At 70.3% G+C, this 54876-nt stretch carries 54 protein-coding genes and 1 tRNA gene; 24 read left to right on the top strand and 31 right to left on the bottom strand.

Annotated elements, in window-relative coordinates; all coding sequences use genetic code 11:
- The first annotated feature begins 15 nt into the window (after positions 1-15).
- Entirely contained in the window at positions 16-2604 is a 2589-nt protein-coding gene (locus VP06_RS06530) for a sensor domain-containing phosphodiesterase (RefSeq protein WP_053081558.1), read from the top strand.
- Here the strand turns inward: VP06_RS06530 and VP06_RS06525 are convergent.
- Both VP06_RS06525 and VP06_RS06520 read right to left on the bottom strand, forming a co-directional pair.
- Positions 2567-2920, bottom strand: a complete 354-nt coding sequence (locus tag VP06_RS06525; RefSeq protein WP_048463019.1) for a hydroxyisourate hydrolase — start codon at positions 2918-2920, stop codon at positions 2567-2569. The two genes, VP06_RS06530 and VP06_RS06525, sit on opposite strands and share 38 nt — an antisense overlap.
- The gene (locus VP06_RS06520) at positions 2917-4335 is read right to left on the bottom strand and encodes an amidase (RefSeq protein WP_048463018.1); all 1419 of its coding nucleotides are present in this window, start codon (positions 4333-4335) and stop codon (positions 2917-2919) included. Before VP06_RS06520 ends, VP06_RS06525 begins: the two co-directional genes overlap by 4 nt.
- A 180-nt stretch (positions 4336-4515) precedes the next feature.
- Here VP06_RS06520 and VP06_RS06515 point away from each other — a divergent pair, with 180 nt between their 5' ends.
- From VP06_RS06515 to VP06_RS06495, 5 genes are all read left to right on the top strand, one after another.
- A complete protein-coding gene (locus tag VP06_RS06515; RefSeq protein ID WP_048463026.1) occupies positions 4516-5574 on the top strand; it encodes an ABC transporter ATP-binding protein in 1059 nt (352 codons plus the stop codon).
- A gap of 23 nt (positions 5575-5597) precedes the next feature.
- Positions 5598-6641, top strand: a complete 1044-nt coding sequence (locus VP06_RS06510; protein WP_048463017.1) for an ABC transporter substrate-binding protein — start codon at positions 5598-5600, stop codon at positions 6639-6641.
- An 11-nt stretch (positions 6642-6652) separates the two neighbouring features.
- Entirely contained in the window at positions 6653-7498 is an 846-nt protein-coding gene (locus tag VP06_RS06505) for an ABC transporter permease (RefSeq protein WP_048463016.1), read from the top strand.
- Positions 7499-7506: 8 nt separating this feature from the next.
- Positions 7507-8319, top strand: coding sequence for an ABC transporter permease (locus VP06_RS06500; RefSeq protein WP_048463015.1), 813 nt, complete (start codon positions 7507-7509; stop codon positions 8317-8319).
- 234 nt (positions 8320-8553) lie between these two features.
- Positions 8554-9225 (top strand): GntR family transcriptional regulator, encoded by a 672-nt coding sequence (locus VP06_RS06495; protein ID WP_048463014.1) that lies wholly within the window; start codon positions 8554-8556, stop codon positions 9223-9225.
- Here the strand turns inward: VP06_RS06495 and VP06_RS06490 are convergent.
- The gene (locus VP06_RS06490; RefSeq protein WP_048463013.1) at positions 9205-10434 is read right to left on the bottom strand and encodes an RNA-guided endonuclease InsQ/TnpB family protein; all 1230 of its coding nucleotides are present in this window, start codon (positions 10432-10434) and stop codon (positions 9205-9207) included. The two genes, VP06_RS06495 and VP06_RS06490, sit on opposite strands and share 21 nt — an antisense overlap.
- 36 nt (positions 10435-10470) lie before the next feature.
- On the opposite strand from VP06_RS06490, the gene tnpA reads away from it, so the two are divergent.
- From tnpA to VP06_RS06465, 5 genes are all read left to right on the top strand, one after another.
- On the top strand, positions 10471-10902 hold the full coding sequence (tnpA, locus tag VP06_RS06485; protein ID WP_048463012.1) for an IS200/IS605 family transposase: 432 nt from the start codon (positions 10471-10473) through the stop codon (positions 10900-10902).
- A 181-nt stretch (positions 10903-11083) separates the two neighbouring features.
- Positions 11084-11773 carry a hypothetical protein gene (locus tag VP06_RS06480; protein ID WP_048463011.1) on the top strand — a complete coding sequence of 230 codons (690 nt, stop codon included), beginning with the start codon at positions 11084-11086 and terminating at the stop codon, positions 11771-11773.
- A gap of 262 nt (positions 11774-12035) precedes the next feature.
- Positions 12036-13181 carry an iron-containing alcohol dehydrogenase gene (locus VP06_RS06475; protein WP_048463010.1) on the top strand — a complete coding sequence of 382 codons (1146 nt, stop codon included), beginning with the start codon at positions 12036-12038 and terminating at the stop codon, positions 13179-13181.
- A 335-nt stretch (positions 13182-13516) separates the two neighbouring features.
- The gene (locus VP06_RS06470) at positions 13517-13774 is read left to right on the top strand and encodes a hypothetical protein (protein ID WP_156295482.1); all 258 of its coding nucleotides are present in this window, start codon (positions 13517-13519) and stop codon (positions 13772-13774) included.
- Positions 13775-13947: 173 nt separating this feature from the next.
- The gene (locus VP06_RS06465; RefSeq protein WP_053081557.1) at positions 13948-14775 is read left to right on the top strand and encodes an SGNH/GDSL hydrolase family protein; all 828 of its coding nucleotides are present in this window, start codon (positions 13948-13950) and stop codon (positions 14773-14775) included.
- Positions 14776-14844: 69 nt separating this feature from the next.
- Here the strand turns inward: VP06_RS06465 and VP06_RS06460 are convergent, their stop codons facing one another.
- The 5 genes from VP06_RS06460 to VP06_RS06440 form a co-directional block, all read right to left on the bottom strand.
- Positions 14845-16230, bottom strand: a complete 1386-nt coding sequence (locus VP06_RS06460; RefSeq protein ID WP_082167211.1) for an amidase — start codon at positions 16228-16230, stop codon at positions 14845-14847.
- Between the two features lie 11 nt (positions 16231-16241).
- Positions 16242-17861: an ABC transporter substrate-binding protein gene (locus VP06_RS06455; RefSeq protein WP_048463007.1), complete on the bottom strand. Its 1620-nt coding sequence runs from the start codon at positions 17859-17861 to the stop codon at positions 16242-16244.
- A 72-nt stretch (positions 17862-17933) separates the two neighbouring features.
- Complete coding sequence (locus tag VP06_RS06450; RefSeq protein ID WP_048463006.1) at positions 17934-18695, bottom strand: ABC transporter permease; 762 nt, start codon at positions 18693-18695, stop codon at positions 17934-17936.
- On the bottom strand, positions 18692-19618 hold the full coding sequence (locus tag VP06_RS06445; RefSeq protein ID WP_048463005.1) for an ABC transporter ATP-binding protein: 927 nt from the start codon (positions 19616-19618) through the stop codon (positions 18692-18694). Before VP06_RS06445 ends, VP06_RS06450 begins: the two co-directional genes overlap by 4 nt.
- Positions 19619-19807: 189 nt before the next feature.
- On the bottom strand, positions 19808-20326 hold the full coding sequence (locus VP06_RS06440) for a hypothetical protein (RefSeq protein WP_245291080.1): 519 nt from the start codon (positions 20324-20326) through the stop codon (positions 19808-19810).
- Positions 20327-20840: 514 nt separating this feature from the next.
- Between VP06_RS06440 and VP06_RS38535 the strand changes: the two genes are divergently transcribed.
- The gene (locus VP06_RS38535) at positions 20841-20966 is read left to right on the top strand and encodes a hypothetical protein (protein ID WP_280950165.1); all 126 of its coding nucleotides are present in this window, start codon (positions 20841-20843) and stop codon (positions 20964-20966) included.
- A gap of 238 nt (positions 20967-21204) precedes the next feature.
- Entirely contained in the window at positions 21205-21867 is a 663-nt protein-coding gene (locus tag VP06_RS34540) for a CatB-related O-acetyltransferase (RefSeq protein WP_197093149.1), read from the top strand.
- A gap of 327 nt (positions 21868-22194) precedes the next feature.
- Here the strand turns inward: VP06_RS34540 and VP06_RS06435 are convergent.
- Positions 22195-22270: transfer RNA gene (locus tag VP06_RS06435), tRNA-Lys, on the bottom strand.
- 126 nt (positions 22271-22396) lie between these two features.
- Between VP06_RS06435 and VP06_RS06430 the strand changes: the two genes are divergently transcribed.
- The gene (locus VP06_RS06430; RefSeq protein WP_048463003.1) at positions 22397-23461 is read left to right on the top strand and encodes a hypothetical protein; all 1065 of its coding nucleotides are present in this window, start codon (positions 22397-22399) and stop codon (positions 23459-23461) included.
- 99 nt (positions 23462-23560) lie between these two features.
- Here VP06_RS06430 and VP06_RS06425 read toward each other — a convergent pair whose 3' ends face one another.
- The gene (locus VP06_RS06425; RefSeq protein WP_048463002.1) at positions 23561-24601 is read right to left on the bottom strand and encodes a polyprenyl synthetase family protein; all 1041 of its coding nucleotides are present in this window, start codon (positions 24599-24601) and stop codon (positions 23561-23563) included.
- A gap of 205 nt (positions 24602-24806) precedes the next feature.
- On the opposite strand from VP06_RS06425, the gene VP06_RS06420 reads away from it, so the two are divergent.
- Positions 24807-25031, top strand: coding sequence for a putative signal transducing protein (locus tag VP06_RS06420; protein ID WP_048463001.1), 225 nt, complete (start codon positions 24807-24809; stop codon positions 25029-25031).
- A complete protein-coding gene (locus VP06_RS06415; RefSeq protein ID WP_048463000.1) occupies positions 25028-25801 on the top strand; it encodes a tRNA1(Val) (adenine(37)-N6)-methyltransferase in 774 nt (257 codons plus the stop codon). The genes VP06_RS06420 and VP06_RS06415 overlap by 4 nt, the downstream gene beginning before the upstream one ends.
- Here VP06_RS06415 and dprA read toward each other — a convergent pair.
- From dprA to VP06_RS06390, 5 genes are all read right to left on the bottom strand, one after another.
- Entirely contained in the window at positions 25793-26980 is a 1188-nt protein-coding gene (gene dprA, locus VP06_RS06410) for a DNA-processing protein DprA (protein WP_048462999.1), read from the bottom strand. The genes VP06_RS06415 and dprA overlap by 9 nt on opposite strands.
- Positions 26981-27035: 55 nt before the next feature.
- Positions 27036-27635 (bottom strand): glycerol-3-phosphate 1-O-acyltransferase PlsY, encoded by a 600-nt coding sequence (gene plsY, locus VP06_RS06405; RefSeq protein ID WP_048462998.1) that lies wholly within the window; start codon positions 27633-27635, stop codon positions 27036-27038.
- Positions 27635-28930 (bottom strand): dihydroorotase, encoded by a 1296-nt coding sequence (locus VP06_RS06400; protein WP_048462997.1) that lies wholly within the window; start codon positions 28928-28930, stop codon positions 27635-27637. The genes plsY and VP06_RS06400 overlap by 1 nt, the downstream gene beginning before the upstream one ends.
- Positions 28927-29334, bottom strand: coding sequence for an endonuclease domain-containing protein (locus tag VP06_RS06395; protein ID WP_048462996.1), 408 nt, complete (start codon positions 29332-29334; stop codon positions 28927-28929). The genes VP06_RS06400 and VP06_RS06395 overlap by 4 nt, the downstream gene beginning before the upstream one ends.
- Positions 29335-29577: 243 nt before the next feature.
- Entirely contained in the window at positions 29578-30525 is a 948-nt protein-coding gene (locus VP06_RS06390) for an aspartate carbamoyltransferase catalytic subunit (protein WP_048462995.1), read from the bottom strand.
- Between the two features lie 188 nt (positions 30526-30713).
- Here VP06_RS06390 and topA point away from each other — a divergent pair, with 188 nt between their 5' ends.
- Positions 30714-33533: a type I DNA topoisomerase gene (gene topA, locus VP06_RS06385; protein ID WP_048462994.1), complete on the top strand. Its 2820-nt coding sequence runs from the start codon at positions 30714-30716 to the stop codon at positions 33531-33533.
- A 57-nt stretch (positions 33534-33590) separates the two neighbouring features.
- Here the strand turns inward: topA and VP06_RS06380 are convergent, their stop codons facing one another.
- The 3 genes from VP06_RS06380 to VP06_RS06370 form a co-directional block, all read right to left on the bottom strand.
- Positions 33591-34085 (bottom strand): hypothetical protein, encoded by a 495-nt coding sequence (locus VP06_RS06380; RefSeq protein ID WP_048462993.1) that lies wholly within the window; start codon positions 34083-34085, stop codon positions 33591-33593.
- Between the two features lie 194 nt (positions 34086-34279).
- The gene (locus VP06_RS06375) at positions 34280-34795 is read right to left on the bottom strand and encodes a GNAT family N-acetyltransferase (RefSeq protein ID WP_048463025.1); all 516 of its coding nucleotides are present in this window, start codon (positions 34793-34795) and stop codon (positions 34280-34282) included.
- On the bottom strand, positions 34792-36411 hold the full coding sequence (locus tag VP06_RS06370; RefSeq protein ID WP_048462992.1) for an OpgD/OpgG family glucan biosynthesis protein: 1620 nt from the start codon (positions 36409-36411) through the stop codon (positions 34792-34794). The genes VP06_RS06375 and VP06_RS06370 overlap by 4 nt, the downstream gene beginning before the upstream one ends.
- A 718-nt stretch (positions 36412-37129) precedes the next feature.
- Between VP06_RS06370 and VP06_RS06365 the strand changes: the two genes are divergently transcribed.
- A complete protein-coding gene (locus VP06_RS06365; RefSeq protein ID WP_048462991.1) occupies positions 37130-38296 on the top strand; it encodes a type III PLP-dependent enzyme in 1167 nt (388 codons plus the stop codon).
- Positions 38297-38471: 175 nt separating this feature from the next.
- Positions 38472-39008, top strand: a complete 537-nt coding sequence (locus VP06_RS06360) for a GNAT family N-acetyltransferase (RefSeq protein WP_048462990.1) — start codon at positions 38472-38474, stop codon at positions 39006-39008.
- A gap of 366 nt (positions 39009-39374) precedes the next feature.
- On the opposite strand, the gene VP06_RS06355 is transcribed toward VP06_RS06360, so the two are convergent.
- From VP06_RS06355 to VP06_RS06340, 4 genes are all read right to left on the bottom strand, one after another.
- A complete protein-coding gene (locus tag VP06_RS06355) occupies positions 39375-39821 on the bottom strand; it encodes a GNAT family N-acetyltransferase (RefSeq protein ID WP_048462989.1) in 447 nt (148 codons plus the stop codon).
- Positions 39822-39931: 110 nt separating this feature from the next.
- Entirely contained in the window at positions 39932-40930 is a 999-nt protein-coding gene (gene glpX / locus VP06_RS06350; RefSeq protein WP_048462988.1) for a class II fructose-bisphosphatase, read from the bottom strand.
- Between the two features lie 277 nt (positions 40931-41207).
- Positions 41208-42530: a homoserine dehydrogenase gene (locus VP06_RS06345; RefSeq protein WP_048462987.1), complete on the bottom strand. Its 1323-nt coding sequence runs from the start codon at positions 42528-42530 to the stop codon at positions 41208-41210.
- Between the two features lie 109 nt (positions 42531-42639).
- Entirely contained in the window at positions 42640-43323 is a 684-nt protein-coding gene (locus VP06_RS06340) for a ceramidase domain-containing protein (RefSeq protein WP_245291079.1), read from the bottom strand.
- Positions 43324-43428: 105 nt separating this feature from the next.
- Here VP06_RS06340 and xth point away from each other — a divergent pair, with 105 nt between their 5' ends.
- Positions 43429-44220, top strand: a complete 792-nt coding sequence (gene xth, locus VP06_RS06335) for an exodeoxyribonuclease III (RefSeq protein WP_048462985.1) — start codon at positions 43429-43431, stop codon at positions 44218-44220.
- Here xth and VP06_RS06330 read toward each other — a convergent pair whose 3' ends face one another.
- From VP06_RS06330 to VP06_RS06310, 5 genes are all read right to left on the bottom strand, one after another.
- Positions 44221-44988 (bottom strand): Crp/Fnr family transcriptional regulator, encoded by a 768-nt coding sequence (locus VP06_RS06330; protein ID WP_082167208.1) that lies wholly within the window; start codon positions 44986-44988, stop codon positions 44221-44223.
- Positions 44985-45335 (bottom strand): response regulator, encoded by a 351-nt coding sequence (locus VP06_RS06325; RefSeq protein WP_197093148.1) that lies wholly within the window; start codon positions 45333-45335, stop codon positions 44985-44987. The genes VP06_RS06330 and VP06_RS06325 overlap by 4 nt, the downstream gene beginning before the upstream one ends.
- Positions 45336-45846: 511 nt before the next feature.
- Positions 45847-46062 carry a hypothetical protein gene (locus tag VP06_RS06320; RefSeq protein ID WP_245291078.1) on the bottom strand — a complete coding sequence of 72 codons (216 nt, stop codon included), beginning with the start codon at positions 46060-46062 and terminating at the stop codon, positions 45847-45849.
- A gap of 669 nt (positions 46063-46731) precedes the next feature.
- Complete coding sequence (locus VP06_RS06315) at positions 46732-47232, bottom strand: Ros/MucR family transcriptional regulator (RefSeq protein WP_048462983.1); 501 nt, start codon at positions 47230-47232, stop codon at positions 46732-46734.
- A 580-nt stretch (positions 47233-47812) separates the two neighbouring features.
- A complete protein-coding gene (locus VP06_RS06310) occupies positions 47813-48391 on the bottom strand; it encodes a DUF2147 domain-containing protein (protein ID WP_048462982.1) in 579 nt (192 codons plus the stop codon).
- Positions 48392-48536: 145 nt separating this feature from the next.
- Between VP06_RS06310 and VP06_RS06305 the strand changes: the two genes are divergently transcribed.
- The 4 genes from VP06_RS06305 (at position 48537) to VP06_RS06290 (ending at position 51605) form a co-directional block, all read left to right on the top strand.
- Positions 48537-48797 carry a hypothetical protein gene (locus tag VP06_RS06305; protein ID WP_048462981.1) on the top strand — a complete coding sequence of 87 codons (261 nt, stop codon included), beginning with the start codon at positions 48537-48539 and terminating at the stop codon, positions 48795-48797.
- A gap of 162 nt (positions 48798-48959) precedes the next feature.
- Positions 48960-50783, top strand: a complete 1824-nt coding sequence (locus tag VP06_RS06300) for a cation:proton antiporter domain-containing protein (protein ID WP_048462980.1) — start codon at positions 48960-48962, stop codon at positions 50781-50783.
- Positions 50784-51057: 274 nt separating this feature from the next.
- Entirely contained in the window at positions 51058-51303 is a 246-nt protein-coding gene (locus VP06_RS06295; protein WP_048462979.1) for a hypothetical protein, read from the top strand.
- Positions 51304-51392: 89 nt separating this feature from the next.
- A complete protein-coding gene (locus VP06_RS06290; RefSeq protein WP_048462978.1) occupies positions 51393-51605 on the top strand; it encodes a hypothetical protein in 213 nt (70 codons plus the stop codon).
- 239 nt (positions 51606-51844) lie between these two features.
- Here VP06_RS06290 and VP06_RS06285 read toward each other — a convergent pair whose 3' ends face one another.
- The 4 genes from VP06_RS06285 to VP06_RS06270 form a co-directional block, all read right to left on the bottom strand.
- Positions 51845-52102 carry a hypothetical protein gene (locus VP06_RS06285; protein ID WP_048462977.1) on the bottom strand — a complete coding sequence of 86 codons (258 nt, stop codon included), beginning with the start codon at positions 52100-52102 and terminating at the stop codon, positions 51845-51847.
- A gap of 169 nt (positions 52103-52271) precedes the next feature.
- Positions 52272-53051: a MetQ/NlpA family ABC transporter substrate-binding protein gene (locus VP06_RS06280; protein ID WP_048462976.1), complete on the bottom strand. Its 780-nt coding sequence runs from the start codon at positions 53049-53051 to the stop codon at positions 52272-52274.
- Between the two features lie 165 nt (positions 53052-53216).
- Entirely contained in the window at positions 53217-53882 is a 666-nt protein-coding gene (locus VP06_RS06275; protein ID WP_048462975.1) for a methionine ABC transporter permease, read from the bottom strand.
- Positions 53872-54876, bottom strand: a 1005-nt coding sequence (locus VP06_RS06270) for a methionine ABC transporter ATP-binding protein (protein WP_048462974.1), incomplete at its 5' end; no start/stop codon positions are given. The genes VP06_RS06275 and VP06_RS06270, both read right to left, overlap by 11 nt.

Here is a 54876-nt window from a genome sequence, read left to right as displayed (position 1 = left end):
GCAAGGAGCGTCGCGATGCACCCTCGTCCCGACCGGGAGGCCGAACGCCTCTCCGCCCTGCACGCCCTCGGCCTCCTCGACACGGCCCCGGAGGCCCATTTCGACGCGGTCTGCCGGCTTGCCCGCACGCTGTTCCGGGTTCCCTATGCGTGGATCTCGCTGGTCGATGCCGAAAGGCTGTGGTGCAAGGCGTCCTCCGGCATCACCTTCGGCCCCACCGCCCGGGATGCCGCCTTCTGCCACCGTGCCATCTTGAGCGACGCGCTCCTGATGGTCGAGGACGCGGCGGACGATCCGCGATTCCGTGACATCGCCCTCGTGACGGGCCCTTCGGGGGTGCGGTTCTATGCCGGCGTGCCGCTGGTGCTCCGGCCCGGCCTGGCCCTCGGCACCCTGTGCCTCGGCGACACCGTCCCGCGGCGGCTCTCGGAGGCCGAGACCGCGCAGCTCGCGGATTTGGCGGCCATCGTGGTGGCGCAGCTGCGGCACTCCGAGGCCCGCATCGCCAGCGAGACCGAGGCCCGGCGCCGGCGGGCGAGCGAGGAGGCCCTGGCCCAGGCCAACCGCAACCTGCGGCTCGCCGAGCGGATGGCCCGGATCGGCCATTGGCGGGCCGATCTCATCTCCGGCGCGGTAACCTGGTCGGACGAGGTCTGCCGCCTGCACGGGCGGGCGCCGGGCGATCCGGCGGCCACCCTCGATGAATCCCTCGCCTATTATCACCCGGAGGATCGCCCGCGGATCCTGGCCCTCGTCGCCGAGGCGCGGGAGCGTCGGGAGGGCTTCTCCTTCAGGGCCCGGATCGTGCGGGCGGATGGCGACATCCGGGTCGTCGTCTCGCACGGCATCTGCGAGCTGGACGCGGCGGGCGCGGTCGCGGCCCTGTTCGGCAGCGTCCAGGACGTGACCGAGATCGACCGGGCCGAGACGGAGCTGCGCGCCAGCACCGCCCTGCTCGACGCGACCCTGGAGCACATGGACCAGGGCCTGATGATGATCGACGAGGCCGGGATCGTGCGGGTCTGCAACGAGCGCGCCATCGCGCTCCTCGACCTGCCGCCGGACCTGATGCGCTCGGGCCCGACCTTCGACGACGTGCGGCGCCATCAAATCGCGCGGGGCGATTTCGCGCGCTGCGACGACGCCTTGCGCCAGCAGGTCGCCCACGAGCCGCTCGCCGGCCACCCCCATACCTACGAGCGCGAGCGGCCGAACGGCACGGTGCTGGAGATCCGCACGGTGTCGCTGCCCACCGGCGGGGCGGTCCGCACCTACACCGACATCACCGCCCGCAAGGCCGCGGACGCGCAGGTCGCCCACATGGCCCGGCATGACGGCCTGACCGGGCTGCCGAACCGGGCCCTGTTCCGCGACAGCCTCGACCGGCGCCTCTCCGTCGTGCGGCGCCATGGCGGGACCTGCGGCGTGCTGTACCTCGACCTCGATGCGTTCAAGGCGGTCAACGACACCTTCGGCCATGCGGCGGGCGACGCCCTCCTGCGCGCGGTGGCGGAGCGGATTCGTGCCGCCCTGCGGCAAGAGGACCTGCCGGCGCGCTTAGGAGGCGACGAGTTCGCCGTCCTGCTCGGCGGCGAGGCCGATGCGGCGAGCGCCGCCGCCACGGCGGAGCGCCTCATCTCCTCCCTGCGCGAGCCGGTGGATCTCGGCGGGCCGCGGGCGACGGTCGGCGTCAGCATCGGCATCGCCGTCGCGCCGGAGCATGGGAGCGACAGCGACCTCCTGCTCAAACGGGCCGACCTCGCGCTCTACCGGGCGAAATCGGAGGGACGCAACACCCACCGGCTCTTCGCCGCCGCCATGGACCAGGCTGCGCAGGACCGCCATCGCCGCGAGATCGACCTGCGTCTCGCGCTCCGGCGCGGCGAGTTCACCCTGCATTACCAGCCGGTCGTCGATCTGGCAGGGGGCCGGGTCGCGGCGGTGGAGGCGCTGCTGCGCTGGAACCATCCGGACCGCGGCCCGCTCGGGCCCGCCGCGTTCTTGAGCCTCGCGGAGGAGACCGGCGTGATCGTGCCGCTCGGCGAGTGGGTGCTGAACAGGGCCCTGCGCGACGCGCGAACGCTGCCTCCGGGGATGCGGATGGTGGTGAACGTCGCGAGCGCGGCGCTGCGGCAGGACGGCCTCGCCTCCGCTCTCCGCGCCGCCCTGGCGGCCACCGGAACGCTACCCGAAAGCCTGGAACTCGACATCGCCGAGGGGGCGATCCCGGAGGAGACCGGGCGGCTCGCGGACCTCGCGGATCTCGGCATCGGGCTCGCCCTCGACGATTTCGGCGCCGGTGCCTCCTCCCTCGGTGCCCTCAGGCGCCTGCCCTTCGGGCGGATCAAGCTCGATCCGGCGCTCTCGGCCTGCCCGGAGCAGGCCGACCTCCTGCGGGCGATCGTCGGGCTCGGGCGGGCGCTCGGCCGGGACGTCATCGCCAAGGGCGTCGAAACCCCGGCGCAGCTCGCCGCCGTCCGGGCGGCGGGCTGCACCGCGGCGCAGGGGTTCTGGCTCGGCCGGCCGGTGCCGTTCGGCGATCTCGCACCGGTCCTCGCCGGCCCGGTCACACGCCGCGGAATACGGCGTAGCCGAAGCGCGTGAACTTCAGCGGCAGGTGATGGTGCTCGGCTGCATCCACGAGGGTGAAGCGGAACGGCACCCGGTCGAGGAAGTGCGGACCCGGCTGCCCTCGCGCGATGAAGTAGTCGCCGAGGTGGAACACGGCTTCGTAGATGCCGGGCCCGATCCCGACGCCGCGTACCACCGGGTGGTCGAAGGTGCCGTCCGGGCCGATCACCCCGTCGGCGACCGGGCGCGGCCCGGCGTCGTCGAGAATCGCGAGGGTGACCCGGAGGCCGAGGGCCGGGCGGCCCTCCGCCACGTCGACGGCGTGGACCGAGATGCCGCCGGCGCTCATTGGGCCGCCTCCGAGGGCCCGGCGGGTCCGGGCAGGGCGGGCCAGCGATCCGCGAAGGGACGGCGGCGCTCGAACGCCTCGGCAAGGTCGAGGAGCAGGTCGTCGCGGCCGAACCCCGCCACGAGATGGAGGCCGATCGGCATCCCGTCCGGCGCCGGATCGACCGGCAGGCTCAGACCCGGCAGGGCCGCGGCGTTGACCCAGCCCGAATAGACCGCATGGCCGCGGGGGCCGACCGGCTGCCCGTCGATCACCTCCGGGTGGACCGCCTCCGCCGCCCAGGGCATCGCCGCGGCCGACGGCATCACCAGGAAATCAAGCTCCGCGAAGGCGGCGTTCGCGTCGTTGCGCAGGGCCTGCACCCGCTCGAGAATGGCGGCGAGCCGGGTCGCGGGGGCCCGCCCCCCCTCCTCCGCCATCGCCCGGTACGGCGCGCTCGCCCGCGCGGCCAGGGCCGGATCGACCTCGAACAGGCGGGCGAGGCCGATCTTGCCGATCTCGGGCCAGAGCGCGTTGAGCCCGGCGATCTCGAAGGGCAACGGCCCCTCCTCGACTGCGACGCCGAGCGCATCGAGATCGGCGAGCGCCCGCCGGCAGGAGGCCGCGATGACCGGATCGAGCGGCGCAACGCCGATGCGCTCGACGTAGCGGGCGCGCACGGGCCGCTCGGGCCGCGGGCCCGGCACGAGACCCGACCACAGCACCCGCGGATCGGCCCCCTGCATCAGGGCGAGCATCGCGCGGCTGTCGGCGACGGTGCGGGTGAGCGCGCCCGCCACCTCGAAATCGAGGAGCGGCGAGGGCAGGCCGCCGTGGCGCGGCACCCGGCCGAGGCTGCTCTTCAGCCCGACGAGGCCGGTATGGGCCGCGGGCCGGCGCAAGGAGCCGCCGCCATCGGTGCCGAGGGCGATCGGCGCATAGCCGGCGGCCGTCGCGGCGGCGCCGCCGCCGGTCGAGCCGCCGGGGGTCAGCGCCACGTTCCAGGGGTTGCGGGTGACGCCGAAACGGGCAGATGCCGTATAACCTTGCACCGCGAATTCCGGCATCGTGGTCTTGGCGAGCAGCACGAGCCCGGCGCGGCGGGCCCGCGCGACGGGCAGCTCGTCGTGGCGAGAGGCCGCGGCCTCGCCCGGCTCGGCATAGGTCGAGGGCAATCCCTCGGTGACCAGGAACTCCTTCACGGTCATCGGCACGCCGTCGAGGGCCGAGAGCGGCTGGCCGGCGCGCCAGCGGGCGGCGCTCGCCTCGGCCTCCGCCCGTGCCCGCGGATTCTCCCGCGCGATGGCGTTGAGATGCGGCTCCCAGGCCGCGGCCCGCGCCTGCGCCGCCTCCAGGGCATCGACCGGCGAGGCGCGGCCGGCGGCGAAGAGCCGCCCGAGATCGGTCGCGGAGAGCCGCCACAGCGCCGTGCTCATGCCGGATCTCCGACGCTCAAGTGATGGTCTGACATGGGATTTCCTGAAAATGGCATACGATTTGCGATGCCGTGCAGCAAGATCGATGCCGCAGGAACCGCCACCGTGACACCATCCGGAGCCCGCAACCAGGCGCAAGGTCAGAGCCACGGTCGGACCCAGGCGGAAGGCCGGTCCGTCGTGCTCGACGGCATCACCCACCGGTATGGCGGCGCGATCGCCGTTGAGAACGTCAACCTCGACATCAAGGGCGGCGAGCTGGTCTCGCTGCTCGGGCCGTCGGGCTGCGGCAAGACCACCTTGCTGCGCATCGTCGCCGGCTTCCTGCGCCAGAGCGAGGGGCGGGTGATCGTCGGGGATCAGATCATCGACGCCCTGCCGCCGAGCCGGCGGGCCGTCGGCATCGTGTTTCAGAACTACGCCCTGTTCCCGCACCTGACGGTGGCGGAGAACGTCGCCTACGGCCTCGCGGCCCGGGGAGCGCCCCGGACCGAGCAGGCGGCGGAGGCGCGTCGCCTCCTCGATCTGGTGCAGCTCGGCCATGCCGGTGCGCGCTACCCGCGCCAGCTCTCCGGCGGGCAGCAGCAGCGGGTGGCTTTGGCCCGGGCGCTCGCCATCCGCCCCGCGGTGCTGCTCCTCGACGAGCCGTTCGCGGCCCTCGACAAGAACCTGCGCCTCGACATGCAGATCGAGGTGAAGCGGCTCCAGCGCGTCGCCGGGGTGACCACCCTCCTCGTCACCCACGACCAGGAGGAGGCTTTGTCGCTCTCCGACCGGGTGGCGGTGCTGTCGAACGGGCATCTGGAGCAGTTCGCCGCGCCGACCACCGTCTACGACGCGCCGGAATCGCTGTTCGTCAACACCTTCGTCGGCTCGGCCAATGCGGTGCCGGGGGTGCTGCTCGGCCAGGACGGGGACGGGCCGCGCATCGCCCTCGATGCCGGCGGCGAGGTGGTGGCCCGTCCCCTCGCCCGGCCGATCGCCCCGGGGGCGCGGGTCACCCTCTGCCTGAGGCCCGAGCACCTGCGCCTCACCGAGGGGCAGGAGGGCATCGCCGGCATCGTCGAGATGGCGCTGCCGCTCGGCCCCACCGTCGTCCACGAGGTCCGGGTCGGGGCCGGCCGGCCGCTCAAGATCGCCGAGCCGCGCCTCGGCGGCGGCTCCTTGCGCCCGCCCGGCACGCCCGTCCGCATCGCCGTCGCCCCCGGCCTCGCCTCCGCCTTCCCGGCCGCCGCCTGACCCCTTCGAAGGAGCTTTGTTCGATGCTCGACCGCCGCACCCTTCTGACCACCGCCCTGTCGCTCGGCGCGATGGAGCTGTTCCCCGGCCTGTCCTTCGCGCAGGCGCGGCCCCTCGTCTTCGCCACCTTCACGGGCAGCTGGGAGGAGGCGCACAAGGCCGTTCTGGTGCCGGCCTTCCGCAAGGAGACCGGCAACGCCCCGATCGTCCTCGACCCGATGCTGTCGGTCGACCAGATCGCCAAGATCTCGGCCGCCAAGGCCAACCCGCCGATCGACGTGATGCTGCACGATCCCGGCCCGGCCCTGACGGCGCTCGCCCAGGATCTCGTCGAGCCCTATCCGGTCGCGCGCAGCGCCGCCTTCAAGGACCTGATCCCCGACGCGCAGGACCCGCACGGACCCGCCGCCTTCTTCCAGGTCGTCGGCCTGACCTACAACCCCGACACGGTGAAGACCCCGCCGACCTCCTGGGCCGACCTGTGGCGGCCCGAATACAAGGGCCGGGTCGGCATCACCACCATGAACTCGACGCTCGGCACCGGCTTCATGGTCGAGATCGCCAAGATGCATGGCGGCTCGGAATCGAACATCGACCCCGCCTTCAAGGCGATGGAGTCGCTCAAGCCCAACCTCTCGGCGGTGGCGGCCAATCCCGGGGCGCTCGCCACCCTGTTCCAGCAAGGCCAGGTCGACATCTCGCCCGGCAACTTCAACGCGATCCAGATCCTGAAGGCCAAGGGCGTGCCGGTGGAGTTCGTGGCGCCCAAGGAAGGCGCCATCGCCTTCAAGACGCTGATCCAGATCGTGAAGAACTCGCCGAACCGCGAGCTCGCCTTCAAGCTGATCGAGGCGGCGATCTCCGAGCCGGTCCAGACCCGGCTGATGCAGGCGCCCTACCTCGTCGTGCCGACCAATATCAAGGTCAAGATGACCGGCGAGATCGCCCGGGTGCTCGCCAAGGACACCGACGATCTGAAGAAGAAGTTCGTGTTCCAGGACTGGACGACCATCAACGCGCAGCGCCCGGCCTGGATCGAGCGGTTCAACCGCGAGATCAAGCTGTAAGGAGCGGTGCGATGGCTCTGCCGGACGTCACCACCTACCCTTTGCGGCTGGCGAGCCCGCTCGCTCTGTTCTTCGGGGCCTTCTTCGCCGCGCCCCTCGTCGCGCTGCTGGCCCTGTCGCTCCGGGGGGCGGAGGGGGGATTCGGCCTGTCGCAATACGCGGCGTTCCTGAGCGACGGCTTCAGCCTCGGCGTGCTCCTCGGCACGCTCTGGCTCGGGCTCAAGGTCACCGCCGCCTGCCTCGTCCTCGGCCTGCCGCTCGCGCTCGTCGCGACCCGGGCCGGGGGCTGGGTACGGGGCCTCATCATCCTGGCGGTGCTGACGCCGCTCCTCACCAGCGTCGTCATCCGCACCTTCGCGTGGATCGTGATCCTGGGGCGGCAGGGGGTGATCAACTCCCTGCTCTCCTCCCTGGGGCTGATCGGGACCCCGTTGCGGATGCTCTACGCCGAGGGCGGGCTCGTCGCGGCGCTCGCCCAGGTGCAGATGCCCCTGATGGTGCTGCCGCTGATGACGGCCCTGTCGCGGATCGATCCGAGCCTGTGGGACGCCTCCGAGGCGCTGGGGGCGGGGCGCTGGCGCACCTTCTTTCGGGTGACCCTGCCGCTCTGCCTGCCGGGCCTGATCGCCGGCGCGGTGCTCACCTTCGCGGCGGCGATCTCGGGCTTCATCACCCAGTCGCTGATCGGCGGCGGGCAGATGCTGTTCATGCCCGGCTACATCTACCAGCAGGCCATCGCCTTGCAGAACTGGCCGTTCGCGGCGGCGATGTCGGTGATCTTCCTCGTCGCGGTGCTCGCCGTGGTGCTGGCCTTCAATGCGCTCGGCCGCCTCGCCCGCGGCTACGCGCAGACATGAGAGGACCGATGTCCCGCTCCCCCTTCCCCCTCGACCGGCTCTCGTTCGAGGGCCTCCTGCACCTCCTGGCGGCTCTCGCCCTGGTGCTGCTGCTCGCGCCCACCGTGATCGTGCTGGTGGTCTCGTTCACCGACGGGCTGTCCTTACGCTTCCCGCCGCCCGGCTACTCGTTGCGCTGGTACGGCGAGCTGATGGAGGCGTGGCAGCTCCACTACGCGCTCAAGAACAGCCTCACGGTCGCCGTGCTGGCGACCGCGCTCGCCATCGGGCTCGGGGTGCTGGCGGCGTTGGCGGTGGCGCGCTCGCCCCGCCTGTCGGCGCGTCTCCTCGACAGCCTCTTCCTCTCGCCCTTGATCCTGCCGGCCCTCGCCTTCGGGCTGTCGAGCCTGATGTTCTTCTCGCTGCTGGGCTGGCCAGTCTCGGTCGCCACCCTGGTTGTCGGCCACACGGTGGTCTGCGTTCCTTACGTGGTGCGCAACACCGTGGCGGCCCTGACCCAGCTCCAGCCCGCCCTGCTCGAAGGCTCGGCGAGCCTCGGCGCCTCGCGGCTCTATACCTTCCGCCGCATCACCCTGCCGCTGATCCGGCCCGGCATCCTGTCGGGCGGCTTCCTGGCCTTCATGGCCTCGTTCGACAACATCCCGGTCTCGCTGTTCCTGCGCGACGCCGCCACCGACATGCTGCCGATCCGGATGTGGCAGGACCTGGAAGGGCGCCTCGACGTCACCATCGCGGCGCTGTCCGGGATCCTGATCGTCGCGACGATCGGGGGGATCGCCGTGATGGAACGGCTGACCGGGCTGTCGCGGCGGCTGGTGTGATACCAACGGTCGTTGGAAACGACCTTTGGTTCCGTTCGCGAATTTTCGCCAAGCCTCTGGCTTGGCATCGAAAATTTGAGATGGTTCATCGGCCCGATGCGTCAGCATCTTGGGCCGATGGTATGAGGCGGGGCCGATCGTCTCGGCAAGAGGGAACCGGCGCAGCATGACGAGACGGCGCGGCGCCCGTCGGTGGGCGTTCTTCCAAAAGCGTAGCGATGACCGAGGCCCCCCTTGCCAGACTCCCCCACGGCCTCCTCCGACGCCCCAACTCGTCCCCCCGCCTCCCTCGCCGAGCAGGCCGCCGCCGCCCTGCGCCGGCTGATCCTGCTCAACCTGCTCCCTCCCGGCGAGGTCCTGAACGAGCCCGATCTCGTCGCCCGCCTCGGCGTCTCCCGCACGCCGGTGCGCGAGGCGCTGAAGCTGCTTGCCGGCGAGGGGCTGGTCACCCTGCGGCGAAACCGGGCGGCCCTGGTGGCCCGCCTCGACCCCGCCGACCTCGTGCCGCTGTTCGAGCTGGAGGTGGCGCTGGAGAGTTTTTGCGCCGGGCTCGCCGCCGAGCGGATGAGTGCCGCCGAGATCGACCGGCTCGACCGTCTCCAGGCCGCCCTGGAGGCGGCGCGGGACGACCGCGACGCCTATACGCGCCTCAACCGCCAGGCCCACCGGCTGATCGTGACGGCAGCCCGCAGCCCCGCCATCGCCGAGGCCCATGGCCGGGCCTTCACCCGCCTGGAGCGGGCCCGCAACTTCGCCCTCGCGGCGGAGGGCCGGGTGGAGGAATCGCTGGCCGAGCACCGGGCGATTCTGGAAGCGCTGCGGGCGCGGGAGGCGGAGCGGGCCCGGACCCTGATGCAGGCCCATGTCGCCCGCACCCAGTCCCTGTTAACATCTTCCCCGCCCTGAAGGACGGGGATTTTCGGAGACTGTGAGATCTCGTCCAGTTGACGCTTCAAAGGGCTGCTGATGCAAACCCTCCACGTCCAGCAACGCGCTGTTCGCACGCCGTTTGATGACGATGGCCGCATTGGTGTCAGCGTGGTCAGTATGGCCACAACTGACGCAAACGAAGCGCGCTTGGCTTTCGCGGCTCCGGGCGTCAACGACACCACATGCGGCACAGGTCTGGCTCGTGAACCGGGCAGGCACACTGACGACCTGTCCACCTCGCTCCTCCATCTTGTAGGCCAGGATCGCCGCGAAAAGGTGCCAGCCCGCGTTGAGAATGACACGGTTGAGCCCCGCCTTCTGGCGGACGTTGCGGCCGGGCTCGGCGACCGTACCGCGGGCGGATGCGCTCATGCCGCGGGTGTTGAGGTCTTCGAGGACGGCGACACCGAACCTGCGGGCAATGTCAAGGGTGGCACGGTGGTGGAAGTCGCGCCGGATGCGGGCCTGCCGGGCCTGGAGACGGGCGACACGGGCCTGAGCCCGGCGCCTGCGGTTCGATCCACGTTTGCGCCGGGCAACGACCTTCTGCGCCTTCCGCGTCTGCGCCTCGATCCGCTCCAGGCTCTCTGGCAGGCGCATCATCTCGCCCGTCGAGAGAGCAAGGGTCGTCGCCACGCCGCGGTCGATGCCGACGCTCTCGGGCCGCGGAGCGGGGGCGTCGTGCTCGATCTCGCAGGCGAGGGAGATGTGCCAACCGGTTGCGTCGAGGCTGACGGTGGCGTTCTTCAGCGCGCCCCGCAGAGGCCGCGTGTCGCGGACCTTGACCCAGCCGATCTTCGGCAGGCGCACCGCGCTCCACTTCGCGTTCAGGCGCTTCGTTTCGACCTCCCGGCCGGGGAAGCGGAAGCTGTCGTTGACGCCGCGCTTCCGGGGGCGCGGGAAGCTCGCCCGCCCCGCGAAGAAGTTCTGGAAGGCCCGGTCGAGGTCGCGCAGCGCCTGCTGCTGGCACGACACGGACACGGCCCTGATCCAGTCGAACTCGGCCCGCAAGCGCGTGAGATCGGCGGCTTGGCTGACGTAGCCGATCCTGTGCTTTCGCCCCCACGTGGCGCGCTGCTCCAAGCCGAGATTGTAGACGAGGCGGCACACGCCCGCGAACTGCCGCAGAAGCGCATCCTGCTCAGGCGTCGGATCCAGCTTGAAGCGGAAGCCGCGGGCGATCATCCCGAGAACCTACAGCTTGGTCTCAGGAGCCGCAACGTGGACATCCGCAGGGGCAGACACGTCGTCTACGCCCTCCACGCGCACTTGGTCTTCGTCACGAAATTCCGTCGCGACGTGCTCTCCGAACTCGCGATCCGCGATCTGAAAACGATCTTCGCCAGGGTGTGCCACGACTTCGAGGCCGAGCTTGTCGCGTGCTCGGGCGAGGACGATCACGTCCATCTGCTCGTGACCGACCCGCCGAAGGTGAGCCTGTCGACGCTCGTCAACAGCCTCAAAGGCGTGTCGAGCCGCAAGCTCAGAGACATGCGTCCCGAGATCACCGGACGCTACCACCAAGGCGTTCTCTGGTCGCCGTCGTATTTCGTGGCGTCCTGTGGCGGCGCTCCGCTCTCTGTGGTCGCCCAATACGTCCGACAGCAACAGGAGAATGCGCGGGCTCACCGGCCTGAAGGCCGGGATTTCTAGCAGCCTGTCGGATTTAGACGCAAAACGTAGTAAAATTCTCCAACTCAGAGAGTGGCGTAATTAGTATTTCTCTGTGGGTCATCTGTATTCATTTATTGCGCTAACAGGCGATTTTTGGCCTAAATCCGACAGGCTGCTAGGAGGGTTTGATGATGACCCGCCTGACCGAAGGACCGTGCCGATGACCGAGATCCACGACGAGGCGAGCGCGGAGGCGATTCCGGCCCTCGGGGTGATCCTGCCCTCCTCGAACCGGGTGGTGGAGCGGGCGACGGAAGCGCGGCTCGCCGGCCTGAGGGCCGCCGCCTGCTACGCGCGGGTGCCCTACGGGGCGATGCTCGCGGGCGAGGCTTACGACAACTCGGTCTTCCTCACCGCCGCCGACCTGCTGGCGGATGCCGGCGTGGCGGCGCTGTGCTGGAACGCCACCCGCGGCGCCGCCCTGGGCTTCACGCCCGACGAGCGCCTGTGCGAGACCGTGACCCGCCGCACCGGCCTGCCGATGGTGACGACGGCGCTCGCTGCCCGCGCGCGGATCCGCCGCTGCGGCGACCGCCGCCTCGGCCTCGTGGTGCAGGGAGGGCCCGAGGAAGCGGAGCTGGTCGGCGCCCGCTTCGCCGAGGCCGGCATCGCGATCGGCGCCACCGTCTCTCTCGGCATCACCGAGAACCGCCTCGCCGCCGCGGTGAGCCTCTCCAGCCTCGGCGCGGCGGCGCGGCAGGCGGCCCTCGGCACCGAAGCGGTGCTGATCTGGAGCACGAATCTACCGGGCTGGCGGCTGCCAGGCGTGCTCGACGGCGTGCCGGTCCTCGATGCGACGAGGCTCGGCACCGACGCGCTGCTGGCATCCGCTGGGCTGCCGGTCACCTGACGATTCCGCAGCCCCTGCGGTGCGTCCGACCGCGGGCCTGTGCGAAGCGGACTTGCGGCGGCGGCCACCGCTTCGTCCGCTTAGGGTCTTGTTTGATCGCAGATTTTTGCCGCCGAACCGGTGACCGCTTCGGCGAAATCTGCTTAGGCTTCCCGGCACGCCCGGGAAGAGGCGTGCGGGAGGAGGCGGGACGGGCGCCGCGGCGCTGCCGGCGCTCCCGCGCGCCTGGATCACCGGGCTCCGGTCACAGCAGGCAGCCCTCATGAGCCTCATCACCTATCTCACCCGGATCCAGTTCGAGCGCGGCGCCGTCCGGATGATCGGCGAGGAACTGGCGCTGCTCGGCGCGCGCCGGCCCCTCGTTGTCACCGATCGCGGCGTCGTGGCGGCCGGGCTGATCGCCCGCGTCCTCGACGCCGCCGGCCTGCCTGCGACCACCCCGGTCTTCGACGGCACGCCCGAGAACCCGACCGAGGAGGCGACGCTGGAGGCCCGCGACCGCTTTGTGACGGAAGGGTGCGATTCGGTGATCGCAGTCGGCGGCGGCTCGCCGCTGGACCTCGCCAAGGGCGCGGCCCTGCTCGCCACCCACGAGGAGCCGCTGGCGACCTACGCCGCCATCCTCGGCGGCATCCCGCGCATCCGCGCCGACCAGCCCCCGGTGATCGCCGTACCGACCACCGCCGGCACCGGCAGCGAGGTCGGACGCGCGGCCCTCCTCACGCTGGCGGATGGGCGCAAGCTCGGCTTCATCTCGCCCCACCTGATCCCGAACGTGGCGATCTGCGACCCCGAACTGACCCTGGGCCTGCCGCCGGGCCTCACCGCCGCCACCGGCATGGATGCCCTGACCCACTGCATCGAGACCTATCTCAGCCCCCGCCACAACCCGCCGGCCGAGGCGATCGCCCTCGACGGGCTGGCCCGCGCCACCCGCTCGCTCCTCCGCGCGGTCCGGACCGGGAGCGACATCGCGGCGCGCGAGGACATGATGATGGCCGCGCTCGAGGGCGGCATGACCTTCCAGAAGGGCTTGGGCGCCGTCCACTCGATGTCGCACGCGCTGGGCGGCCTGAAGGCGAAGCGCCTGCACCACGGCACCCTCAACGCGGTGATCCTGCCGCACCTGCTGCGCTTCAACGCACCGGCCTGCGAAGCGAAATACGGCGCCCTGCGCCAGGCAATGGGCCTCCCCGAGGGCGCCGACCTCGCCGCCGCGATCGAGGCCCTGAACCGCGATCTCGGCCTGCCGACCGACCTCGCCGCGATGGGGGTGACCGAGGCCGAGTGCGAGGCGCTGATCCCCCGCGCGGTCGAGGATCACTCGACGGCGACCAACGGCCGGCCGGTCGGGGCGGAGGATTTTCGAGAGTTGTTCCGGGCCTCGCTGCACGGGCAAGCCGCTTAGAGCGCTTCACGATCGCATGGCAATCGCGAAGCTTCTCTAGCTCTTTGATTTTGCCGCATTTCTACGACGAACCGGTATCCACTTCGTCGGAAAATGCTCTGGGGAACGGGGCAGCCGCCACGGACGCGACGCTAAGCAGACTTGCGTTGGCAGGCCAACGCTTCGTCCGCTTAGTCTCTTGTTTGACCGCAGATTTTTGCCGCCGAACCGGTGACCACTTCGGCGAACTCTGCTTAGGTCTCGACCCATGGTCTCGTCACGCTCCGGGTCGTGACGGGACAGCGCCGGATACGGACCACACCGGAGGGCGTTCCGCGCGATCCTCGTCCGCCGGCGTGTTGGACCCCCGGGCGCCGCTGTCGCGGCCCTGGGACATCGAGAGGCGCGGCACCCTGCCCTGCCTCGGCGCGCCCGACGTCGCGCCACAGCAGGCCCTGGGCGGCGACGTCACCCGCCCGCTGACGCGCGCCGCCAACGGCACGGACGTGCGCGCGCTGCCGCAGGACACGGCGATCCCGCACGAGGCGTCCGGCCGGGAGCGGGCGGCTCCGACCGGTCCGCCGCAACCAACCCTCAAGCTTAAGCCCCGGTGAGTCGAACCGGCGCCATTATCGGAAAACGCCATCGCTTTCGCTGACCAGCGGAGCAGAGACGCGGGGCTGGTCTTGGCTCAGCTTCGCTTTCGGCTGGATCGGCGGTCACGTGCATGTTACCTCCCCGATACGGAACCGATCCGGTTCGTCTCCCTCCTTCTCCCGGAACTGCCATGCTTCGCCGGTTTCACCTGGGCCGGATGGCCTGCCTGTCGGCGGTCCTCCTCGCCGGTCATCTCGTTGCGGCCTTCCCTGCGGCGGCGTGCCCGGCCTCGCTGCCGGCGGCGGCGGAACGGATGAGCCTCGCCGTGACCGAGGCGCATGTGGCGCGGCGCGAGGCGGTGCGGGTGCTCGCCATCGGCTCGTCCTCCACGGAGGGCGTCGGCGCCTCTGCGCCGGACCGGACCTATCCGCACCTCCTGGAGCAGTCCCTGCGCACCGCCTGGCGCGGCACCCCGGTCGACGTCATCAACGCGGGCATCGGCGGCGAGACCGCGAACCAGACGCTGGCGCGCCTCGCCGAGGCTCTCACGCAGCCGGTCAAGCCCGACCTGGTGATCTGGCAGGTCGGCACCAACGACGCGATCACCGGCGGCAGCGAGACCGCGTTCCGGGAGCGGCTGGAACAGGGCATCGCCCTCGTCCGCGCCGCCGGCAGCGACCTCATCATCCTCGACCAGCAATATTACCCGGCGATCCCGGACCACGCCCGCTACGAGCGCTTCGTCGGCCTCGTGGCGTCGGTGGCGACCGGCGCCGAGGTGCCGGTCTTCTCCCGCTACGCCCTGATGAAGGACTGGAACCGGCAGGATCCGGGCCTGCTCGCCGGCATGCTGTCCGCCGACAACTTCCACATGGGCGACCAGGGCTATGCCTGCCTCGCCCAGGCGCTCGGCCGCGACATCCGCGACGCCGTGACGCCGCGGCCCGACCCGCTCCAGGCGGTCGCCCGCGCCAAGCGCCAGAAGCTGCCGGACCACGTGGCCCTCAAGCGGGGCTGAGCCCGCCTCATCCTCGCGACATCGGCCTGATCCGCGCCCTCGAACGACCCGTTCGAGGGCGCGGCCGTGTCAGAAAGCCGGCGCGCGCAGGTGCCACTCCGTCGCCCCCTGATAGGCCTGCCCGATGCGCAGGGCCGTCGCCTCGTCATAGCCGCGGCAGACGATCTGGAGCGAGAGGGGCAGGCCCGCCGGCGTGAACCCGTTCGGCAGCGCCAGGGCGCAGAGCTCGAGCAGGTTGCCGAAGCGGGTGAAGCGCGAGGGCATCACCGCCTGGTCGACGGCGTCGAGGGGAATCGCGGCGGTCTCGGTGGTCGGGGTCAGGAGGGCGTCGATGCCCTCCATCGCCTGGGCGAAGAGGGCCTTCATCTCCTGCTGCATCCGGCGCGTGCGCAGGTAGTCCTGCGCGGTCACCCCGGCCCCGGCGAGGGTCCGCAGGCGGACATCCTCGTCGAGGAGCGAAGCCCGGTCCTCCGACAAGGCGCCGTTGAAGAAGTAGCACTCGGCCATCACGATCGCCGAGGTCGCCAGCAGATCGGCGAAGCGGAACGGCAGTGCCACGTCGACGATCTCGGCGCCGAGATGTGCCAGCGCCTCCAGGGAGGCATCGTAAGCGTCGAGCATCTCGGGCGAGACGCCCGCCCGCTCCGCGGCGGGCATGCGGGCGAGGCGCAGGCCCCGGACGCCGCGACGCAGCACCGGCATCGGGTCCTCGGGGTCGATGCCCCGCGTATTCGGGTCGCGGGGATCGGGGCCCGACAGCACGGTGTAGAGCAGCGCCACGTCCTCGACGCTGCGGGCCATCGGCCCCGGCGTATCGAGGGTGGTGCTCAGGGGCACGATACCGGCGGTGCTGATGCGGCCGACCGTGACCTTGAGGCCGGTGAGCCCGCAGAACGAGGCCGGCAACCGCACCGAGCCGCCGGTATCGGTGCCGATCGCCCAGGGCGCCATCCGGGCCGCCACCGCGACGCCCGAGCCGCTCGACGAGCCGCCGGGCGTCCGCGGCGTCTCCCGGTCCCAGGGGTTCCAGGGCGTGCCCATGTGCTGGTTGGTGCCCCAGCCGCCGAAGGCGAACTCGACCGTGTGGGTCTTGCCGAGCACGATCATGCCCTGCGCCAGCATCCGCCGGGCGATCGTGGCGGTCCCGGTGGCGCGGCGCGCGCGAAAATGCGCCGAGCCGCCGGTGGTGATCCGGCCGTCGAGATCGATCAGGTCCTTGAGCGCCACCGGCACGCCATGCAGCGGGCCGACGGCGTGGCCGGCGCGGATCATCCGGTCGGCGCCCTCGGCGGCAAGCCGGGCATCGTCGCCATAGACCTCGACGAAGGCCCGGAGCTGCGGATCGAGGCGCGCGATGCGATCGAGATGCGCCTCGACGACCTCGACCGGCGAGATCTCCCGGGCCGCGATGGCGCGGGCGAGGGCATGGGCGGGACGCTCGGCAAGATCGGTCACGAGAGGGCTCCTCACTGGACGCTGATCCGGGTCATGTCCACGAACCAGGATTGGGGCGAGACGAAGCCCTTCACCCGCGGCGACATCGCCCGGGGGTTGAGGTCATGCACGATATACAGCCAGGGCGGATCGTCGACCAGGCGCTCATGCGCCACCCGGGTGGCCTTGGCGACGGTCTCGGGGTCGGTCGCGGCGGCAAGCTCGGCCAGGGCCGCGTCGAAGCGGGCATCCTTCCATTGCGGGAAGTTGAAGCCCTTCGGCGAGACGTTGGCGGAGGCGAAGTAGCGCGCCATCACGGCGACGTCCGAGGAGGGCGACGAGACGTTGAGCGCGTTCGCCCCCTGCAAGGCCGGCGCGTCGGGCGCCGCCCGCCCGGCATTGAGCAGCACCTGCCACTCGACGACGTTGAACGTGACGTCGACGTTGCAGGTCTGCTTCAGGTTCTCCTGCAAGAACTCGTTCATCGGCAGCGGCTGCATCTGCCCCGAGCCGGAGGTCGAGATCATCACCTTGAGGGCGAGCGGATGTTTGTCGGTGAAGCCGGCCTCGGCGAGCAGCGCCCGACCCTTCTGGGGATCGAGGCGGTAGCGGTTCTGCGGCGCGCCGAAATTCGGATCGGCGGCCTTGAGCCAGCCGACCGACGGCTCGGCGGTGCCGTTCAGGAAGGTCACCAGCCCGTCCCGGTCGATGCAGTAGTTCAGCGCCTGGCGCACCCGCACGTCCTTGAGCGGGCTGTTGGCGGCACCGATGTTGTAGAACCACGGCCAGACATGCGGGTAGGAGCCGGTGGTGATGGTGAAGCCCGCCTGCCGCAGGGAGGCGAGGCCGTCCGGCGCCGGTGCCTCGATCCAGTCGACCTGACCCGCACGGAGCGCCGCGATGCGGGCATTGGCCTCGGGAATCGGCATCAGCCGCACCTTGTCGACCTTGGCGAGGTTGTCGCGGTCCCAGTAAGCGGGATTGCGGGCGAGTTCGACCGCCTCGCGCGGACGGACCGCGGTGATGCGGAACGGCCCGGTGCCGGCCGCCGGCAGCATCGCGACCTTAGCCCAGTCCCGCCCGGCCGCCTCGAACGAAGCCGGCGAGGTGAACAGCAGGTAGACCACCATGTAGGGGAAGTACGACGCTGGACTGGCGCTGGTGATGGCGACCGTGCGGTCGTCGATCTTGCGGTAGCTCGCCAGCAGGGGCGCCCGCGCCCGGGTGATGCCGGCGGCCGGCAGCTCGTAGTGCGGGCTGTCCGACTTGAAGTAGCGGTCGAGGTTCCAGATCACCGCGTCGGCATCGAAGGCGGTGCCGTCATGGAAGTGCACGCCCTGTCGCAGGTGGAAGATCCAGGTCTTCGCGTCGTCCGGCGCCTGCTCCCAGCGTTCCGCAAGGCCCGGCCGCAGCCCCGCCAGCCGGTCGGTGCGCGAGAGGTCCCACAGGACCAGCCCCTCGAAGACCGGGTAGCCGAGGAAGCGCATGCCCTCGAAGCCGTTATTCGGCATGCCGGTGGTGGTCGGCACGTCGGCGGCGGTCATGCCGATGCGCAGGACGGACCCGCCGGCCGGGGGCGACTGGGCGAGGGCCGGTGCGGCGGCGAGGACGAGCGCGGCGAGAGCCGCGGGGGGACGGATCGGGCGGGGCATGGCGGCAGGCTCCGGAAGGCCCGCCCGCCACCGCAAGAGCCGGGCCAGTCCGGCTCTCGCGCAGTATCGCCGTCAGCTCTTGAGCCGGTACCCCGTGCGGAAGATCCATGCCACGGCCGCCAGGCAGGCGACCAGGAACACCACGGCCATGGCGAGGCTCACCGCCGGGTTGACGTCCGAGTGGCCGTAGAAGCTCCAGCGGAAGCCGCTGATGAGGTAGACGACCGGGTTGAGGAGGCTCACGCTCCGCCACAGGGGCGGCAGCATGTCGATCGAGTAGAAGCTGCCTCCAAGGAAGGTCAGCGGCGTGACGATGAGGAGCGGCACCAGTTGCAGCTTCTCGAAGCCGTCCGCCCACAGGCCGATCACGAAGCCGAACAGGCTGAAGGTGACGGCGGTGAGCACCAGGAACAGCACCATCACGAACGGGTGCTCGATGCGCAACGGCACGAACAGGGCCGAGGTCGCCAGGATGATCAGCCCGAGCATGATCGACTTGGTGGCCGCCGCGCCGACATAGCCGGCGACGATCTCGGTCGCCGAGATCGGCGCCGACAGAATCTCGTAGATCGTGCCGGAGAAGCGCGGGAAGTAGATGCCGAACGAGGCGTTGGCGATGCTCTGCGTGAGCAGCGTCAGCATGATCAGCCCCGGCACGATGAAGGCGCCGTAAGGGACACCATCGACCGAGGTGATCCGCCCGCCGATCGCGGCGCCGAACACCACGAAGTAGAGCGAGGTCGAGATCACCGGCGCGACGATGCTCTGGAGCAGCGTGCGGAAGGCGCGGTGCATCTCGAAGCCGTAGATGGCACGGATGGCGGGCCAGTTCATGCGCGGTCCTTCACGAGATCGACGAAGATGTCCTCGAGCGAGCTTTGCCGGGTCTGGAGGTCGCGGAAGCGGATGCCGGCGGCGGCGAGGTCGGTGAGGAGCGCGGTGATGCCGGTGCGCTCGGCCTTGGTGTCGTAGGTGTAGGTCAGCCCGGTGCCGTCCTGCGACAGGGAGAGCGGATAGCTGGCGAGAGCGGGCGGCAGGGCGGCCAGCGGGTCGTGGAGCTGGAGCGTCAGCTCCTTGCGGCCGAGCTTGCGCATCAGCTCGGCCTTCTCCTCGACCAGCACGATCTCGCCCTTGGCGATCACCCCGACCCGGTCGGCCATCTCCTCGGCCTCCTCGATGTAGTGGGTGGTGAGGATCACGGTCACGCCCTGGTCGCGCAGGCGGCGCACCAGGCGCCACATGTCCTGGCGCAATGCCACGTCGACGCCCGCGGTGGGCTCGTCGAGGAACAGGATGCGCGGCTCGTGCGAGAGCGCCTTGGCGATCAGCACCCGGCGCTTCATGCCCCCCGACAGGGTCATGATCTTCGCGTCGCGCTTCTCCCACAGGGAGAGGTCGCGCAGGATCCGCTCGATATGGGCGGGATCGGGCTTCAGGCCGAACAGGCCGCGGCTGAAACTCACCGTCGCCCACACCGTCTCGAAGGCGTCGGCGGTGAGTTCCTGCGGCACGAGGCCGATCAGCCGCCGGGCCAGGCGGGGTTCGGCCAGGATGTCGTGGCCGCCGACCGTCACCGTGCCGGTGCTCGGCGTGACGATGCCGCAGATGATGCTGATGAGGGTCGTCTTGCCGGCGCCGTTGGGCCCGAGCAGGGCGAAGATCTCGCCCTGGCGGACGCTCAGGTCGACGCGCTTGAGCGCGGCGTGGCCCGAGGCGTAGGTCTTCGACAGATTGGCAATCGTGATGATGGGCGTCATCCGGTCCCAGGGCGTGTCAGGGCGAGCGGGGTCGCCCATCACCTAGGCCGCGGAGGCCGGCTCGCCACCGTCCTTGGCCGACAAGGCGTCGCGCCGGAGCAGGGCGCAACGAGGAAGCGGCCGGGTGTGGCCTGGATGTGCCCCCTTCCTCCACCCGGCCGGTGCCGAAACGCACACGGCGGAACGGGGTCAGGCGGTCTTTTCGGCGCTCTCCTGATCGCGATCGTCCTCGTCGGCGACCTCGTCGCCGTCATCGACGTCCTCGTCCGGCCGCTCGGCCTCGTCGTCCCGCGTCCGGGGCTTGGTGTAGAAATTGCCGACCAGCAGCGCCTCGCCGGCCGTCACCATGGCGCTGAGATAGGCGTTGATGGTCGTCGGAGCGGCGTCGGGCAGCGCACGCAGGATCTGCGGCTGCGACAGGCCCTGTGGCCCGGCCCCATCGATCAGCGCCTTGAGGCGGCCCTTGGTCGAGTTCGCCCGCGGGCCGCGTGGGCCCCGCCGCCCGCTCGCGCGGGGCTCGCCCCTTTCCGGGCTGGGGACTGGCCCCGCAGAGGGCGGCAGCAGGCCGAGATCCTCGATCGGCGTCTCCTCGATGATGGCCCGGAGCGCGTTCTCGGCGAGCCGGAGCTTCGCCAGCTCTGTCCCGATCCGCTCGTACTCCGCCTCGAGTGCCGCCCTGCGCTGGCTCACATCAGCCAAGGCTTTCATGAGCGCATCATTCCCCGACATTGCCCCTCCGGTGAAACTGGGCGGGTGTCCCTTGCACAGGCCCTGGCTCCCGTCAACGAAGCCGAGCCTCTCTCCTGATGCTGCAATCCCCGATCGAACGGTGTGAGCGGCGCTGTAGTGCCATGTTCGCAGACTCCCGCTCGACAGCAGAGCGCCGAACCGGCTTGATTGCATGCCATCAAATCATCAAAACAAATCGCAGTGGTGCAATAAAAAAGATTGTTTTTACATATGTTCATAGCTATAAAACGAAATATCAAGAAAATCACGGACATGAAAAATGCCCGCCCGGTCGAAGCAAGTCCACCGCCATCGGGCAGGTCGCAGCGACGCCACTCTATCCCGTGCCCGATCGGGCCACGAGCCGGACAATTCCGAGCCCATTCCAAGAGACCGCAGACCGTTGCCAAGCAACAGCTTGCGCTCCGCGACAGCGACATCTTGTAAGCGGCCGTCGGCTGATGCTCGCCGACGCGCGGTGCGATCGGGGTGGTTGGCGGATCGAGGCGGCGGCGTGCCGCCCCGCTACGACAAGCTCGCCCACATCGTCGCGCCCGCCCTCGCTCTCGCCCCGTCAGCGCATTCCGGTGCTGATCGGGTCTCGAACCTGGACGAGTAATGTCTTTACATCTATCGATTGCAACCGTTGTTCAAAGCGCTCCGCGCACTATGCCTCTCGAAAACAATGACGGACATATCAGCGCCTCCGCGAGCCTCACGAGCATCACTTTTGCCGAGCGCTCAAATAAAATACATGGAAATAAACTTCCACTCGAAATTGGCGATTCGCGCTCAACCAGAACACAATTCAAACCGTTCCACCAAATATGAAAGAAAACATCATGAGTGTTGACAGAATGCGGCAGTTGCTCGATCTCGGATGCAGATTTCCCGATCAGCAACATAGCCTTCCGGGTGAAGCACGATTCGAGAGGCACGTCAAGCTTTTTTCTGGAATCGATCTTTCCTCGCGCGCGTCGATCGGATCGTTCAGCTATAGCTGGTCTCACATAAGCCCTGTCATCAAATCAATAGGACGCTACTGCTCGATTGCGCATAGCATTTCTTTTGGCGAATTCGAGCATCCGATCGATCGATTTACGACATCGGCCATTACCTTTGATTATGGAATGTTCGAAGAGGCGGCTTTCGGCACGAATTATAGAACGCAAGGTTTTTCGGAGGATAGCCGATTCTTCAAGCAGATCGAGATCGGCCACGACGTCTGGATCGGATCGGGAGCCTATGTGCGTGCGGGGGTCAAGCTCGGAACAGGCTGCATCATTGGAGGACGGAGTATCGTCACGAAAGACGTTCCACCCTACGCTGTTGTCGTCGGAAATCCCGGGCGCATCATAAAATATCGATTTGATGAAAAAACCATCGAGCGACTATTGAAAAGCGAATGGTGGAAGTATAAATTTACTGATTTTGTCGATATAGATTTTAGAAAAATCGAACAATTCCTTGAACTGATAGAGTCTGGCAATCTCAAGGTGTTCGACGAAATATTCTTTTGAGGAGATACGGCAGTGGCTTCGTCGCTGCCTTTTTGTGTCTCCATCGGGCGCTTTCTTGCCGTCCGCATCGCGAAGCGACGGTGAGGCGGGTCGCGATGCGGACGGTGCCTGGATTCCTTTGTCGCTCCCGCGGTGAACATGCGCCCGAGCGATCCGTCCGGCAGACACGCCGCGTCGTGAGGGCGCCGAGGCGGTCGGCTCGGCCAGTCACGACCAACGGCGCCCGCACCTTTCTCGGATCGGGCAATCATGTCGGGCGATCATGGGCTTCATCCACCCGGAACGCCGTTCGTTCCGACCCGGAAAACCTGCGATGACGGTGGGATGTGGTGAGCGCGCTGGGACTCGAACCCAGGACCTACAGATTAAAAGTCCGTTGCTCTACCAGCTGAGCTACGCGCCCGCATCCCGGACGATGGCGCGGCGCTGGTAGGCCGACCCGATCCTGCTTGGGACAGGGCGGACATAGGGGGTTGACGCGGCCGGGTCAACCGGGGGACCAGGGCCGCCCACACCCAGCCGCGTTCCGATGCCGCCAGACCCCGCCCTGCTCGCTGCTTCCGCCGTCGCCTGGCGGCGCTTCGCCGGCCTCCTCCTCGGCACGGCCGCGGCGATGGGGCTCGTGGTGCTCGCCTTCGTGACGATCCTCGATCCTTATGGCCTGCGTGCCGCGCCGGGACGGGCGCCGGGGCCGATCATGGATCTGAACCAGCGCTTCATGTACCCGCAGGTGGTGCGGGGCGGCGCCTACGACGCGGCGGTGTTCGGCACCTCGACCGCCCGCCTCCTCGACCCCCAAGGACTCGACCGGGCCTTCGGCGGCCGTTTCGCCAACCTCGCCATGAATGCGGCGACCCCCTGGGAGCAGACCCAGGTCGCCCGGCTCTTCCTCACCCGCGCGCCCGCGAAGGCAGTGCTGTTCGGGCTCGACGCGCCCTGGTGCGAGGCGCAGGCCGACGTGAAGCGCCTGACCTTCCGGCCCTTCCCGCCCTGGCTGTACCGGGAGCCACCGGACTGGACCGCGCCGTTCCGCCAATGGAACCAGCAGAGCGTCGAGATCGCCGGGCGGGTGCTGCTCCATGCCCTCGGGAGGATGCCGGTGCGGATCCGTGGCGACGGCTACGAGGTCTTCACCCCGCCGGAGGCGAGCTACGACGCCGCCCGCGCGGCCGCGCATATCCACGGCGACGGAACGGCTCCCGATGGGCAGACCGACCTCGGGGCCCCCTTCCCGGCCCTGCCCTGGCTCGACGAACTCCTCGGCCTCGTCCCGGCGGACGGGCTCGCGCTCGTCGCCTTCATGCCGGTGAACGTGGCGGCCCAGCCGCGCCCGGGCAGTGCCGCGGCGGCACGGGAGGAGGTCTGCAAGGCGCGGGTGGCCGAGATCGCCCGCCGGCACGGCGCGACGCTGGTCGATTTCCGCATCCCGTCGGTGGTTACGCGGGACGACACGAATTACTGGGACGCTCTGCACTACCGCCTGCCGATCGCCGCCCGCATCGTCGCGGATCTGAGACGGGCGGTGGAGGAGCGACGCGACGATCCGGACGGTGTCTACCGCGTCCTCGCCGCCCCGTCCGGCGGGGGGAAATAGGCCGTTCGGGCGCGCCGGCGCAGTCCCCTTCGCGGCGGCACGAAGCCCCGTGGCGAGTGCCGCCGCGGGCGGCGGAGCGGGACGGAGGGCGGTGCTGCGCTACCGGGCCCGGGCGATGCAGAAATCCACCGCCTCGAGCAGCGCCTGCTTCATCGGCGAGGCCGGGAACAAGGCCAGCGCGTCCTTGGCCATGGCGCCGTACTGGCGCGCGCGCGCGATCGTGTCCTCCAGGGCGCAGTGGCGGCGCATGATCGCGATGGCCGCCTCGAGATCGCGGGGCTCCTCGATCTCCTGGCGCTCCAGGGTGCGGCGCCAGAAGGCCCGCTCCTCGTCGCTGCCGCGGCGGAACGACAGCACCACCGGCAGGGTGATCTTGCCCTCGCGAAAGTCGTCGCCGACATTCTTGCCGAGATCGGCGCTGGTGCCGCCGTAATCGAGGGCGTCGTCGACGAGCTGGAAGGCGATGCCGAGATTCATGCCGTAGCTGCGGCAGGCGGCGATCTCGGGCGTCGGCCGCTCGGCGATGACCGGGCCGACCTCGCAGGCGGCGGCGAACAATTCGGCGGTCTTGGCCCGGATCACCGCCAGGTACTCGTCCTCGGTGGTCTCGGTGCTGCGGGCGGCGGTGAGCTGCATCACCTCGCCCTCGGCGATCACCGAGGCGGCCGAGGACAGGATGTCGAGGGCGCGCAGCGAGCCGACCTCGACCATCATCTTGAAAGCCTGACCGAGCAGGAAGTCGCCGACGAGGACGCTGGCCTCGTTGCCCCACTTGATCCGCGCCGCCACCTTGCCGCGGCGCATGTCGCTCTCGTCGACCACGTCGTCGTGGAGCAGCGTGGCGGTGTGCATGAACTCGACGCTGGCGGCGAGCTTGACGTCGCCATCGGCTTGTTCGCCCTTTGCCGGGCCGTAGCCGCTCAAGGAGGCGGTCGCGAGGGTCAGGATCGGGCGCAGGCGCTTGCCGCCCGAGGAGATCAGGTGGTTGGCGACCTCCGGGATCATCGTCACGTCGGAGCCGGTGCGCGACAGGATCATCGCGTTGACGCGCTCCATCCCGCCGGCCACGAGCCCCACCAGGGCATCGAGGCTGGCCTCTGGGTCGGAGGGTTTGTCCTGAAGGGGAAGTACGACGCCCACGCCCGCGCGATCTCCTCAGAGCCGCCCCGGACCGCGGGGCTCCTCGATCTATTCCCGCCCCCTTTGGCACGCGACCGCCCCCGGCGGCAACACGCAAGCTGCCGCAAGCCCCCGTGGCGCATGGCGCGACCTGGGGATGCGGCGCACCCGGCGCCCGACTGTGGTATGGCCGCCGCGATCCGAGCAAGGACCCGCGTACCGCACCATGATCGAGCTGATCCGCACCAACGATCTCGTCCTGATCGGCTTCGCGGAATCCCTTCTCACCGGCGCCGAGATCCCGGTTCTGGTGGCCGACACCCATATCAGCGTGATGGAGGGGATGATCGGCGCCTTCCCGCGCCGGCTGCTGGTGCCGGACGACCATGCCCGCCAGGCGCGGCGCATCCTCACCGATGCGGGCCTCGCCCACGAGTTGCGGCCATCATGACGGGCGCGACGGACGCCCTGCCCGTGGCCGATGCCTGGCTCGGCGGGCGGCTCTCCCTGCGCCAGTCGCCGCGGGGCGCCCACCGGGCCGGGACCGACGCGGTGCTGCTCGCCGCGAGTGCCGGCGAAACGGCCTCCGACCTGACCGTCTGCGACCTGGGTGCCGGCACCGGGGCAGTCGGGCTCGCGGTCGCCCGCGCCTGCCCGCAGGCGCAGGTGATGCTGGTCGAGCGCGACCCGGAGGCCGCATCCCTGGCTCGCCTCAACGCACAGGAGAACGGGCTCGCCTCCCGCGTCCGGGTGATCGAGGCCGACGTGACCGCGCCGGGCCGCGAGCGCCGCGCCGCCGGCCTCCTGCCCGATTCCATCGACCTGCTGCTCACCAATCCGCCCTTCTTCGAGCCCGGCCGTCACCGTGCCTCGCCGGTGGCGGTCCGGGCTGCGGCGCACGGCTTCTCCGCGCCCGGCGGACTGGAAGCGTGGCTGCGCACCTGCGCCGACCTCGTGCGCCCCGGGGGCCGGCTGGCGCTGATCCACCGGGCCGATGCGCTCCCGGCCTGCCTCGACACCCTGGCCGGCCGGTTCGGTGGGCTCCAGGTCACGCCGGTCCAGCCGCGGGCGGAGGCTGCGGCGATCCGGGTGCTGGTATCCGGCGTGCGCGGCAGCCGGGCGCCGTTCACCCTGGCACCGGCCCTGGTTCTGCACGGGCCGGACGGACGGTTCACCGAGCAGGTGGCGGCGATGCATCGGGGTGAGGCGGCGTCAGCGTAACGAGACCGCCCCGCCCGGATGCCGCCAGATTGTCCCGTCGAGTTCCAGTTCCATCAACAAGCCCTGGACCATCCGGGCTGACATCCCGGCCTGCCGCGCCAGGGCATCGACCGGGACCGGTGACGGCCCGAGCAGGTCGAGCAGGATGGCCCGCTCATCCTGGCGCATCACGGGCTGCGGCGGCTCGTCCAGGGGGAGCTGCTCCGGCTCGGCCGCCATCGCGGTGACCGGCTCGGCAGAGAAGTCGATCTCGTCCCAGTAGAGCGCGGGCTCCGGCCGGTCCGCCGCGTCCTCGGCCCCGCCGTCCGGCGCCGGCCCGCCGATCAGGGGCGCCAGCACCGCCATGACGTGCTCGGGGGCGGCGCAGAGCGTGGCACCGTCGCGGATCAGGTCGTTGGTGCCCTCGGCCCGGGGATCGAGGGGCGAGCCCGGCACGGCGAAGACCTCGCGGCCCTGCTCCAGGGCGAAGCGGGCGGTGATGAGCGAGCCGGAACGGCGGGCCGCCTCGACCACGATCGTGCCGAGGGACACCCCCGAGATGATGCGGTTGCGGCGCGGGAAGTCGCGGCCCCGCGGCTCCCAGCCCATCGGCATCTCGGCGATGATCGCGCCGCCGGATTCGAGGATGCGGGCGACCAGCTCCTCGTGCTCGGAGGGATAGATCCGGTCGTGCCCGCCGGCCAGGACCGCGACGGTGCCGCTCGGAAGCGCCGCCTTGTGGGCCCGGGCATCGATGCCGCGGGCCAATCCTGAGACGATCACCAGCCCCTCGGCGCCGAGCGCGTGCGACAGGCGCTCGGTGAAGGTGAGGCCGGCCGCCGAGGCGTTGCGCGAGCCGACGATGGCGACGGCGGGCCGGGTCAGGCAGGCGGCGTCGCCGCGCAGGCAGAGCAGCGGCGGCGCGTCGGCGGTGGCCTGGAGCGGCAGGGGATAGTCCGGCTCGCCCATCGCCACGAAGCGGGCGCCGAGGCGGGCGGCGGCCGCGATCTCGCGCTCGGCCTCCGCCCTCGTGGTCACCCGGATCGGCTTGCCCCGGGCCTTGGCGAGGCCCGGCAGGGCCTTGAGCGCCGGGCCGGCCCCGCCGAAGCGGTTCACCAGGCCCCGGAAGGTGCGTGGCCCGATGCCCTCGGAGCGGATCAGCCGGAGCCAGTCGAGGCGCTGCGCGTCGCTTAACTGCAAGACCCACTCCCCTCGAAGGTCCGTCGAACCTTGGGTGAGGGCCGCTGTCGGACCGTCAGCCCTTCTGCCCGATGCGCCCTTCCGTGCCGGCGGCGAGGCGGTGGATATTGGGCGCGTGCTTCCACCATAGCAGCAGGGCGAGGACGCAGAACAGCACCGCGAGGCGCCCCTGGCCGAAGGCCCACAGGGCGGCGGGGGTGGCGGCGGAGGCCGCCAGCGCCGAGGCCGAGGAGTAGCGCAGGAGCACGGCGAGGCCGATCCAGACCGCGGCGAAGACCAGGACGCCGAGCGGGAACAGGCCGAGCAGCACCCCGATGAAGGTGGCGACGCCCTTGCCGCCCTTGAAGCCGAGCCAGACCGGGAAGAGGTGGCCGAGGAAGGCGCCGAGCCCCGCCGCCAAGGCCGCCTCCGGCCCGCCGAACCGCGATGCGAGCAGCACCGCGGCAGTGCCCTTGAGCGCATCACCCAGAAGCGTCGCGGCGGCGAGCCCCTTGCGGCCGGTGCGCAGCACGTTGGTGGCGCCGATATTGCCCGAGCCGATCGCCCGCACGTCGCCGAGTCCGGCCAGGCGCGTGAGGATCAGCCCGAAGGGAATTGCGCCGAACAGGTAGCCGATGACGAGCCAGAGGCCCACTTGCGTCCAGTCCGGCGCCATCAGCGCGGCTCCTCGATACGATGAACGATGCGGCCGGCGACCATGGTCAGTGCGGCAAGGCCCTGCAACCGCGCCTCGTCGAAGGGCGAGTTCTTCGAGCGCGACTTCAGCTGGCGCTTGTCGAGAATGTAGGGCGCGTCCGGGTCGATCAGCACGAGGTCGGCGGGAGCGCCGGGGCTGAGGCGCCCGGTCTCGCGGCCGAGCACCCGCGAAGGCGCGGCCGAGAGGGCGGCGAGGAGCCGCGGCAACGAGACGTCGCCGGCATGCACCAGACGGAGGGCGGCGGCGAGCAGCGTCTCAATCCCGAGCGCCCCATCGGCGGCTTCGGCGAAAGGCAGGCGCTTGGTCTCGACGTCCTGCGGGTTGTGATCCGAGACGACGACGTCGATCACACCCTCGTTGAGCGCCGCGACGACGGCCTGACGGTCGGCCTCGGTGCGCAAAGGCGGCGAGAGCTTGCAGAAGGTGCGGTAGTGGCCGATGTCGTTCTCGTTCAGCACCAGGTTGTTGACCGAGACGCCGCAGGTGACGGGCAGTCCCGCCTCCTTGGCTTTGCGCACGATCTCGACCGAATCGGCGCAGGAGATCATGGCGGCGTGGTAGCGCCCGCCGGTCAGGCGCACGAGGCGGATGTCGCGTTCGAGCAGGATCGTCTCGGCCTCCCGCGGGATGCCGTGCAGGCCGAGCCGCGAGGCCATCTCGCCCTCGTTCATCACCCCGTCGCCGACCAGCGTCGGCTCCTCGACGTGCTGCATCAGCAGCACGCCGAAATCGCGGGCATAGGTGAGCGCCCTGCGCATGACCTGGGCGTTGGTGACGGCCTTCAGCCCATCCGTGAAGGCGACGGCGCCGGCCTCGGTGAGCAGGCCGAACTCGGTCATCACCTGGCCGGCGAGGCCCTTGGTGATGGCGGCGGCGGGCAGCACGTGGATGCTGGCAGTGTCGCGGGCCCGGCGCAGGACGAAATCGACGATCGCCGGCTCGTCGATCGGCGGGTTGGTGTCGGGCATGCACACCAGCGTGGTCACGCCGCCGGCGGCGGCGGCGGCGCTGGCGCTCGCCAGGGTCTCGCGGTGCTCGGCGCCCGGCTCGCCCACGAAGGCGCGCAGATCCACGAGGCCGGCGGTGAGCACCTGCCCGCCGCACTCGATCACCTCGGCGCCCTCGGGCAGGGGCGCGGCGGGCCCCCAATGGATGTCGGCGATCGACCCGCCGCGGACGAGCACCGCGCCCGGGCCCTCGCGGCCGGTGGCGGGATCGATCAGGTGGGCGTTGGTGAGGAGGAGTGGGGTCATGCGATGGGGTCTGTGTTCGGCGGAGGCGAGATGGTGCGGCGCTCGACGGTGGCCAGCACGGCGTCGAGCGCGAGTTGCGGCTTGCCGAGAAAGGCTTCGTTGGAAAACCGCATGATCTCGAAGGATTGGCTGCGCAGCCAGGCATCGCGGGTCGCGTCGCGATTGCGGCGCTCGGCCGTCTCATGCGGCTCGCCGTCGAGTTCGACGATCAGCCGTGCGGACGGGCAAAGGAAATCGACGATGTAGGGAGTGATCGGGACCTGCCGCTTGAACTTGTGGCCGTGTAGGCGACCGGCGCGCGCCAGGCTCCAGAACAGGGCTTCGGCGCGGGTTGAAAGGGAGCGCTGATCCTTCGCGAAGTCTCTCAGACGTTCGGAGACCGGATTTCGCTTCCCTTGCTCCACCCACTCCTCCTCTTAAAGCTCGCCGCCCAACCCCTCCCCCCTCTGCGGGGGAGGGTGCCCCACGGAGTGGGGCGGGAGAGGGGAACCCGCTTCCGGAGAGGTCGCGACCGTGATGAAGGGCGCCCTCTGGATCAGCGTCGCGCTGCCCCTCTCGGCGGGACTTCGTCCCGCTGCGCTCGCTCCGCTCGCCGCCCTCCCCCGCAGAGGGGTGAGGGTTCAGGCCGCGCGCCCTTGCCCCAATCCTCACGCGTTCGGCAGGTGCATGGCCAGCGCTTCCAGCACCGCCATCCGCACCGCGACCCCCATCTCGACCTGTTCCTTGATCAGCGACTGCGCCCCGTCGGCAACCTCGGACGAGATCTCGACGCCGCGGTTCATCGGGCCCGGATGCATCACCAGCGCGTCGGGCTTGGCATGGCGCAGCTTGTCGCCGTCGAGGCCGAAATACCGGAAATATTCCTTCACGGACGGCACGAAGGAGCCGTTCATCCGCTCGCGCTGAAGCCGCAGCATCATGACGATATCGACGCCCGCAAGGCCCTTGCGCATGTCGGTGAAGACCTCGACGCCGAAGCGGGGAAGGCCCGGCGGCAGCAGGGTCGAGGGGCCGATCACCCGCACCCGGGCGCCGAGCGCCTGGAGCAGAATGATGTTCGAGCGCGCCACCCGCGAATGCAGGACGTCGCCGCAGATCGCGACGGTGAGCCCCTCGACCCGGCCCTTGTTGCGCCGGATGGTCAGGGCGTCGAGCAGCGCCTGGGTCGGGTGCTCGTGGGCGCCGTCGCCGGCATTGACCACCGAACAATCGACCTTGCGGGCGAGCAGGTGCACCGCCCCGGCCTGGTGGTGGCGCACCACGATGATGTCGGGGCGCATCGCGTTGAGGGTCGCGGCGGTGTCGATCAGGGTCTCGCCCTTCTTCACCGACGAGGAGGCGACCGACATGTTCATCACGTCGGCGCCGAGGCGCTTGCCGGCCAGCTCGAACGAGGACTGGGTCCGCGTCGAGGGCTCGAAGAACAGGTTGATCTGGGTGCGCCCGCGCAGCGTCGTGCGCTTCTTCTCGACCTGGCGGCTGATCTCGACCGCCTCGTCGGCACGGTCGAGAAGCGCCGCGATATCGAGGGGCGAGAGGCCCTCGATGCCGAGGAGGTGGCGGTGCGGGAAGCCGGGGGGTGCCTGGGTGCTCATCCTGAGCCGAGGGCTATAGGAGCCGCGGGGACGGGTCGCAAGGATGGCTTGCAACGGTCCTCGGTATTTGACAACCGCCGCGTCATCACCCACTTGTCCGCTTCGCCGCGCGAAAATCCGCGCCGGCCGCCCCGCACAAGTTGAAGCCCGATCTGCCGCGGTGTGCTCTTCGAAGAGGCAGCCCGTCCATGAAAGTCGTCGTCGTCGAGTCGCCTGCGAAAGCCAAGACGATCAATAAATACCTCGGCAGCGACTACGAGGTGCTGGCCTCGTTCGGACATATCCGGGATCTTCCGGCGAAAGACGGCTCGGTCGATCCCGAGCAGGACTTCCATATGCTGTGGGAGCTGGAGGATCGCGGGGCGAAGCGCGTCGCCGAGATCGCGAAAGCCGTCAAGGGCGCCGACACGCTGATCCTGGCGACCGACCCGGATCGCGAGGGCGAGGCGATTTCCTGGCACGTGTTGGAGGCGCTCCAGGCCAAGAAGGTGCTCAAGGACGTCGCGATCGAGCGCGTCACCTTCAACGCCATCACCAAGGACGCGGTCGAGACCGCGATGGCCCAGCCACGGGCGATCGACCAGGCCCTCGTCGACGCCTACCTGGCGCGCCGGGCGCTGGATTACCTCGTCGGCTTCAACCTCTCGCCGGTCCTGTGGCGCAAGCTGCCGGGCGCCCGCTCGGCCGGCCGGGTGCAGTCGGTGGCGCTCCGCCTCGTCTGCGACCGCGAGCGCGAGATCGAGACCTTCAAGCCGCGGGAATACTGGTCGATCGTCGCGACGCTCAAGACCGCGAGCGGCGCCGTGTTCGAGGCCCGGCTGGTGGGCGCCGACGGCAAGCGGATCCAGCGCCTCGATGTCGGCAATGCGGAGGAGGCGGAAGGCTTCCGGCGCGACCTCGAACTCGCCACCTTCACGGTCGCCTCGGTCGAGGCCAAGCCGGCCAAGCGCCACCCGCAGCCGCCCTTCACCACCTCGACCCTGCAACAGGAGGCGTCGCGCAAGCTCGGCCTCGCCCCGGCCCAGACCATGCGGGTGGCCCAGCGCCTCTACGAGGGCATCGAGATCGGCGGCGAGACCGTCGGCCTCATCACCTATATGCGGACCGACGGCGTCGACATGGCGCCCGAGGCGGTCGCCCAGGCGCGCCAGGTGATCGGCGCCGAATACGGCGACGCTTACGTGCCCGGCGCGCCGCGCAAGTACAGCGTCAAGGCCAAGAACGCGCAGGAGGCGCACGAGGCGGTGCGGCCGACCGATCTCGGCCGGCTGCCGAAGGACGTCGCCCGCTACCTCGATCCCGAGCAGGCCAAGCTCTACGAGCTGATCTGGATCCGCACGGTGGCGAGCCAGATGGAATCGGCGGAGCTGGAGCGGACCACGGTCGAGATCGCCGCCCAGGTCGGCCCGCGCCGCATCGATCTGCGCGCCACCGGCCAGGTGGTGAAGTTCGACGGCTTCCTCACCCTCTACCAGGAGGGCAAGGACGACGAGGAGGACGAGGAATCCCGCCGCCTGCCGCCGATGCGCAAGGACGACGCGCTGACCCGCGAGCGCATCGCCGCGACCCAGCACTTCACCGAGCCGCCGCCGCGCTATTCCGAGGCGAGCCTCGTCAAGCGGATGGAGGAACTCGGCATCGGCCGGCCCTCGACCTATGCCGCCGTGCTCCAGGTCCTGCGCGACCGCGAATACGTCAAAATAGACAAGAAGCGCCTGGTGCCGGAGGACAAGGGCCGGATCGTCACCGGCTTCCTCGAGAGCTTCTTTCGCCGCTACGTCGAATACGACTTCACCGCCGACCTGGAGACCCAGCTCGATCGGGTCTCGAACGCCGAGATCGACTGGCGCGCGGTGCTCCGCGACTTCTGGCGCGACTTCTCCGCGGCGATCGCCGGCACCAAGGAATTGCGCACGGCGGAGGTGCTGGAGGCACTGAACGGGCTTCTTGCCGAGCACATCTTCCCGGCCAAGGCCGACGGCTCGAACCCGCGCGCCTGCCCGAACTGCGCCGGCGGGCAGCTCTCGCTCAAGCTCGGCAAGTTCGGCGCCTTCGTCGGCTGCTCGAACTATCCGGAGTGCAAGTATACCCGCCAGCTCAACGCCACCGGCCTCGACGGCGACGGCGAGGGATCCGGCGAGGGCGGCCAGCCGGGCGTGCGCGTGCTCGGCGACGATCCCGAGACCGGCCTGCCCGTGACCTTGCGCGACGGCCGGTTCGGCCCCTTCGTGCAGCTCGGGGAAGCCTCGGCCGAGAAGGGGGCGGAGAAGCCCAAGCGCTCCTCCCTCCCCCGCGGCCTCGCTCCCTCGGCCGTCGATCTTGAGAAGGCGCTGAAGCTCCTCTCGCTGCCGCGCGAGGTGGCGAAGCACCCCGAGACCGGCGAGCCGATCCTGGCCAATATCGGCCGCTACGGGCCTTACGTGCAGCACGGCAAGACCTACGCCAATCTCGGCAAGGACGACGACGTGCTGGAGGTCGGCGCCAACCGCGCCATCGACCTGATCGTGCAGAAGGAGCAGGGCGGCGGGCGGCGCCCGGCGCAGGATCCCGGTCGCCTGATCGGCACCGCGCCGGACAGCGGCAAGCCGGTCACCGTGAAGGCGGGCCGCTACGGCGCTTACGTCACCGACGGCGAGATCAACGCCACCCTGCCGAAGGGCGCCGATGCGGAGGCGGTGACCCTCGACGAGGCCCTGCGCCTGATCGCGGCCCGGCGCGAGGCCGGGGGCGGGACGAAGAAGAAGGCGGGCGCGCGCAAGACCGCGGCCAAGGCCACGGCATCCAAGGCCACGAAAGCGGCGGGAAAGGACATGGCGGAGGCGCACGACGAGGAGGGAGCCGACGCGAAGCCGAAGGCGGCCGCGCGGAAGATTGCGGCCAAGAGCACCGCCGCCAAGGCCGCCACTGCCGAGGCCACGGCCACCGCCAAGCCGGCAACGGCCAAGAGGGCTCCGGCGAAGAAGGCTCCGGCGAAGAAGCCGGTGGCCAAGAGCGCGGCCGGCGAGTAGGGCGCCCCAGCCCGATTCTCCGCCCTGCCGCAGACGCGCGGGATTGACGGGGGTGCCTCACATCCCTCGCATCTGGCGGTCGAGGAAGGCCTGGACGGTTCCGACGCGCTCCGCCACGCGCTCGGTCACGCACATCTGCACGGTGGTGCCGTAATACAGCATCCCGAGGCTCTTCTGCTTGTGGCACTCGTAGGCCGGCTGCGCGTAGAGGCTGCCGGCGAAGAGCACCGGGAGGGCCAGCACCTTGGCGAGGGCCGAAAGGCCGCCGAGGAAGCGCGACCGGGACGGCACAGGCGCGGTCGCCCAGACGATCTCGATGGTGCGCACGTCATGGTGGCGCAGATCCTCGCAAGAGAGATCCTGCCGGCGGACATCTTCGCGGCGGACATCTTGGCCGCGCCGGTCGTGGATGTCGAACCGGGCCGAGATCCGGGACGCCGGCTCGAAACGGTGCGGAACCCGGTCGGGGAGCGTCAGGGGCGGAAGCGGCCGGCGCACCCCGCCGCGGCTCTCGGCGACCATCCGGCGGAAATCGGCGTTCGTCAGAGCCATGGCTACCACCGTCTCCCCAGGATCCCAGAGCGAGGCACGGGCGCCTCGGTCATCGGGATCCTTGCGTCCGGCGTGCCAACCGAAACCGTTCGGAAACCATGCCGCTACGGCACATTCCGCGGGGACATGACGACCCGGTGGAATGTCGAGCCGTCGTGCTCGTGGCGTGGTTGTATCAGGACGAGGCAGCCGCCTCAGCCGCCCTCCCCTGTTCCCAGAGCTTTCTCGTAGCGCCAGGCGGTGGTGCCGTCCTCGTAGTAATCGGGCACAGTCTCGAAGCGGCGATAGCCGCTGCGCTCGTAGAGGCGGATGCCGGCGCCGTTATCCTCGCGGACCTCCAGGCGCAAGGAGTCGCAGCCCCGGGCCAGGGCCTCGGCCTCGGCGGCCTGGAGCAGCACCCGGCCGAGCCCGGTGCCGGCCCGGCTCGGCGCGACCGCGATCGAGGACAGCCGGGCGTGCCGGCTGCCGCGGCGGCGCTCGATCGTGGCGGCGCCGACGAGCACCGCCTCGTCGAGGGCGACGAGGAGCGAGATCGACGGCGACCCGATGGCGTGGCGGATCGCCCGGCGCTCGGCCCGATCGGTGGCAAAGGCCGCAGCCTCGAGCGCCATCAGGGCGTCGAGGTCCTCCCGGATCGCCGGCCGGATCGCGACGGCCGGTGCTCGCGCGGGATGGCCGCTCGCGCGGCCTTGGCCGGAATAGCCGCTCACGCGGTCTTCCACGGATAGGTCCAGGTCTCGGTCAGGGTCTGGCCGCGGGCGCGCAAGAAAGCGCGCAGTTCGGTCGATTGCCCGGGCTGGTCGAGCCGCACGTCGATCGCGGCGCGAAACCCCTTCACGTGGAGGTTCGGCACCAGCGAGACCGCCGTGATCTTGCCCTGGGTCGTGGAAGGCACGATCTCGACGGTCTTGGGGTCGGTGAGCCAGTAGGCGAGGTCGCCGCCCGAGAAATCGACGAGGAAGCGCCGGGTGCGCGGCTCGCTGGCATCCGCCGTGCCGCCGCTCGCCGTGGTGCGGGCAACGTAGGTGTTCACCACCCGGCCGCCGGGATGCAGCTCGTCGCTCTCGGCGAGCGCGCGGATCTTGTAGGACAGCTCCACCGCCTCGCCGGGCTTGTAGGGCTGCTTCGGCTGCCAGGAGGCCACGATGTTGTCGTGGGTCTCGTTCTCGGTCGGCAATTCGACGAGGCGCACCGTGCCCTCGCCCCACTCGCCCTGCGGCTCGACCCAGTAGCCCGGGCGGCGGTGGTAGAACGCTTCGAGGTCCTGGTAATCCTCGAACACCCGGTCGCGCTGCATCAGACCGAAGCCCTTCGGGTTGCGGTCCTGGAAAGCCGAGATGCAGCGCTCCTTCGGGTTGCGCAAGGGCCGCCAGATCCACTCGCCGCCGCCGGACTGCATCAGGAGCCCGTCGGAATCGTGCAGCTCGGGGCGGTAATCGTCCGAATGGTGGCGATCGTTCTCGCCGATGAAGAACATCGAGGTCAGGGGCGCGATGCCGATCGTCGCCAGTTCGCGGCGCGGAATGAGCGTGCAGCGCACGTCGACCACGGTCTCGTCGCCCGGATAGACCAGGAACTGGAACGCGCCGGTGCAGGACGGCCCGTCGAGGAGGGCGTAGATCACCGCCCGGTCGGCGCCCTTCGGCGGCATCTCGATCCAGAACTCGCGGAAGACCGGGAATTCCTCCGGTCCGCCGACGCCCTCGACATTGACCGCGACGCCCCGGGCCGACAGCCCGTAAAGCTGGTCGCGGCCGAGGAAGCGGAAGTAGCTGGCGCCCAGGAACGAGATCAACTCGTCGAGCACGGCCGGCTTGTTGAGCGGATAATGCAGCCGGAAGCCGGCAAAGCCCAGGGTGACCGGCAACGGCTTGTCGATGACGGTGCGGCCGTAATCGAACAGGGCGGGCTGGTAGGGCACCGGTGTCGGCACCCCGTCCCGCACCACGTTCACGGTCACCGGCCGGGTATAAAGAAAGCCGGGATGGAACAGCTGGAGCCGGAACGGTCCGTCCTGGTCGCCCAGCAATGCCTTGTCGGGCCGGAAGCGGATGTCGCGCCAGGCATCGTAATCGAGCGAGGCGAGCGGCGCCGGCAGCGGCGGCACGTTGGCCTCGAACGGTGCACCGGCCAGGGCACGCGCCCGCCGCACCACCTCGTCGAAGCGGAAGCGCGGGGGGCCGGCCGGGGCCGGGCTCGGATCCGGCGGCGGCAGGGCGCTCGGGCCGGGCTGGGTCGGCCCGACCTGGGCGGTGGCCGCCCGGGTCAGGGCGGCGGTGGAGAGCAGGCCGGCGAGGAGCGCGCGGCGCGAGGGGGCGAGGGTCATGATGGTCCGGATACTATCGCGCGCGTCCTGAACGCGCGCCCGCGTCGCTGCGCTGAATGGCCCGTCCGGCGCCACTTGAGAAGTCCCTGCGGCGTGACGCTGTCTCCACACGGCAAGCCCCGTCCGGGGCGCCCCGGCCCCCGCCCTGTCTCCCTGCTGCCACGTTGGGGAAATCCAGCGAAAATCCACAGGACGGGGCTTGCGGCGGAGGGCCAGGCTCCGTATTTACCGCCTTGCCCAATTTCGCACGTGCCTGTGGCCGCGTGCCGGTTGGTGGGCATCCGGACAAGAGGCCGGACAGCCGCCAGGGGTCTTAAAGGATCGATGGCCGGGAAGGGTGGATCCCTCCGGCCGGCATCCAGGTGGCAACACCGGACCCCGACAACAACCGGCAGCCGGAGGCAAAACCGGCGAACCCCGCTCTCCACGGGGGACGCAGCTTAAAGCAACGACGAACGGGCTTTTTTGGTCTCGTCGGCCCTCCAAAGGCCGACACCGAAGAGGCTTGTTTCTCCTTGCCCCGAGTGCGGATCGGGTTTCCCCGTTCCAAGCAAAGGCAGCTTCCGGGTGCTCTGCGCCCGCGTCGCACGGCGTGTCTCCACAGCACGTCCGCGCCGCGCCGCATCGCCCCCTGACGCCGGACGGCCGACGCGCGCCGTCTTGATCTCGACATCGGGTTCCCGCGGGAGCCCTCTCGAACCTTTGGTGGGGGCTGATCATGACCGATCGCATCCGCGATTTCCTGCGCGTCCGCCGCGAACTCGGCCAGGACGAGGGGCCCGTGATGGTCCTCGACCTCGACGTCGTGCGCGACAACTACACCGCCTTCGCCCGTGCCCTGCCGGACACCCGGGTCTTCTACGCCGTCAAGGCGAACCCGGCCCCCGAGGTGCTGCGGGCGCTCGCCGAGATGGGGTCGTGCTTCGACACCGCCTCGGTGGTCGAGATCCAGATGGCCCTCGCCGCCGGCGCCACCGCCGACCGGGTGTCGTTCGGCAACACCATCAAGAAGGAGCGCTGCATCGCCCGCGCCCTCGATCTGGGCGTGCGGCTGTTCGCCGTGGACTGCCAAGCCGAGATCGACAAGATCGCCCGCGCGGCCGATGCGGTCAAGGTCGCCCGTGAGGACGTGCAGGTGTTCTGCCGCATCCTCTGCGACGGCGCCGGGGCCGAATGGCCGCTCTCGCGCAAGTTCGGCTGCGTGCCCGAGATGGCGGTGGACGTGCTGGAGCACGGAACCCGGGCGGGGCTCCACGCCTACGGCGTGTCGTTCCATGTCGGCTCGCAGCAGGGCAACACGGAAGCCTGGGACGGGGCGCTCGCTTCGGCCGCGATGATCTTCCGTGAATGCGCCCATCGCGGCATCCATCTCTCGATGGTCAATCTCGGCGGCGGCTTCCCGACCAAGTACCTCAAGGCGGTACCGGGCGTGGAATCCTACGGCGACGCGATCTTCCGGGCGCTGACCAAGCATTTCGGCAACCATCTGCCGGAGACGATCATCGAGCCGGGCCGCGGCATGGTCGGCAATGCCGGCGTGATCGAGGCCGAGGTGGTGCTGGTCTCGCAGAAGTCCGACGCCGCCGACGAGGTGCGGTGGGTCTATCTCGACATCGGCAAGTTCGGCGGCCTCGCCGAGACGATGGACGAGTCGATCCGCTACCGCATCGTCACCGAGCACGACGAGGACCGCACGATCCCCTGCGTGCTCGCCGGCCCGACCTGCGACTCGGCCGACGTGCTCTACGAGAAGACCCCGTACCCGCTGCCGATCTCCCTGGCGATCGGCGACAAGGTGCTGATCGAGGGGGCGGGCGCCTACACCACCACCTATGCGGCGGTGGCGTTCAACGGCTTCCCGCCGCTCCAGTCCTACGTGATCTGAGGACGCGGCGCCGAACGGCGCCGCTCCGTCGGAACGAAGCGCCGGGCCCGCCGTTTTCTCGGGCCCGGCGCGTTCGCGCCTCTTCTCCTCACCAAGTCCCGGACGGCCCGCCGCGTGCGGCGGGTGCGAGGGCTGTCCTTTGCCCGTTTTCTGTCAGTATCGGGAGGGTACGGCCGTGATCCAGATCCGCGACGAGCGCGCCGCCGATGTCGCCGCCCGCGAGCACCTGCTCGACGTCTGCTTCGGCGAAGCCCGCTTCACCAAGACCTGCGAGCGCCTGCGCGAGGGGCGCCTTCCGTCCGAGGGTCTCGCCCTGGTGGTCGAGATGGACGGCCGCCTGGTTGCCACCGTGCGCCTGTGGGACGTCCAGGTCGGCGGCCTGCCCGCCCTGATGCTCGGCCCGATCGCCGTCGATCCGGGCCTGCACGGGCTCGGGATCGGCAACCGGCTGATGCGCGAGGCGCTGTCGCGCGCGGCGGCGCTGGGCCACCGGGCGGTGATCCTGGTGGGCGACGCCCCCTACTACGCCCGCTTCGGCTTCACCCGCGAGCGGGTCGGGACCCTGAGCCTGCCCGGACCCTACGCGCCGGAGCGGTTCCTGGCCCTCGACCTCGTGAAGGGCGCACTCGACGGCGCCACCGGCATGGTCCGGGCGACCGGTCGGATGGTGCCGAGCGCCCTGCCGGCTCAGGAGTTCCGCGCCGCCGCGTGAGGCGGTGAGAGGCCGCGTCGTCTCGCCCTCGGATGGCGATGAACGCGACCGAGCGATCGACGACGAGGCGCAGGTCTTCCCTCTCGGGTACCGGACGAGGAAGGCCCGTGCCCTTTCGTCATTGCAGATCTTGCAGGGGCGCGTCCCCCCTCGCGCGTCACGGGACGCGACAGAGGCGTGAATCCTGCCGGCTCGGGGCTCTCCCGTGTCGGAGCGGGGAGACGCGCTTGATGTCGAAGAGGTTTTTCCGGAGAGCCCTGCTATTCGACGCGGTCCGGGTTCAAGGCCCCGGGCCGGAGGCGAGCCAAACCGGACCGGGCGGCGTGGCCTTTGCCCGCGGCGGACAGGACGCCGACCGAACCCGCCTCAGAACACCTTGCGGTACTGGATGAAACCCGGCCGGTCCGCCAAGGTGTCGTACAAGGCCCGCGCGGTGACGTTGGCCTCCTGGGTCAGCCAGTAGACCCGGCTCGCCCCCTCCTTGCGCGCCGCCGCATAGACCGCCTCGATCAGCGCCCGCCCGGCCCCCTGCCCGCGGGCGGCCTTGGCGGTGAACAGGTCCTGGAGGTAGCAATAGGGCCCGGCGGTCCAGGTCGAGCGGTGGAAGATGTAGTGGACGAAGCCGATCACGCTGCCGTCCTGCTCGGCCACGAGAGCGTGCATCGGCTCGGCGGGATCGTGCAGGCGGGCCCAGGTGAGGTCGCTGACCTCGGGCGCGACGGTGGCGCCGTAGAAGGCGAGGTAACCCTGCCAGAGCGGGTCCCAGGCGGCGCGCTCGTCGGGGCGCAGCGGGCGAATCGTGGGGGTGGGCATCCGGCGGCAATCCTCGTCGGGGGAATCGCCAGCAGGGTCGCGGGGAACAATCCCGGGATCAAGGGGCCGCGCCGTGATCCCGGCGCGGCCCCTTGCGACGAGCCCTAGATCTAGATCAGGTGGAACTTGTCGAAGTCGCGGTGCTCGGCCTCGATCCGGCGCACGGTGCCGGTATGCGACCGGTACACCACCGTCTCGGTGCGGATGGTCTGACGGCCGAAGCGCACGCCCTTGACCAGGGCCCCGTCGGTCACGCCGGTCAGCGCCACCACCACGTCGCCGCGGGCGAGATCGTCGAGGGCGTAGAGGCGGTTCGGATCGGCGACGCCCATCTTGGCGGCACGGTCGCGCTTCTCCTGGGTGTCGAGGATCAGCCGGCCCTGCATCTGGCCGCCGATGCAGCGCAGGGCGCCCGCCGCCAGCACGCCCTCGGGCGCGGCGCCGATGCCGAGATAGATATCGATGCCGGTCTCCTCCGGCATGGTGGTGAAGATCACGCCCGCCACGTCGCCGTCGGAGATCAGGCGCACGCCCGCGCCGGTCCGGCGGATCGCCGCGATCAGGTCGGTATGGCGCGGCCGGTCGAGCACCAGCGCGGTGATCTCGGCCGGCGGCACGCCCTTGGCTTTGGCCAGAGCGTGGATGTTCTCTTCAGGCGAGGCGTCGAGATGCACGGTGCCGGCCGGGTAGCCGGGGCCGATGGCGATCTTGTGCATGTAGACGTCGGGGGCGGCAAGCAGCGTGCCGCCCTCGGCCATCGCCATCACGGCGACGGAGCCCGGCATGTCCTTGGCGCAGAGGGTGGTGCCCTCCAGCGGATCGACCGCGATGTCGACCTTGGGGCCCGAGCCGTTGCCGAGGCTCTCGCCGATGAACAGCATCGGCGCCTCGTCGCGCTCGCCCTCGCCGATCACCACGGTGCCGTCGATCGGCAGGCGGTTCAGCTCGCGGCGCATCGCGTCGACGGCGGCCTGATCGGCGGCCTTCTCGTTGCCCTGGCCGCGCAGGCGGGCCGCGGCGACGGCGGCCCGCTCGGTGACGCGCACCAGTTCGAGGGTCAGGATGCGCTCGATGACCTGGCTCGGCCCCGGCTTCTTGGCGTCCGACATGCGTTCGTGATCCTCGTGCTGATCCGTCGGGCCGGGTCTTAGAGGAGAATCCGGCGTCGCTGAACTGGATTTTGTCTCTTGGCTAGAGCACTGCCCGATCACGCTGCAATCGGGCAGTGCTCTAGGTTTTTGATTTTGCCGCATTTTCTGCAACCAACCGGTGTCCACTTGGTCGGAAAATGCTCTCGCCGGTGTCCCGTGGAGGGCGCGGGATCGTCCGCCGATCGATCCGCCCGTTGCCCTGTCCCGACCGGCCGAGGACAGGGCGCCGTGACCTCTACTTGCGCTCGATGCGGATGAGCTGGGGCGGCTCGGAGAGCAGTCCGTCCGCCGCCATGGCGTCGAGGCTCTCGCGGATCGCCGCCTCGGTCGCCGCGTAGGTGATGAGAACGAGCGGCACCGGCAGGCCGGAGCGGCCGTGGCGGTCGCGCGCCGCGGCGCTCTCGGAGCGGTGCTGGAGGATGCTCTCGAGCGAGATCTCGCGCTCGGCCATCCGGGTCGCGACGCCGGCCGCGACGCCCGGGCGGTCGTGCACGGTGAGGCGGATGTAGTAGCCGCCCTCGTGGCGCTGCATCTCGGCCCGGACCGGCGCGGTGAGCGCCGCGACCGGGCGGCCGAAGGCCGGCGGCACCCGGCCGGCCGCCACGTCGGCGATGTCGGCGACCACCGCCGAGGCAGTGGCCTCGCCGCCGGCGCCGGGGCCGATCAGGGTCAGCTCGCGCAGGGCATCGGTGTCGATGGTGACGGCGTTCGTCACGCCCATCACCTGGGCGATGGCCGAGGATTTCGGCACCATGGTCGGGTGGACCCGCTGCTCGATGCCGGCCTCGGTCGCCTCGGCGACGCCCAGGAGCTTGATCCGGTAGCCGAGCTCGTCGGCCATGCGCAGGTCGAGGGGGGTGATCGCCGAGATGCCCTCGACCGAGACGCCCTCGGCGTCGAGTTCGGTGCCGAAGGCGAGGCTGGTCAGGATCGCGAGCTTGTGGGCGGTGTCGAAGCCCTCGACGTCGAAGGTCGGGTCGGCCTCGGCATAGCCCAGGGCCTGCGCGTCCTTGAGGCAGCTCTCGAAGGTCAGGCCCTCCAGCTCCATCCGGCTCAGGATGTAGTTGCAGGTGCCGTTGAGGATTCCGTAGACGCGGGAGATCCGGTTGCCGGCCAGCGCCTCGCGCAGGGCCTTGACCACCGGGATGCCGCCCGCCGCCGAGGCTTCGAAGGCGAGCGCGACGCCGGCACCTTCGGCCGCGCGGGCGAGCGCCGGGCCGTGATGGGCGAGCAGCGCCTTGTTGGCGGTGACGACATGCTTGCCGGCCGACAGGGCCGCCTCGACGGTCTCCCGGGCCGGCCCTTCCGCGCCGCCGATCAGCTCGACCACGCAATCGACCTCCGCGGAGCGGGCGAGCGCGACGGGATCATCGAACCAGGTCACGCCCGCCAGGTCGAGGCCGCGGTCGCGGGTGCGATCGCGGGCGGCGACGGCCGTGACCCGGACCGGCCGCCCGGCGGTGGCACCGATCGCCTCGGCGCGGCGCGCGATCATGCGGACGACGGAGGCTCCGACGGTGCCGAGACCGGCGATGCCGAGGCGGAGGGGGTGAGTCATGGCGAACAATCCGGGCAGGCAGGCGCCGGGCCGGAAAGTCGCGGCCCCGCGGCGGGGGTCCTTCTGCAACGGTTTCCGGACCCTTGCAAGGAAGGCGGCTCCCGCGGCGTCAGGCCGGCCCGGCGCGGCGGGCCGCCTGCACCAGGGCATAGAGCACGCCGGCATTCAGCAGGTGCCAGAGCCAGTGGGTGCCGAAGGGCACGAGGGGGCAAAGGGTGGCGTCGAGGGTGCGCGCGGTCAGCGACACCAGGAACAGCACCCCGATCCCGATGAGCGCGGCACCGGCCCGGCTGCCCCGAAGCCAGGCCGCCGTCCCGACGCCGAAGAGGGCCAGGGACGCGGGCGCATAGCCGATCGAGCCGTTGCTGGCGGGCCCCAGCGGCTGCCCGGCGAGGAACGACAGAGCCGGCTCGAACAGGGCGGCGGCGACCGCGAAGGCGAGGGTGCCGGCGAGCGCGACGGCCAGGGAGAGCCCGAGGAAGCGCCGCAGGGCGAGGAAGACGTAGGCGTGGATGAACAAAGCGATCGGGATCACGTCGGCGAGCATCGCCCATTGCACGGCAAGGGTGTGGAACAGCGCGCTGCCGAGACCGATCACCCCGATCAAAACGGCATAGCCGTCGGCGACCGGGTCCGGCGACCGGCCGCGCCGCAGGAGCAGGATCGCCGCGACCACGAACGCGGCGTTCGAGACCGCGTTCAGCGGTTCGGCGAGGAGCCCCGGACCGGCGCGCTCGCAATAGTCGCGCACCGGCTCCCACCATCCCGACGCCACCGCTTCCCCTGACGCCATTGTCCGGTCCCCAGCCCTTGCCCGGAGCCCGGCTTGCCAGGGCGGCGCGAAACCCCGATGACGGGTCCCTCGGCACGAATGCGGTTGCGAGCGGCGCGGGACGCAATGCGGATCACCACCTGGAACGTCAACTCGGTCAAGCAGCGTCTGCCGCATCTCCTGGCCTTCCTGGCCGAGGCGCAGCCCGACGTGGTCTGCCTCCAGGAGCTGAAATGCGTCGACGACGCCTTTCCCCGCACCGAGATCGAGGAGGCCGGCTACGTGGTGGCGACCCACGGGCAGAAGGCGTTCAACGGCGTCGCGCTGCTCGCCCGCCGGCCGCTGCCGTTGCAGGAGATCCGGCGCGGCCTGCCGGGCGACGCCGACGACGCGCAGGCGCGTTACATCGAGGCGCTGATCCCGACCACGACCGTTCCGGTGCGGGTGGCCTCGATCTACCTGCCGAACGGCAACCCCGTCGGCACGCCGAAATACGATTACAAGCTCGCCTTCATGCGCCGCCTCCAGGCCCATGCCGTCTCCTTGCGGGCGCGCGAGGAGGTGCTGGTGCTCGCCGGCGACTACAACGTGATCCCGGAGCCCGAGGATGCGGCCAACCCGGCCGAATGGGTGAACGACGCGCTGTTCCTGCCGCAGACCCGGGCGGCGTTCCGCAGCCTCGTCCACGAGGGCTTCACCGATGGCTTGCGGGCCTGCGACGGGCGGCCGGGCGTCTACAGCTTCTGGGACTACCAGGCCGGCTGCTGGCCGCGCAACCAGGGCATCCGGATCGACCACCTGCTGCTCTCGCCGCAAGCCCTCGACCGCCTGGTCTCCGCCTCGGTGCAGAAGCACCTGCGCGGCCTGGACAAACCCTCCGACCACGTGCCGGTGACGGTCGAGCTGGATCTCGGCTGATCATCCGTCGGCGGGCCGCAGGTAGTCGGGCTGGAACTCGGCCAGGGCCTGGAGGCCGGGAAGGTCGAGGATGTCGACCCGCTTGCCGCCGACCTCGACCAAGCGCATCAGGCGCAACTGGCGCAAGGTCCGGTTGACGTGCACGTTCGACAGGCCGGTCGTGTCGGCTAGATCCTGCTGCGTCAGCGGGAGGTCGTAGCCGGCGCTGGTCGCCCACCCGACGGTCTGCAACCGCGCGTGCAGCTCGCACAGGAGATGCGACACCCGCTCGATCGCCGAACGGCAGCCGACATTCATCACCCATTCGCGGGTCGTCTCCTCCTCGGCGAGCTTGGCGCGGCGCAGGGCCAGGGCGATCCCCGGATGACGCTCGGTGAGGCCGGCCAGCGTCTCCCGGGGAATGCGGGCGACCCGGCAGGGCCCGAGCGTGCCGACAGTGTGGGTCATCCGGCTCACATGCACGAGGTCCGGGTCGCAGAGGTCTCCGGGCAGGAGATAAGCGGTGATCTGGCGCGCCCCGCTCACACGGTGGCGGTAGCGGCAGGCGATGCCCTCCAGGACCAGGACGGCGCTGTCGGGTGCCGCCCCCTCGACCAGCAGGTCGAGACGCCCGTCGACCCGCTGCCCGCCGGCGCCGAGCCCCGCGAGCGCCGCCTGCTCCTCCGTCTTCAGGGGACCGTAGGCCGAGAGCTTGCGCACGACCGGGTGGAGCGGGTGCCCACACGGGCCCGGCGGGCCGGGATGGTGCAGGGTCGATGTCGCAATCATGGTCGCGCCTCGCGAGCGAGCTGGTCAAGCACCAGGACGAGGCCCCGGTGCCAGGCCGGCTTGGTCAATCGGGGCGCGTCGCGCGCATCGCCGCCCTGAGCCACGAACCGCACGCCCCTGGCCCGCAGCACTTGCGCGAGGCGGCAGCCGTCGCCACCGCGGAGCGGGAGATCGCGGATCGCGAGATCCGGCGCGCGCCCGGCCGCCCAGGCCAGGGCGGCCGCCTGGCTCGTCAGTGGCCCGGCGACGCGATCGCCGGCCTCCGCCAGCGCGTCGCCGACCGCAAGGCCGGCCAGCGGATCCTCCTCGATCAGCAGCACCGTCGGGTGTTGGTCGCCCCGTCGCAAGCCCGATCCCTCCGTCCTCGACCCGCGGATGCGCGTCGCATCGAAGAGTCACAGGCGCATAGTGCCACGCCTGTCAGAGATCGCGGGTATCGGCCCTGTATCGTACAATGGCAGATCGCACTCCCGGTTCCCATATATGCGCCAGATATCAACATCAATGACGATATAAATCAAATGATACTCAAAATATCATTTGATGTCGCGAGCGATCGCCGGCGATGGTGCAGGATGGTCGGGTCTCTGCGGTCAAGCCCGGTGAACGCCCACGCGCTCGCCCGGGCGTGGCGGCTCCCCGCCGGCGGCAGAGCGGTCGAGGGATCCCGCGTTCGACAATCCGACCTTGTCCCAACGGCCCAGGATGCCGACGCATCGATCGATCTCGGGCAAGCCCGAGATCGGCGGAGGCGTTGACCGATCGCGACGTGTCGCCATCACGCCCGAAAGTTCAGCACCTTGGGCCTGGCGACACGTCGCGATCGGAACCGAAAGTCGTTGTCTCCGGCCGTTTGGTCTAAAACCGACTGCGGGGGGGCGGTTTCTCGTGAGCCTCGGCGAGTTGCCGCGCGATCCAGTCCTCCGCCGCATCGAGATCGGCAAAGGTGAGAGGCTGCGGCGAGGCCAGGCCACCGAAGCCCGCCTCGAGGAACCACAGACCGGCCTCCTCGCCGTATTCGTCGGACAAGCAGACCAAAACCGCCGCGAGGGTGCCGTCGACGAAGACGAGCAATCCCGGCTCGGCCTCGCCTCCGGTCCTGACGCGCACGGGCTGGAGCGTGAGATTCATCTCGGAGCAACGAGGCGCGGCTTGCTTGGTTCTGATTGCGCGCGGATTGGAGGCGGAGCGCACGGCCGGCTGCCGCTACGGAACCCGGCGGCACCGACTGACCGGGGGGCCGTCTCGGAGTGGCCTCCCCTCACGGCGGAGCCGGGCCTGAAAGCCAGGACGCGGGCGCGCCCTGGCCGTCGCCGTCGCCCCGTAACTCGCGGCAGCGCAGGGCGAGGCTGCTCCGATGGGGAGGGCGGCGGCCCTGCACCGAGGGTGGGCAGGTGGGCAAAGGGGGCGCCACCGTGACCTGCCCGATCCGGTGCGATGACGGCGCGACAGCCGAGCGATGGCCAATCATCACCCGACGCAGCACGCGGGAGGCCCGCGGGGCCGCCATGATCGGCGTCCCGTGCCCGTCGTCGCGACGGCCTCCACGTCCGGGCGCCGCCGCCCGGGCCTCGTCCCGCTCGCGTTACATCAACGGCCCAGGATGCTGATGCACCGCATTCGATCTCGGGCACGCCCGAGATCGGCGGGGCCGCTGGCCCATCTCGAACTTTCGAAGTCAAGCCAAAGGCTTGGCGAAAATTCGAGGCCAGCACCAAAGGTCGTTCTCAACGGCCGTTGGTATTACTCGCTCTTGCGCGGGCGGCCCCGGCGGGCCGGAGCCTGCTCGCCGCCTGCCTGGCTGGCCTCCGCCGCGAGGCGGGCCGCAGCCGCGCGGTCGCGCCGGATCTGGCCGAGGCCGAGGCTCTTGGCGAGTTCGGAGCGTTGGGCGGCATAGGTGGCGGCGACCATCGGGTAGTCCGGCGGCAGGCCCCACTTCTGACGGTACTGATCGGGCGTGAGGCCGCGGGTGGTCAGGTGCCGCTTGAGCGACTTGTAGGGCTTACCGTCCTCCAGGCTCACGATGTAGTCCGGCGTCACGGTCTTGCGGATCGGCACCGGGGGCGTGAGCTTCTCGGGCTCGGGCGCCGGCGGCGCAGCGACGCGCTCGAGGGCGGCATGGACGGCGGCAATCAGGTTCGCCAGATCGCCGACCGGCACGGAGTTCTTCGAGACGTAAGCCGATACGATGTCGGCCGAGAGATTGATCAGCGGCGAGAGCGGCGCCTGATCGTCATCACCCATGAAAGCCCCCTTTTTTGGAATACATCTTTGCACATGTCGCCAAATTTCCTAACAGTCAATGAAAATCTTTGATTCGCGAGTAGAGCGCCGCCACCAGGAAGGGCTGTCAGCCGTTCGAATCACAGCCGGTGCTTTAGTGGATAGTTCTGTTTTGCCTACAGGCGGTTGCATAAAGGATTTCTGCTCAATCTTTGATCTCTGATTATATCCGATGGACGAGCTAAGCCTCTGACTCCGTAACGGTAACGCCCAGAGAAGCCGGCCGGCGAGACTCTCAAGGAGTGAATACCTGTGATTGTGCGAAGAGGCGGAGATCCCTTCGTCGGTAGCACGCTCGCCACTGCGGCAGCCCGCGAGTTGCGCACCTTGGACAGGCGATGGCCCGGACGACGACGCGCCAAGCGACGATCGCGCATGAAAAAAGGCACCCCCCGCGACCGGTGGATGCCCGAGGAGGCGCCTGCGCCGCCGGAAGCGGCGCAGGGCACGGGGAGGAGGAGACCCAGGGTTCCGGACGCGCTCCGGCTCGAGCACGCTCCGGCTTGGTCAGCTACGGCTTGGCCGGCTATGGCTTGGCCGGCTACGGCTTGGGCGCCGCGGCCGGAGCCGGCTTGGCCGCCGCCGCTGCGGGAGCCGCCTTCGGCGCCGCGGCCCATTCGGGGTCCGGCCGCGGGCCGTTGGGGGCGCCGGTCGCGGCGGTGAGCTGCCCCGGCGCGATATCGTTCACGCGGGTCCAGGTCTGGGAACCGCACAGGACGCCCATCAGGCAGCCGCGGACGTTCAGCTCGCCCGGCTCGTCGGTCCAGATCGAGATGTCGTAGAGCTTGCCGTCATCAGCGTTGTAGATCTGCCCTTCGTAACGGTTATCCGCGTTGGGCTTCAGCCCCATCACGAGCTGGTGGCCGAGCGAGGGTCGGCTGCGCTTCTTGGCGTCGGCGTTCTTGAAATCGACCCGCGGCTGGCCCTTGTCGTCGTTGGGGACCTTCAGCCAGACGGCGTACCCGCAGATGCGATCGGCGCGGCCGGGGCACTTCTCGACCCGGATCCGGGCCCGGCCGTCCTCGGTCAACCACGTCCCGCTCGGGTCCTTGGGAGTGGCGAGCGCCGCCCCCGACGACAGGCCGAGGGCCACGAGCGCCCCGGTCAGGACCTTCTTCATACTGTACATCCTCGTCTGGCGGTGCGGTCTCTCGCACAAGTCCATCGCTGATGCCGCATCGCGCGGCCGGACGCCAGAGGCCGGCCCATTGCGTCGGAATCGTGGGCGGCCGATGCGGACATGCTGCCTCACGGCGGGATGTCACATGGCCGGCCGCTCCCGTGGCGAGCTAGAGCAGCGGCGCCGGGCGGCAATCGCCCGTCCGGCGAAACTCGCTGTTTTCGACTGCCGCGCCGCGGCGTCCGCTCAACCGCAGGGCCGCCGCATGTTCACGACCGAGCTTCTCGTGATGACCTCCGCCGCCCTCGGCGCGATCGTCATCGTGCTCGCCGCCAGGCCCGGCGCAAGCCTGCGGACGAGCCTGCCGCGGTTGCCTGCCGCCGCCCGCAGGCCGTTCGGGCGCTGACCGGCGACGCGGCGACGATCACGGCGAATCCGCCGGGATGTCGGACGGCGGCGGCGATTTTTGGTGCGGTGCAGCACCGCGGGAACCCGGAAAGGCTGCTAGACTTCGGACGGTGAGAGGCTGCCCCTGCGGCCCGCCGACCCCGAAGGAGTTGCCCCGACCGTGCCGCACGCCTCCGAGCTGATCGCCATCATCGCCTTCGGGCTCGTCTTCGCGTTCGTCGGCGGCATGCTCGCGCAGCGGCTGAAGCTGCCGCCCCTGGTCGGCTATCTCCTGGCGGGCGTCGCAGTCGGGCCGCATACGCCGGGCTTCGTCGGCAATGCGGAGCTGGCCGGTCAGCTGGCGGAGATCGGCGTGATCCTGCTGATGTTCGGGGTCGGCCTGCACTTCTCGATCGGCGACCTGATGTCGGTGCGCGCCATCGCGCTGCCCGGCGCCGTGGTGCAGATCGCGGTCGCCACCCTGATGGGCCTGGGCTTGAGCGTCGCCTGGGGTTGGGGCCTCGGCGCCGGCCTCGTCTTCGGCCTCGCCCTCTCGGTCGCCTCGACGGTGGTGCTGCTGCGGGCGCTGGAGGAGCGTAGTCTCCTCGATTCCGACAAGGGCCGCATCGCCGTCGGCTGGCTCATCGTCGAGGATCTGGCGATGGTGCTCGCCCTCGTGCTGCTGCCGGCGCTCGCCGGCCCGCTCGGCGGCGAGAGCACAGGCGCAGCGCATGGCATCGCCGGCGACGGCAACATCTGGCTCACCCTCGGGCTCACCTTCGCCAAGGTCGCGGCCTTCGCCGGGCTGATGCTGGCCGGCGGCCGCCGGGCGGTGCCCTGGCTCCTCGACCAGGCCGCCCGCACGGGCTCGCGCGAATTGTTCACCCTGGCGGTCCTGGCGCTGGCGCTCGGCATCGCCTACGGCTCGGCGGAGCTGTTCGGCGTCTCCTTCGCCCTCGGCGCCTTCTTCGCCGGCATGGTGCTGGCGGAATCCGATCTCAGCCACCAGGCCGCGGCGGATTCGCTGCCACTTCAGGACGCCTTCGCGGTTCTGTTCTTCGTCTCGGTCGGCATGCTGTTCGACCCGACGATCCTGGTGCGCGAGCCGCTCGCCGTGCTCGCCACCCTGGCGGTCATCCTGGTCGGCAAGTCGCTCGCGGCGGTGGCCATCGTGCTGGCCTTCCGCCATCCGCTCTCGACGGCGCTGACCATCGCGGCGAGCCTGGCCCAGATCGGCGAGTTCTCGTTCATCCTGGCGAGCCTCGGCATCGGCCTCAAGCTCCTGCCGCCGGAGGGGCGCGACCTGATCCTGGCCGGCTCGCTCCTCTCCATTACCCTCAACCCGCTGATGTTCGGCGCCTTGGGCCGGCTCGCCCGCTTCGTCGAGGCGCGGCCCGCCCTCGCCACCCGGTTCGAGCAGCGCGGGCCCGGCATCGCCCTCTCCGCCCACGCCAAGGGCCGGGAGGGGCACGCCGTGGTGATCGGCTACGGCCGGGTCGGCGGCGCCATCGGAAAGGCGCTCGCCGCCTGGGAGCTGCCCTTCGTGGTGGTGGAGCGCGACCGGCGCCGCGTCGAGGAACTGCGCGGCTCAGGGATCGCCACGGTGTTCGGCGATGCCGGCGCACCGGGCATCCTCGACGCGGCGGATATCGGGCGGGCGCGCCTGCTGGTGGTGGCAAGCCCGGACGCGCACCAGGCCCGCCGCCTGATCGAGATCGCCCGCGAGGCCAATCCGGGCATCGACACGGTGGTGCGGACCCACAACGACACCGAGCGGCGCTCCCTCGAAGAGCAGAAGGTCGGCTTGGTGCTGATGGCCGAGCGTGAGGTCGGCTTCGGCATGGCGCTCTATGCCCTGCGCAGTCTCGGGCTCAGCGAGGGTGAGGCCCGCCTGTTCGTGGATACCAGCCGGGCCGAGAGCCGGGCCGAGCCCGTCGCCGAGGCCGAGCCCGAGCTGGGCGCCCCGGAGCTGCGTCCGCACCGCGAGGCGCCGGCGGAATCGTGACGCGGCGCCTGCCTCCTCAGGTCGAAGGGTCGGCAGGCAGAGCCGGCGGGCGCGCGGGCTTATGGCAACGGTCGAAAGAAAACGACCTATGGTGCCGTTCTCGAATTTTCGCCAAGCCGTTGGCTTGATGTCGAAAATTCGAGATGGGCCAACGGTCCGATGCGTCAGCATCGTCGGCCGTTGGTGTTAGATGACCAATCGGCAATGGTCCGGCCAGCATCGCGAAAGCCCGGCCGCCCCATCCTCCTGTCGGTTCACCGAGAGGAGTTCGACGATGTCGCAGCCGCCCATGGAGCGTCCGGCCGAGCTGATGGTGTGGCATGGCACGCTGGCCGCGCCGGGGCCTCGGGAGATGCGCCGCTACCCCACCCTGCGCGCCGCCCTGGCGGCGGCGGCACAGACCGGCGACCCCGAGGCACTGCCCTGGATCGTGACCGAAGACGGCGCCGTGCTCAGCCCGCACTGGATCGACGAGCACGCGCCTCGGATCGTCGCGCGGCCGGGCCGCTTCCCGTCCTGACGGCCCGCCGTTCCCACACCTTGCGTCGTTCGGCCGGCTCACGTTCGGCTTGACTGCGTGCTATCGTCGTTCGACGAGCACGAATCGCCATGACCAGCCTGCGCAAGACCGCCCTCGCCCGCCCGGCTACGATCGCGGCGGCTACACACGGCTACGACGCTGCGTTCTTCCGACTGCGTCGCGCCGCCAACGATAACCGGCCGAGCCCCGGCCGCCGTCGCACCTTGACGCTGATCGCCGGCCTCTGGATCGCCGGGCTCACGGCAGCGGCGGTTGCCCTGTGGCGCATGGGTGGCTTCTGACGAGGGCGGTGAATGCCACCCGCGAAGGGCCGCTATCCGGCGTCGGATCACATCATCCGGGATGCGCGCGATGACGCCAACCTGTTCCCTCCCTCGTCTTGAGGTCGGGAGCGGGCTGGCGACGGCCGGACAGGACAGGGGTGCGCCCGTGTGCGTGGCGGCACGAGCCGCCGCACGAACGCGCCTGACGAGTCCGTCGGACTTGAGCGGACGGACTTGACCGGACCGTCTGGTTCGGCTCAGCGGGCGTGGTGGTGACGGTGCATGCGGCGGTGCTTCATCATGCGCTTCTTGCGCATGGTCGGCTGCATGGTCGCCCGCGGGGCGGCGCCCATGGCCGGTGCGCCGCCGGGAGCGCCCATCTCGCGCTGCGCGCCGCCAAGCGGGCCACCGGCCTGCGAACCGGAGGTGTTGTAGGGCGAGCCGCCCTGGGCGAAGGCCGGAACGGCCGCAGCGGTGAGGACGGCCGCGACCAGGCAAGAGGTCAGGATCTTCATCGGGCACCTCGAAAAGGCCAGCCCGTCAATCGGGCCGTGCTCAGAAGACGCGCACGGCCGCGTTTTGTTTCATGGCGTTTGATTTGGGGTTTGAGTCGATGGCGTCGTCGCGATCGATGTCGCCCCTGTGGACAAGACTCGGCGCGGGGCCGGACCTTGCGCGTCCGGCTCACCAGCTGGTGAGCACCGCTCCACCGAACTTGCTCTCGATGAAGGTCTTCACCTCCGGCGAGCGGTAGGACTCGACGAGCGTCTTGACCCAGGGCTTGTCCTTGTCGGCGCTGCGCACCGCGATCACGTTGACGTAGGGGCCCTTCGGCTCCTCCTTCAGAATCGCGTCGCCGGGCTTGAGGCCGGCGGCGGTGGCGTAGTTGGTGTTGACCGCCGCGGCATCGACGTCGTCCAGCGAGCGCGGGGTCTGGGCCGCGTCGACCTCGATGATGCGCAGGCGCTTCGGGTTCCCGGTGATGTCGGCGACGCTCGGCTTGAAACCGACATTCGGCTTCAGCGTCAGGAGCCCCTTGTCCTGAAGCAGCAGCAGGGCGCGGCCGCCATTGGTCGGGTCGTTCGGGATCGCCACCGTGCCGCCGGCCGGCACCGCGTCGAAGCTCTTGTGGCGCTTCGAGTAGACGCCCATTGGGAAGTTCACCGTCTGGGCCACGCTCTCGATCCGGTAGCCGCGATCGGCCTTCTGGTTGTCGAGATAGGGCTGGTGCTGGAACGAGTTGGCCTCCAGCTCGCCGGACGACAGCGCCTCGTTCGGCACGACGTAGTCGGAGAACTCGACCACCTGGAGGTCGATCCCCTTCCGGGCGGCGATGGGCTTCACCGCCTCGAGGATCTGGGCATGCGGCCCCGGCGTGGCGCCGACGCGCACGCGCTGGCTCTGGGCCAGTGCCGGCAGGCTGGCGGCGGCGAGGAGGATTGCCAGGGTGAGGGTACGCAGCATCGCATTCACGCTCCGAGGAGAGACGATTGAAAACGCGGGTCATACCAACGGTCGTTGAAAACGACCTTTGGGTCCGTTCTCCGCTTTTCGCTAAGCCTTTGGCTTAGTATCGAAAATTTGAGATGGTTCTTCGGCCCGGTGCGTCAGCATCTTGGGCCCATGGCATCAGCCGTGGCGCAGGCGCTTGTTCATGCGCCGCGCGAGCCGGTCGCCGAGGGTCTGGACCAGCTGCACCAGGACGATCAGCACCACCACGACCGCGAGCATCATCTCGGGCATGAAGCGCTGATAGCCGTAACGGATGCCGAGATCGCCCAGGCCCCCGCCGCCGACGGCGCCGACCATCGCCGAGAAACCGATCAGCGACACCACCGCCAGGGTGAGGCCGAGCACGATGCCGGGCAGCGCCTCGGGGATCAGCACCTTGAGGACGATCTGGAGCGGGCTCGCCCCGAAGGCCCGGGCCGCCTCGACGAGGCCGCCATCGACCTCCCGCACCGCGCCCTCGACGAGCCGGGCGATGAAGGGAATCGCCGCGATGGTGAGCGGCACGGTGGCGGCGTTGGTGCCGATCGAGGTGCCGGCGATCAGCCGGGTGAACGGGATGATCGCCACCACCAGGATGATGAACGGGGTCGAGCGGGTGGCGTTGACGACGAGGCCGAGCACCCGGTTGAGCCAGGGCGCGGCCAGAAGCTCGCCGCGGCCGCTGGTGGCCAGGAACACGCCGAGCGGCAGGCCGATCAGCGTGCCGAGGGAGGCCGCCACCACCACCATCTGCACCGTGTCGAGGGTGGCCTGGACGAGGAGACGGGTCAGTTCAGGCGACATGACGCGGGTCGGTCCGAGAGGAATCGTGGGCGCGGGGGGCGGCGGTCCGCTGCCAGCCGGCGAGGTCGAGGGTGCCGAGCAGCTCCACGTCGAGGCCGCGGGCGGCGAGGAAGGCCCTCGCCCGCTCGACGATCGCCGGATCGGCGGCGATGCCGACCACCAGGGTGCCGAAGGGGCGGCCGGCGATCTCGTCGACGGTGCCCGACAGGATGCCGGCCGGGATGCCGGCATCGCGGGTGAGCTGCGCCAGCACCGGGTCGGTGGCGTGCGGCCCCCGGAAGGTGATGCGCAGCACCGCCTGTCTGCCCTCCCCCACCGTCAGGCCAGGGCCGAGGCGGGCGGCGAGCGCCGGCGGCAGGGTGCGGCCGGTTTCCTCGTCGAGGAAGGTTCGGGTAATCGCGGCCTGCGGCCGGGTGAAGACCTCGAACACGTCGCCGCTTTCGGCGATGCGGCCGCCATCGAGCACCGCGACCTCGTGGGCGATGGCCCGGATCACCGCCATTTCGTGTGTGATGAGCAGGATCGTCAGGCCGAGCTCGCGGTTGATCCGGCCGAGAAGGTCGAGGATCGAGCGGGTGGTCTCGGGGTCGAGGGCCGAGGTCGCCTCGTCGGAGAGCAGCACCTTCGGGTTGGTGGCGAGCGCTCGCGCGATGCCGACGCGCTGCTTCTGGCCGCCGGACAATTCGGCCGGGTAGCGGTCGGCCTGGGGCCCGAGCCCGACGAGATCGAGGAGTTCCGCCACCCGGGCACGGATCGCGGCCTTGCCGTAGCCCGCCACTTCGAGAGGCAACGCGACGTTGCCGGCGGCGGTGCGGGCCGAGAGCAGGTTGAAATGCTGGAAGATCATGCCGATGCCGCGGCGCTCGGCCCGCAGGGCGGCTTCCGGCAGACGCGAGATCTCCGCGCCCGCAACGATCACACGGCCCCGGCTCGGCCGCTCCAGCCCGTTGACCAGGCGGATCAGCGTCGACTTGCCGGCGCCCGAGCGCCCGAT

Origin of the sequence: Methylobacterium aquaticum (assembly GCF_001043915.1) — a bacterium.
Lineage (GTDB): Bacteria > Pseudomonadota > Alphaproteobacteria > Rhizobiales > Beijerinckiaceae > Methylobacterium > Methylobacterium aquaticum.
The sequence above is the reverse complement of the archived record's forward strand: the minus strand, read 5'-3'. Positions and strand labels throughout refer to the sequence as shown.

What these genes read in the sequence shown, in the direction of transcription:
- VP06_RS34540 (WP_197093149.1), top strand. Translation starts at nt 21,205, where the DNA reads ATGCGGCAGTTGCTCGATCTCGGATGCAGATTTCCCGATCAGCAACAT.
- VP06_RS06520 (WP_048463018.1), bottom strand. Translation starts at nt 4,335, where the DNA reads ATGAGCACGGCGCTGTGGCGGCTCTCCGCGACCGATCTCGGGCGGCTC.
- VP06_RS06280 (WP_048462976.1), bottom strand. Translation starts at nt 53,051, where the DNA reads ATGCTGCGTACCCTCACCCTGGCAATCCTCCTCGCCGCCGCCAGCCTG.
- VP06_RS06390 (WP_048462995.1), bottom strand. Translation starts at nt 30,525, where the DNA reads ATGAGCACCCAGGCACCCCCCGGCTTCCCGCACCGCCACCTCCTCGGC.
- topA (WP_048462994.1), top strand. Translation starts at nt 30,714, where the DNA reads ATGAAAGTCGTCGTCGTCGAGTCGCCTGCGAAAGCCAAGACGATCAAT.
- VP06_RS06420 (WP_048463001.1), top strand. Translation starts at nt 24,807, where the DNA reads ATGATCGAGCTGATCCGCACCAACGATCTCGTCCTGATCGGCTTCGCG.
- VP06_RS06480 (WP_048463011.1), top strand. Translation starts at nt 11,084, where the DNA reads ATGACCGAGATCCACGACGAGGCGAGCGCGGAGGCGATTCCGGCCCTC.
- VP06_RS06455 (WP_048463007.1), bottom strand. Translation starts at nt 17,861, where the DNA reads ATGCCCCGCCCGATCCGTCCCCCCGCGGCTCTCGCCGCGCTCGTCCTC.
- VP06_RS06310 (WP_048462982.1), bottom strand. Translation starts at nt 48,391, where the DNA reads ATGAAGAAGGTCCTGACCGGGGCGCTCGTGGCCCTCGGCCTGTCGTCG.
- VP06_RS06415 (WP_048463000.1), top strand. Translation starts at nt 25,028, where the DNA reads ATGACGGGCGCGACGGACGCCCTGCCCGTGGCCGATGCCTGGCTCGGC.
- VP06_RS06510 (WP_048463017.1), top strand. Translation starts at nt 5,598, where the DNA reads ATGCTCGACCGCCGCACCCTTCTGACCACCGCCCTGTCGCTCGGCGCG.
- VP06_RS06370 (WP_048462992.1), bottom strand. Translation starts at nt 36,411, where the DNA reads ATGACCCTCGCCCCCTCGCGCCGCGCGCTCCTCGCCGGCCTGCTCTCC.
- VP06_RS06505 (WP_048463016.1), top strand. Translation starts at nt 6,653, where the DNA reads ATGGCTCTGCCGGACGTCACCACCTACCCTTTGCGGCTGGCGAGCCCG.
- VP06_RS06345 (WP_048462987.1), bottom strand. Translation starts at nt 42,530, where the DNA reads ATGACTCACCCCCTCCGCCTCGGCATCGCCGGTCTCGGCACCGTCGGA.
- VP06_RS06290 (WP_048462978.1), top strand. Translation starts at nt 51,393, where the DNA reads ATGACCAGCCTGCGCAAGACCGCCCTCGCCCGCCCGGCTACGATCGCG.
- VP06_RS06530 (WP_053081558.1), top strand. Translation starts at nt 16, where the DNA reads ATGCACCCTCGTCCCGACCGGGAGGCCGAACGCCTCTCCGCCCTGCAC.
- plsY (WP_048462998.1), bottom strand. Translation starts at nt 27,635, where the DNA reads ATGGCGCCGGACTGGACGCAAGTGGGCCTCTGGCTCGTCATCGGCTAC.
- VP06_RS06355 (WP_048462989.1), bottom strand. Translation starts at nt 39,821, where the DNA reads ATGCCCACCCCCACGATTCGCCCGCTGCGCCCCGACGAGCGCGCCGCC.
- VP06_RS06445 (WP_048463005.1), bottom strand. Translation starts at nt 19,618, where the DNA reads ATGACGCCCATCATCACGATTGCCAATCTGTCGAAGACCTACGCCTCG.
- VP06_RS06440 (WP_245291080.1), bottom strand. Translation starts at nt 20,326, where the DNA reads ATGAAAGCCTTGGCTGATGTGAGCCAGCGCAGGGCGGCACTCGAGGCG.
- VP06_RS06380 (WP_048462993.1), bottom strand. Translation starts at nt 34,085, where the DNA reads ATGGCTCTGACGAACGCCGATTTCCGCCGGATGGTCGCCGAGAGCCGC.
- VP06_RS06525 (WP_048463019.1), bottom strand. Translation starts at nt 2,920, where the DNA reads ATGAGCGCCGGCGGCATCTCGGTCCACGCCGTCGACGTGGCGGAGGGC.
- VP06_RS06490 (WP_048463013.1), bottom strand. Translation starts at nt 10,434, where the DNA reads ATGATCGCCCGCGGCTTCCGCTTCAAGCTGGATCCGACGCCTGAGCAG.
- VP06_RS06295 (WP_048462979.1), top strand. Translation starts at nt 51,058, where the DNA reads ATGTCGCAGCCGCCCATGGAGCGTCCGGCCGAGCTGATGGTGTGGCAT.
- VP06_RS06315 (WP_048462983.1), bottom strand. Translation starts at nt 47,232, where the DNA reads ATGGGTGATGACGATCAGGCGCCGCTCTCGCCGCTGATCAATCTCTCG.
- VP06_RS06305 (WP_048462981.1), top strand. Translation starts at nt 48,537, where the DNA reads ATGGCCGGCCGCTCCCGTGGCGAGCTAGAGCAGCGGCGCCGGGCGGCA.
- VP06_RS06330 (WP_082167208.1), bottom strand. Translation starts at nt 44,988, where the DNA reads ATGATTGCGACATCGACCCTGCACCATCCCGGCCCGCCGGGCCCGTGT.
- VP06_RS06500 (WP_048463015.1), top strand. Translation starts at nt 7,507, where the DNA reads ATGTCCCGCTCCCCCTTCCCCCTCGACCGGCTCTCGTTCGAGGGCCTC.
- glpX (WP_048462988.1), bottom strand. Translation starts at nt 40,930, where the DNA reads ATGTCGGACGCCAAGAAGCCGGGGCCGAGCCAGGTCATCGAGCGCATC.
- VP06_RS06285 (WP_048462977.1), bottom strand. Translation starts at nt 52,102, where the DNA reads ATGAAGATCCTGACCTCTTGCCTGGTCGCGGCCGTCCTCACCGCTGCG.
- VP06_RS06475 (WP_048463010.1), top strand. Translation starts at nt 12,036, where the DNA reads ATGAGCCTCATCACCTATCTCACCCGGATCCAGTTCGAGCGCGGCGCC.
- VP06_RS06275 (WP_048462975.1), bottom strand. Translation starts at nt 53,882, where the DNA reads ATGTCGCCTGAACTGACCCGTCTCCTCGTCCAGGCCACCCTCGACACG.
- VP06_RS06365 (WP_048462991.1), top strand. Translation starts at nt 37,130, where the DNA reads ATGACCGATCGCATCCGCGATTTCCTGCGCGTCCGCCGCGAACTCGGC.
- VP06_RS06400 (WP_048462997.1), bottom strand. Translation starts at nt 28,930, where the DNA reads ATGACCCCACTCCTCCTCACCAACGCCCACCTGATCGATCCCGCCACC.
- VP06_RS06450 (WP_048463006.1), bottom strand. Translation starts at nt 18,695, where the DNA reads ATGAACTGGCCCGCCATCCGTGCCATCTACGGCTTCGAGATGCACCGC.
- VP06_RS06465 (WP_053081557.1), top strand. Translation starts at nt 13,948, where the DNA reads ATGCTTCGCCGGTTTCACCTGGGCCGGATGGCCTGCCTGTCGGCGGTC.
- VP06_RS06340 (WP_245291079.1), bottom strand. Translation starts at nt 43,323, where the DNA reads ATGGCGTCAGGGGAAGCGGTGGCGTCGGGATGGTGGGAGCCGGTGCGC.
- xth (WP_048462985.1), top strand. Translation starts at nt 43,429, where the DNA reads ATGCGGATCACCACCTGGAACGTCAACTCGGTCAAGCAGCGTCTGCCG.
- VP06_RS06430 (WP_048463003.1), top strand. Translation starts at nt 22,397, where the DNA reads ATGCCGCCAGACCCCGCCCTGCTCGCTGCTTCCGCCGTCGCCTGGCGG.